Below are 46,049 nucleotides of genomic sequence, written 5' to 3' on the forward strand. Positions count from 1 at the left end.
CTATCGGTACCTGATCCCTGGCCAGTGGTTCCTTCCGCAGGAGACCATCCGTTTTTTTTATATGGACCATGACTGGCTGACAGCCCTGCTGGACGGCGCCATGAGCCTGGGCCGTCTTTATGATGTGGATTATGACCACGACAGCCAGCTGATTGAACAGATTCTGGAGAAGGTTTTTGAAAGCAGGATGGAGGTACGGCCAAAGCTCCAGGGAATTCGGGGAGAGGCTATGGAGGAAGAGATGAGAACCAGGAGAGAACAGGCAATGAATGTATGCTATGGGAGAGGACCGTATTCTAAGGACGGGGAAAATGAATTTGTAAGCACCGGCTTTCTTCTTCGATCGGAAATGGTGGCCGGATGGCGGGGGCTGGAATTCCGGGCGTTCGCGGATCTGAAAAAGACCAAACCGCTGGTGCCTCTGCGGCTGGAAACATTGGGGCCGGATGTGCTTCTGGGAATCTTTGCGGGAGAATGCGTCAGCCTGGAAATTGGCCAGCCGCCGGAAGGGATGCACTTTGGGTTTGAGTCAAATCCTCAGGGTGGTTACCGGAAACTGCTGCGGAACCTGACGGACGGCTCTCTCTATGATGAGGATAAAATTTATGCCGGTGTTGCGATGCGAAATGATACACTGGGAGTTTTGGACTGGGCTGGGACTGCAGAAAATATAAAAAAAATGCTGCCCGGCATGGAGAAACAAGGCTGTACGGTGACATCAGCTCATATGGCCCTGGAAATGATACAGAATCCTGCCACTGGAGAAATCTGCAGAAGAGGACGGAAATAGACACTACATCCCGGCAAAGATCTTCGCATCCCATGTTCCGGCCTATGCGGCAGAAGCCGGCCTTGACCTGTCCATGCTGACCTAGGGGAATTTCATTGTAAAAAATTTAATCCCGGTCACGAGCGGGAATATGCCGGGTGATGTATTCGTCGGAACCGCCATCTGGCTGGGGCACACATGCCAGGGCAGATAAAGGGAATAAAGATGACAGCTAATAAAATAAGAGTAAGGTATCAAAGTGCCTATGGCCGCTTGATTAACCTTACTCTTATTAAAGTTGGTAATCTGCCGGCAGAGCCTGCTGATTATCATTCCTGTTGGTGTAACAGCCGTCTTTTATTACTGATTTCCATGCCTGAAACGGTTCTGCTATCTGTAATTTAACATCAAATGCCGCTCTTTACGCCTGTCGTCTGGAATAAAGAGAAACGGTTTGGCTTTCATTTCTTCCAGAGTTCTCTTTGTCAGTTCCGTCACAGCTCGCAGAACAGACAGATGGGTAGCCAGATCCAGATGGTCTACGGACAGGGTCCTTTGTTTCGTGCACCCGTCTACGCCGCCGGCATCCACGACACGCCGGAGAAGTTCGGTTTCCTTTTCCTCCGAAGGAAGTAAGAAACGGCCGGTATTGATTGAGAGGAGAGCGGAGAGCCCCCAACCCCACCAGTTGGAAACGCCGCTTGCCAGAGCAAGTTCGGCCGATTCCAGGGCGCAGATTTCACTGCCGCAGGGAACATTTTCAAGGATTTGACGGCGGAAAGCGCCCATTCCCATCTCGTTGCCTCCGTCTCCAATTGAGATGGTATGCGCTCCGCTCTTTTTTGCTTCAGATAAGAAGGAAGAGGAATCCGCAATCATATCATCGATGATTTCGCCGCGCATATTGTGGTAATGGCCGTCCGCTGCTTTTCCGGGCCGTTCCAGGCTGATAAAATGTGTCGGCCTGAATTCATAAAGAACCGTCCGGATAAAAGATAACGTGTTATTGTCCGGAAGCAGTGCGAGAGAAGCTCTGGGAGCGGCAAAATGCAACGCCTCTTTTAAAAGAGGGTAGGAAGCGGCATCCGTAACAACAACGGTCTGGCACCCGGTATTTGTCAGCGCCGAAGCAAGGTTTGCGGTGCCGGACGGACCGTCCGTTTCGCCGACAAAGGTTCCGTCCGGCAGGCGGACCGGAAAACCGGTCAAAATCACCGCGCGTTTGGCGTCTGCAAGGACAGAGGCCGTCTCAGTAAGCGGCGAAGCGGGAAGCGAGGCCAAAAGGCCGCGTCCTCCGATATCCTGTTTCATAATCAAGTCCAGGGTCTTATAAAAGCTCATAACATCAATCCTCCAGGTATTTGCATAATGCAGATATGCGCAGCTTTTTTATCCGCAGGATAAATCCTGAAAATAAAAAAAGACCCACGCATCCTGTAAAGATTCATGGCTCTTATTTACGAAGGGAACATCCGGGCAGGAGTCCCGATAAATAAAAGAATCAATTTGTATTTCATCCCTATTGTAGTGGATAAGGAGGAATTTGTCAAATGGTATTTAGTTTTCTCCCCACGGGCAGGTTGTTGACGGGACTGAAGACTCACAACCTCCCCCTCACCATCCCGCCCCCGCCCGTCCCGGCGGCGTTCTCATTTCTCAAAAAACCCCCTGAAAAGAGGCTGCCCAAACGCAAAACAAACATTTGGGCAGCCTCTCTATATGTTTAAAAAGTCTCTGATATCACTCTTTCCCGCTCCAGCAATAGGTACAGAGCTTGCATGGCGAAATCCCGATGGAAGCGACCAAATCGTCAAGCCTGTGGTACTGAAGTGTTGTGAAATTGAGTTTTTTACGGATGCATTCTATCATGTCCTTATAATTCTGGCTGTCGGGATCTGCGTAATCTGCCAGGACCTCGGCCGATACGTTGTCGCCCTCGCGATCCCTTATGATCCTTCGGGTAATCAGGTCCAGATCAGAGTTGGAACGTGAAAAGTTCAGGTACTTACATCCGAATAAAAGCGGCGGACAGGCAGGTCGGATATGGACCTCTTTGGCTCCGCTCTGATATAAAAATTCCGTCGTCTCGCTGAGCTGCGTGCCGCGCACAATGGAGTCGTCGATTAAGAGAAGGCTCTTGTCTCGGATCAGGGAGTCAACCGGAATCAGTTTCATACGGGCGATCAGACTTCTCTGGTTCTGGCTGGTCGGCATGAAGGAACGCGGCCAGGTTGGAGTGTATTTAATGAAAGGTCGTGAAAACGGAATGCCGGACTCGTTGGCATATCCGATTGCATGGGCAATACCTGAATCCGGGATGCCGGCTACCAGGTCTGCCTGCGCATGATCGCGTTTGGCCAGCATACGGCCGCAGTTATAGCGCATCTCCTCCACGTTGATTCCCTCATAAGAGGAGGTCGGGTATCCGTAATATACCCAGAGGAAGGAACAGATTTTCATTTCTTCCCTGGCAGGGCTTAAAACTTCAATGCCGTCTGCTCTCATCAGGACGATCTCACCCGGGCCCAGTTCCCGATAGTCGGAATAGCCCAGATTAATAAAGGAAAAACTTTCAAAGGCAGCACAGTATGCGCCCTCTTTTCTTCCGATGACGGCGGGAGTGCGGCCGAGCCTGTCCCTGGAAATATAGACGCCTTCGGGGGTTAACAGCAGGATAGTCATAGAGCCCTTAATTTTTTCCTGGGCCAGCAGTAGACCGTCCACGATGGATTCAGCCTGGTTAATGATAGCGGCAACCAGCTCGGTTGAATTGATCTTGCCTCCGCTCATCTCAAGAAAATGAATGTGGCCTTTTTCATAGGCTTCTCTTACGAGTTCTTCCTGGTTGGCGATCTTACCGACCGTTGTGATGGCATAGCTTCCCAGATGGGACTGGATTAAGAGCGGCTGAGGCTCCATATCGGAGATACAGGCGATACCCATATTGCCCTTCAGTTCTTCCGCATCCCTCTCGAATTTAGTACGGAACGGAGAATTCTCAATATTATGAATTGAACGGTTAAAACCCTCGGGGCCATAGACGGCCATACCGCCTCTTCTTGTTCCAAGATGAGAATGGTAATCTACGCCGAAAAAGAGATCCATCGTACAGTTTGTCTTAGATGCAACACTGAAAAATCCACCCATTTTTAACTTCCTTTCAATATTTGGTAAGTTTATTTTTTATCTCGCTCTTATATTTGAAGATACAAAATTTTTGCATGCTTATAAGAATAAGAACATCATTTTCATCATAGCATATATTAGGGGGATTGGACAATAGACTTTATTTATTAAAAATTTTAATAGATAACCCCGGTTTTCATGATAATGCACTGATTGGGAGAAAAAGGCAGTGGAAATACTGTAATTCGCTTAAAACGGGGTTCCTTTGAGGGAACGCATGTGGTACAATTGGTGCAATATGAGGGAAAACGCGCTTTGCAGATTTTCATCATATTGCTGGCAACAGAAAATTTTCTAAGTTGAGGAGAGGAAAATGATTAAGTTAAACGGAAAAACAGGAAAAAGATTTGCGGCCATGCTTCTGGCAGCGGCCTTTATGATTGTAGCGGCGCCTGCTTCGTATGCGGACGGGCCGTCCGGTCCGGCGTCCGATACAACGATAGCGGAAAGTACAAAGAATGAAGCCACGGGTCCTGGAGCCCAGAATCAGGAACAGCAGGCGGGACAGGCAGAGCAGCAGGCGGGACAGCAGGCGGGACAGGCAGAACAGCAGCCGGGACAGGCAGAACAGCAGCCGGTTCAGCCGGAGCAGCAGCCGGTCCAGCCGGAACAACAGCCCGCCCAATCGACGGCGGGACTTGTTGCGAGTGGAGGCCGCTATCTTGATCCGGCCAAACCGATGGTTGCCCTGACCTTTGACGACGGCCCTTATGCGCCGGTTGGAAACAGAATTATGGACAGTCTGGAACAGAATAACGGACGGGCTACATTTTTCGTTGTAGGCAACCGCGTGGCGTCCTACAAGACGGAAATCAAGAGGATGCATGACAACGGCCACGAAATCGGCAACCACACATATGAGCATAAATATTTGAATAAGCTGGATGCAGCCCAGATTCGCAGTCAGATAGAGCGCGGCAATCAGGCGGTAGCCGCGGTCACAGGCGAGTCTCCGGCTCTTGTACGTCTTCCGGGGGGCAGCAAGAACAACACGGTACTGGCTAACATCAATCAGCCGATTATCATGTGGAATATCGATACCCTGGACTGGAAGACAAAGAATGCACAAAAAACTATCCAGTCGGTGCTCGGAAATGTAAAGGACGGCGATATCGTACTCATGCACGAGCTTTACACAGCTTCCGGTGACGCCGCCGTAGCGCTGATTCCGGCGCTCACCGAGCAGGGATACCAGCTGGTAACAGTCAGTGAACTGGCAAGGTTCAGAGGCGGCCTCAGTAATAAGGGGATTTACTACAGCTTCCGCAAGTAGCAGAGCGAAACGGTGTTTTCTGTCGTTTCCGCGCATCGCATAGCGGTAATTATGAAGTAAGGTATCGTCATAAATTAAATTGATAAAAAGCAGCAGCACAGGATGGAAAACGTTGAGTTCCCGCCTGTGCTGCTGCTTTTTGCAATCTTCGTCCCATGCAAAAGTATTTTTTTCAGCATTCTTTACTCCCAGAAACCGTCCCACCGGAATATCCTAAAGTAAAGAAGGAAGAAAGCTGGGCATATTTTGTGGATCAGGCAAAAAAATGGATACATTGCGACGGGGCATACCGTCTTGGCCTGACTGGAAAAGGCGTAGGTGTAGCAGTCCTGGACACGGGGATCTTTCCCCATATGGACTTTGAAAATAGAGTTGTCGTATTTAACGATATGCTGAAGAGAAGATTCCTGCCTTATGACGACAACGGTCACGGTACACACATTTCGGGAATTATCGGAGGGGGAGGCCTGGCCTCCGAAGGAAGATATCAGGGTGTTGCGCCCGGATGCAGCCTGATCAGTGTGAAGGTTCTGGATCAGAAAGGAAACGGCTTTGCTTCCGATGTGCTGTCCGGACTTAAATGGGTTGAAAAGCACAGACAGGAGTTTGGCATCAGGATCATCAACATATCGGTAGGCTCCTTCAGCAGGAAAGGGATGAGCGAGGATTCGGCTCTTGTTAAAGGGGTTGATGCCGCCTGGGATGCGGGTTTTGTCGTGGTGGTGGCCGCAGGCAACAATGGGCCGGGGCAGCATACGATCACGACGCCGGGAATCAGCCGTAAGGTAATCACGGTAGGCTGCTCCGATGATTATAAAGAAGTGGATGTGGCGGGAAGCCGCATGATTGACTATTCCGGCCGGGGGCCCACCAGCGCCTGCGTATGCAAGCCTGATATTGTGGCTCCCGGCTCCAGTATTATAAGCTGCGCCAACCGGCAGAACGGATACACTGTCAAAAGCGGTACTTCCATGTCAACGCCTCTGGTTTCAGGGGCGATTGCCCTTTTGCTGGAAAAATATCCGTGGATGAGCAATAAGGACGTAAAACTCAGGCTGCGCGAGAGGGCCGTCGATCTGGGACTTCCCCATAACCAGCAGGGCTGGGGCCTTTTAGATGTAGAACGCCTGGTGAATTAAGAAATTTTCAGAAAAAGGATTTTTCAGAAAAGGCCAATGCTTTCTCCAGACCTTTCTGGAAAAAACACCGGCCCTTATTGACTGGCTGTAAAAATATTCATTTAAAGGCGGTGTAAGGTTCGAAAACGTACCTTATATCGCTTACATAATCTGTCTGCTGTCCTTCAGCATAACGTCATGGGCTCCGCCCTCGACAATACTGGTGGAGGAGATCAGGGTCATCTTGGCATTCTTCTGCAGTTCCGGAATAGTCAGGCAGCCGCAGTTGCACATGGTGGAGCGGACCTTGCTCAGGGACAGGCCCACGTTATCCTTCAGGCTTCCGGCATAAGGTACAAAGGAGTCCACACCCTCTTCAAAGGAGAGCTTTGCGTCGCCTCCAAGGTCATATCTCTGCCAGTTTCTGGCTCTGGCGCTTCCCTCGCCCCAGTATTCCTTCATATAGCTTCCGTTGATATTCACTTTTTTGGTAGGGCTCTCGTCAAAACGGGCAAAGTATCTTCCAAGCATCAGGAAGTCGGCGCCCATTGCCAGAGCCAGGGTGATGTGGTAATCGTGAACGATGCCTCCGTCCGAGCAGATTGGCACATAGATACCTGTTTCCTTATAGTAATCGTCACGCGCCTTGGCAACCTCGATCAGGGCGGTAGCCTGTCCGCGTCCGATGCCTTTCTGTTCCCTTGTAATACAGATGGCGCCACCGCCGATGCCAACTTTAACAAAATCCGCGCCCGCCTCAGCCAGGAAACGGAATCCCTCGCTGTCCACAACGTTTCCGGCTCCAACCTTGACGGTGTCTCCGTAATTTTCCCTGACGTAGTCAATTACGATCTTCTGCCATTCGGAGAAACCTTCGGAGCTGTCGATACAGAGCACATCGGCTCCGGCTTCCAGAAGCGCCGGGATGCGTTCTGCATAATCCCTTGTATTGATTCCGGCGCCAACCAAATATCGCTTGGAGGAATCAATCAGTTCATTTTCATTGGTTTTATGGGAGTTGTAATCCTTGCGGAATACCATGGAAACAAGGCGCTGCTCCTTGTCAATAATCGGCAGGCTGTTTAATTTATGTTCCCAGATGATGTCGTTGGCTTCTTTCAGGGTAGTGGTTTCATCGGCCCAGATCAGATGCTCAAAGTTGGTCATGAATTCACCGACCTTTGTGTCAAGAGACATACGGCTCACCCTGTAGTCACGGCCTGTTACAATGCCTAAAAGTTTGCCTCCGGCCGTTCCGTCGGAAGTTACGGCAACAGTGGAATGGCCTGTCCGCTCTTTCAGATCCAGAATGTCCTTCAGGGTATTTTCAGGAGTGATGTTGGAGTCGCTGCTGACAAAACCCGCCCTGTAGTTCTTCACGCGGGATACCATCTGTGCCTGGCTCTCGACGGACTGGGAACCGTAAATAAAAGAAAGCCCGCCTTCTCTTGCCAGCGCGATAGCCATATTGTCATCGGATACCGACTGCATGATAGCGGAGGTCATGGGGATATTCAGGCTCAAGGCCGGTTCTTCGCCCCTTGCATATTTAACCAGAGGAGTTTTCAGGCTGACATTAGCCGGAATGCACTTCGTGGATGAGTATCCCGGAATCAGCAGATATTCACCGAATGTGTGGGAAGGTTCGTTCATGTAAATTGCCATAATGATTCGTCTCCTTATCTCTTAACTTTATTTGTATTATTCATTACCATTTTACCTATTTTTTATTATTATACTGAACTGGATCTCTGCCGTCAATGGGGCAGGATGAATATAATTTTATTTAAACAGTTCAGATAGTTTGTACGCGGAATCTGTCCGCGTACGGCGGATTCCCTGCCGCAATATGGGGAGAAGCCGGGGAAAATAAAGTCAAACGGCGGCTGGTTCCGGCATTCTATCCGGTTTTATATGGGAAGAGGTAAAATGAGTCCCGTGTTTTGTCGGAATTTATACAAAATACTTTACAAAATGAAGAAAAATAGCCGTGATTCAGTGCATTTTCAATAGACTACGGATGCAATCGGCGATATAATTAGGACATCTGAAGAGTAAGGATACGAGCGTTAAGTATTGGCCGGACGGGGAGTTGCCGGCTGAGCGAAAAGCCCAGGCTTGCGGTTCGTATTCTGCATCCTGCTTCATACAGCAGTGGAATGGAAACGCTGAAAGCGGCCTTCTTTACTTGCTATATGAGCAAGGTTAAAAGGAGGTTATTTTTTATGTCAACAAGACAGACAGCAAAAACGGGAACAAGGGCTTCTTTCGGGAGTCTGCAGGTACTTATCATGATGGCGCTGTTTATTGCGCTCAGTATTGTGCTGGGCAAACAGTTGTCATTCACGGCCGGGCCGTTCCGCATCAGTTTTGAAAATCTTACAGTGCTGATGGCGGGAATCTTTTTCGGTCCTATTGCCGGACTTACGGTGGGGGCGTGCGCCGACCTGATCGGCTGCCTTCTGGTCGGATATGCGATTAATCCGATCATCACGGCCGGAGCGGCATCGGTGGGATTTATCTCAGGCCTTGTATACAAAAACTGCTTCCGTTCCAAACCGAAACTGAGGCTTGCGGCATCGGTGGGTGCAGCGCATGTCATCGGTTCAATGATCATCAAATCCATCGGCCTGCGTATTTATTTTGGCTATCCGCTGCAGATGATCGCCCTGCGAGTGCCGTTATACATTGTAATCGGCTGTGCGGAAGGATATATTATTTACCTTCTCCTGCGCAACAAGGCGTTTGGCAGACAGCTTGAAAGGATGAAAGACAGATGAAATATGAAGAGGCAATAACCTATATAAAAGAATCGACTTCTCCCGGCACCATGCCGGGACTGGAGAGGGTAAGCAGACTGCTTGCCCTTCTCGGCGATCCGCAGAACGAACTGAAAATTATCCATGTGACGGGAACCAACGGAAAGGGTTCCGTCTGCGCTATGCTGGAATCCATTCTGGATGCGGCAGGTTATAAGACAGGGCTTTTTACATCGCCCTATATCAGAAAGATGAATGAGTGCATCCACCTTGAGAAAAAGCCTATTGACGACAGGAGTTTTGCGGATGTCATCGGCTTTATCCGTCCTTTGGCGGATACGATGAAGGAAAAGCCGACGGAATTTGAAATCCTGTCTGCGGCAGCCATGAAGTTTTTCAGCCAGAAGAAATGCGACGTCGTTATCTGCGAGACCGGCATGGGAGCCAGACTCGATGCGACGAATACAATGAAGGAAACGCTTGTCTCAATTATTGTAAATGTGGAGCTGGATCACATGGGCTTCCTGGGGGACACGATAGAGAAGATCGCTTTTGAAAAATCGGGCGTTATAAAACCCGGCTGCCCTGTTATTTTCGGTGGGACAAGAGAGGGAGCCAGGCAGGTTATCGTAGAGCAGGCGAAGCTCAACAAGGCAAAATTAACAGAGGTTGACTACGGCGCGCTGCAGAATGTGGAAACAGATCTGGGAGGCTGCTCCTTTGATTTTAATGAATATAAGAAAGTGAGACTTACTCTGCCAGGATTATATCAGCCGTCCAATGCAGCGGTAGCGCTTACGGCCCTGTCCGTTATGAAAAAAAGAGGCATTTCCGTCAGCGCCGAGGCGGTGAGGCAGGGAATGAAAGCCGTGTCCTGGCCGGCCCGTTTTGAAACGTTGCTGAAAAATCCGCTCACAATCTATGACGGAGCTCACAATATGGCGGGTATGACGGTTGCCGTGGAGAGCATCCGAACTTATTTTAAGGGCGGAACGGTCAATATTTTCATGGGAGTCATGGCGGACAAGGAGTACGATGCAATGGTTGAGATGCTGAAACCTTATACGGAAACCGTGTACACCGTTACGCCGAATAACCCCAGAGCCCTGCCGGCTCAAAAACTGGCGGACAGTTTTAAAAAGCACGGCGTGGAAAAGGCCAGGTCTTTCGATACGCTCAGGGAAGCGGCGCTCTGCGCGCTGGAAGACAGTGTAAAGACAGGAAAACCTCTCGTTGCGCTTGGAACGCTTTATATGTATGAGGAGGCGGAACGCACCTTCAGACAGTGTGCGGCTGAGCTGGGCCTTGAAGACGGCTCTCTAACCGTACGGGAATCAACGGACAGTAATGAGGAAACAGTATGAAAATTTCAATACTAAATGAAAATACGGCGGGGAAAAGAGGTTTCCTTGCGGAGCATGGCCTTTCCCTTCTGATTGAGCATGAGGGAAAGCGCTGGCTCTTCGATACGGGGCAGACGGATGTGTTCATGAAGAACGCGGCGCTGCTACACGTGCCGCTTACGGATCTTACGGGTATCATCCTGAGCCACGGCCATTTTGACCACTGCGGAGGCCTTGAATTTCTGGCCAGGGAGTATCAGAAGAGCGGGAAGGAGCTGCCTCCTGTTTATATCAGGGAGAGTGCGTTTTTGGACAAGTCGGCGATTAATTCCGATCACAGAACATACCGTATCATCGGTATTCCCTGGAAACGGGAACTGATAGAGAGCGCTGTCCGCCTGACTCAGAGCAAGGAAGAGATAGCTCCCGGAGTGTCGGTCATAGGAGATATCCCATATACGCCGGGGCTTGAAAAAAAGCCGGATTGGTTCTACATAGACAACGGAACGGAGAAGATTCCCGATTACATGAGCGACGAGCAGATGCTCGTATTTGAGACGGAAAAGGGGCTGTGCCTGTTTGCCGGCTGCTGTCATCCGGGTATATTAAACTGCCTGGAATACGTCTCACAGTCCTTTCCGGGGCAGAAAATACACAGTGTCTTTGCAGGGATGCATCTGGCCGGGGCGTCCCGGGAGCGGATTACACAGACGGTGGAAGAGCTTGGAAAAAGAGATTTTGATATCCTTATACCGGTCCACTGTACCGGCATTGAGGCCATCGGCCGGATGAAAGCGGCATTCGGAGCCGGATGCCGCCTGGCTGAGACGGGAATGACGATTGAACTCGGATGAGCGATGCAGGCAAATTCGGGGCTGTGCTGTGCGGGATGGAGATTTTCCGTTTCGCGCGCCGCATAGCATGCTGACGGGCACGGGAGAACACGTAATGCGTTAACCTCCCAGTGTCACGTCCTGTTTTCCATACCAGGCAAATGCCTCCTCCACATGGCGCGGAGTGAAATCGGGCCAATAATCATCCACCACATAAAAATCGGAATAAACCGACTGAATCGGCAGAAAACCGGACAGTCTTCTTCTTCCTCCCCACCTGATAATCAGATCGATCCGGGAGATATCAGAGGTCTGAAGTTTTGGGCCAACATTTCCTTTCTTAAATCCAAGATCCCATTCCCAACTGTAATTAACAAGAAAATTAATCTTCATACCGCCGTTTCCAAAGACCTTACGCGTCGTGTAGGGCAGCAGTTCCTCCGGAAACATGGCAGATTCGGTATTTCCCGCCACAAGCAGGCTGGCGTCCTCCTTGGACAGCACCTTTACCGCGGCAATGCAGGCCTTTGTAAAGGCCTGGCGCTGGAGTGAGGGGCGTTTTGTGTTATCCGCGGTGAAACCGTAGAAGGACATTTCTTTCACCCCGAGCTTCTGGCAGGTATGGAACAGCGACATGCCGGGAGATATCCCGCGCTCATATCCGTCTTCCTTTTTCAGGCCGTTTCCGACGGCCCATCTTCTGTTTCCGTCGGGGATAATCCCAACGTGTTCCGGTACTCTCATTTTATTTCCTCCGCTTATCATTCAAATTTCCTCAAACTCCCGTACGGCGGCCGAGCAGGGGCCGGGGGAATTATCTTGTGTGGAGTATTGCCGGAAAATGGAAGAAATATTCAGGGCGGGAGCCGGAGACGGCGGTGAAACAGTGAACTTTCCTGACAAATAAAAAATGCCCTTACCACCGGTTACTGCAAATCCGGCGGTAAGGGCATTTGTATGTTTAATGGACGAAGCGGTTGATATCGCGGTTCGCTCCGAGAATCACCAGGATGTCACCCGGCTTAAATACATAGCTGGCCCCCGGAAGCGGATGCAGGGTATCGCTGTATTTGATAGCCAGGATAGTGATATTGTATTTATTACGGACATTCATATCGACGATGCTTTTACCGATCCACGCGTCGGGAACAGGAATTTCATAAATGGAGTGTTCCTGGGTCAGCTCAATGTAGTCGAAAATATTATCGGAGCTGTAACGGACAGCGGAGCGGACCGCCATCTCTTTTTCAGGATAAACCACCTGGTCGGCGCCGTTTCTCAGGAGGAATTTTGCGTGAATGTCACGGCTTGCGCGGGAGAGGACGAATTTAGCGCCCAAATCCTTTAAAAGGGAGGTGATTTCAAGAGAACTCTGGAAGTTATCCCCAATTGCCACGACGCAGACATCAAAGTTTCGGATTCCCAGGGAACTCATATATTGTTCATTAGCACAGTCGCCAATCTGGGCGCTGGTGACATAAGGCAGGACAGCGTTGATTCTCTCCTCAGAAGTATCGATAGCCATAACCTCGTGTCCGAGCTCGTGAAGTTTCATTGCCATAGTGGAGCCGAAACGGCCCAGACCGATGATAAGAACAGTTTTCATTATAAAATATCCTCCAAATTTTATGATAATCAGCCGACGGTGATGCGTTCCTGGGGAAGGAGCACCGGAAGCTTCTTTTTGTTTGTGAGTGCATAAAGCATAGTGAGGCCGCCGACACGGCCGAAATACATCAGCAAAATTAAAATGATTTTTGAAAATACGCTTAAATGGCCCGTAATGCCAAGTGACAGGCCGACGGTTGCAATAGCCGATGTGGTTTCAAAGGCCGCCTCCATCAGGTTGACGTCGTCCAGCCAGGTGATGAGAAAGGTGGCTGTCAGCATCAGGGAAATATACATCGCCAGTATTGCAATAGCGTTTCGGAGGATATCGTATGGAATCCTTCTCTTATAGCACTGGATGCTCTCCTGGTTCTGGAACGCGGAGCGTATGCACAGAATGGCCAGGGCAAATGTAGTCGTCTTGATACCGCCTGCCGTGGAACCCGGTGAACCGCCGATAATCATCAGGATGACGATGAGCAGCTGGGCCGCTTCCGAAAGAAGGTTTAAATCCACACTGTTAAAACCGGCCGTCCTTGTCGTAACCGACTGGAAAAGGGAAGCCATAAAACGATCCTGGAGCGTCAGTCCGTCCCAACAGTCCCGGGTAAACTCAAACAGGAAGAGGAACAGGGCCGGAAAGATAATCAGACAGATCGTCGTGGTGAGAACGATCTTAGTCTGTAAATGGTAATATTTATGCTGGAGCTTATGGGTCTTAATATCATCCCATACAAAGAAACCAATACCGCCGATAATGATTAAAAGCATGATCGGAATGTTGATAAAGGGATTTCCCGTGTAGCTTGTAACCGAAGAGGTGGGACCGCTGGTGCCTCCCATCAGGTCGAACCCGGCGTTGCAGAAGGCGGAGATGGAGTGGAATACGGAGAACCAGATTCCCTTCAGGACTCCCATCTGCGGGCAGAACTGGAATGCCATGATAACGGCGCCCATGACCTCGAAAAAGATCGTGCCTTTCACGATAAAGCTGGTCATGCGGACGATTCCTCCTACCTGCGGGGCGGAAATGGATTCCTGCATAACGTAACGCTGTTTCAAACCGATCTTCCTGCCCGACAGGATGGTGATAGCGATAGCGAGCGTCACAACGCCCATGCCTCCTATCTGGATCAGTATAATGATAACCGCCTGACCGAAAGTGGACCAGTAAGTATAGGTGTCATGAACGATCAGGCCGGTCACACAAGTGGCTGAGGTGGCCGTAAACACAGCATCTATAAATGGAGTCGCTTCACCGGTCTTCGATGCAATAGGAAGGCTCAGAAGAACAGCTCCTGTGATAATAATAAGGAAAAAACCACCAAGAATAATCTTGGCCGGAGTCAGCGACCACACTTGTTTTCCAATCATATTGATTTTTCAGCTCCTAAATTCTTTTATTTTATTATTGCCTATTGATTATATAAAGAACCGCCAGAGATGTCAACGTAAGAAAATGTAATGATTATTACATCATTATTACAGCGGCCCGTAATACCGCCGCCTGTCTCCCGGAATGAGGAGGGATTGTATACAGGAATCTCTGTGGACAGACGGCCCGGGAAATGATATAATGCTCTTACTTCTGAAAATAAAGTTTTTACAACATGTCTTGCGGTGCCCGCTGTCGGCTGTGTACCGCCGTTCTGACCGGCTGTCGTTAACTACCGTGCCCATAACTGTGTTTTACGATGCACGGAAACGCTAAAAAAGCCGTTTCATGCCGCATATCACGGATTTCATACAAAAAGCACACATAAACACCCATCGGAATAAGACCCGCTTGGACAGTAATTCTGACTGTGGCATCCGCGTAAAACCGGGAAAATAAAGGTTGACATTTTAAGCCACTTATACTATTATAAGAACAAGAAAAGAACATTTGTTCGTATTGAGAGATCATTGGAGGATGAGATGAACAGAGATGACAAGATGAAGGCACTCGATGCCGCACTGACACAGATAGAAAAAGCATACGGCAAAGGTTCCGTGATGAAACTGGGAGATTCCGGAGCCAACATGAATATAGAGACAGTTCCGACCGGTTCCCTCAGCCTTGATATTGCGCTGGGCCTGGGCGGTGTGCCGAAGGGAAGAATCGTGGAAGTTTATGGACCGGAGTCCAGTGGTAAGACTACGGTTGCACTTCACATGGTTGCTGAGGTACAGAAGAGAGGCGGAATTGCAGGCTTTATCGATGCCGAGCATGCCCTGGATCCCGTTTATGCGCGTAATATCGGAGTAGATATTGACAACTTATATATTTCTCAGCCGGATAACGGCGAGCAGGCATTAGAGATCACCGAGACGATGGTGCGCTCCGGTGCGATTGACATCGTCATTGTCGACTCGGTTGCCGCCCTTGTTCCGAAGGCGGAGATCGACGGCGAGATGGGAGACGCCCATGTAGGTCTTCAGGCCAGACTGATGTCCCAGGCTCTCCGTAAGCTCACCGCTGTCATCAGCAAGTCCAACTGTACCGTTATCTTTATCAACCAGCTTCGTGAGAAGGTCGGAATCATGTTTGGAAACCCGGAGACCACCACAGGCGGACGTGCCCTTAAGTTCTATTCCTCCGTACGTCTGGATGTCAGAAGAATTGAGACGCTTAAGCAGGGCGGCGAGATGGTCGGCAACCGTGTCCGTGTTAAGGTGGTCAAGAATAAGATTGCCCCGCCTTTTAAAGAGGCAGAGTTTGATATTATGTTCGGCAAGGGAATTTCCAAGGAGGGAGATATCCTTGATCTGGCCGCTAAAGAAGATATTGTGGAGAAGAGCGGCGCCTGGTATGCTTACGAAGGCAGCAAGATCGGACAGGGTAGAGAGAATGCAAAGAACTTCCTGATGGCTAACCAGGAACTGTGTGCCGAGATCGAGGCTAAAGTACGCGAGAAGTACGGGCTGTGTGAAGGTGCGGCGGCTGGCGCGGCAGAGAAGAAGGACGGGACTTTACCGCCGGTAGAGAAGAAAGCCGGCGCCGAATAGATACGAAGCAAGCGGAGGAGCTGACGTCCGGAAGGGCAGGAGTTTCCATCCGCATATGAATCAGAATTTGTAAAAAGAGAGTAACTGTTCAGGAGGCTTGAGATGACAGTAGACAGAATTGAGCCCCTTGATAAACGAAGGAGCAAAGTCTTCATTGATGGAGACTTTGCCTTTGTTTTATATAATGGGGAGATACGGCATTACAATATAGAGACGGGCGGAGAACTGGCCGAACCGGTTTACCGGGAGATACTTTACAGCGTCATCTGTAAAAGAGCCAGGGAGAAATCCCTTTACCTCCTGAAATGTTCCGGCAGGACAGAGAGTGAAGTGAGGAGAAAACTGAAATCTGGCTTTTATCCTGAGACGGCCATCACCGAAGCGATCGATTTTCTGAAACAATACCATTATCTGGATGACCGCGAGTACGCGAGGAACTATGTGGAGTTGTACGGGAACAGAAAGAGCAGGACGGAACTGATTACTTCTTTAATGAAGAAGGGGATCGACAAGAGAACGGTGGAAGAGTTCTGTAATGAGCTTCAGGCCGACAGTTCCGGTCAGATTACGAATTTGTTGAAGAAGAGACGGTACGACCCGGGATGCACGGACAAGAAGGAACGCCAGAAACACGTGGCATATCTGATGAGAAAAGGTTTTTCCTATGAAGAAATACGAAACGCAATGGGAACATTTGGAGAAGAGGATTACATGATTTAACGGATTTTCCATCCTTTGTTAAATAGTGACGAAAAAAGACGTGACTGCCTCCGGTGATTCCGTGAGAAGTTTTTTCCGGCTGAGGCAGGGCAAAAGTCCGGGAAAACGCGGGAACAGCGGTGCGAAAGAGCGTCCCCATCTGTTTTTATGCATCGTAAAGTGTGTTATAGACAGCGGTTTGGCCTGTTTTTGGAGGACTGTGAATAGTAACCGAAAAGAGGGTTTCAGATTCTTAATATACTTGACATAATGTATAAAACAGTTTAAAATTAGATCGTTGTATTCTTGTACAATGAAAACTAAATAAGGAGGTGCTCCTGTGTCACAAGTAATAATTCCGTTCATTACAGGTATTATTGTAGCTGTTATTACTTGGTTTGTGGCCATTAACTATCGTCAGAAAACGTATGAAACGAAGATTGGCGGTGCTGAGGAACGATCAAGGGAAATAATAGATGAAGCATTAAAAGTTGCAGAGACTAAGAAGCGAGAAGCTCTCCTTGAAGCAAAGGAAGAGTCCTTAAAGACAAAGAATGAGCTTGAGAAAGAAACAAAGGAAAGAAGAGCTGAGCTTCAGCGTTATGAACGACGTGTACTGAGCAAAGAAGAGAATTTGGACAAGAAGTCCGAGGCAATGGAAAAAAGGGAAGCAAGTCTGGCAAACAGGGAGGAGGCCCTCAAGAAGAGAACCGCCGAAGTGGAGGAACTCTATGATAAGGGTACGCAGGAACTGGAGAGAATATCCGGTTTTACTTCCGAGCAGGCAAAAGAATTCCTGCTTAAATCTGTTGAAGAAGATGTTAAGCATGACACTGCAAAACTGATTAAAGAAATGGAAACCAAAGCCAAAGAGGAAGCTGATAAGAAAGCAAAGGATTATGTGGTAACAGCCATTCAGCGCTGTGCTGCTGATCATGTGGCGGAGACCACAGTTTCCGTGGTGCAGCTCCCCAATGACGAGATGAAGGGACGTATTATCGGACGTGAAGGACGTAATATCCGTACCCTTGAAACACTGACAGGCGTAGAACTGATTATTGACGATACGCCGGAGGCAGTCGTACTTTCCGGATTTGAGCCAATCAGAAGAGAAGTGGCAAGAATTGCCCTGGAGCGTCTGATTGTGGATGGCCGAATTCATCCGGCCAGAATTGAGGAAATGGTAGAGAAAGCACAGAAGGAAGTAGAGACTATGGTGCGCGAAGAAGGAGAGGCAGCTCTTCTGGAAGTCGGCATTCATGGAATCCATCCGGAGCTTGTGAAACTGCTTGGTAAGATGAAGTTCAGGACAAGCTATGGACAGAATGCGTTAAAGCATTCAATTGAAGTGGCCCAGCTGGCGGGTCTGCTTGCCGCAGAGGTAGGCGTAGACGTCCGCACGGCGAAGCGCGCAGGTTTATTACATGATATTGGAAAAGCTGTTGACCATGAGCAGGAAGGTACTCACGTGGAATTAGGCGTTGCCCTTTGTAGAAAATACAAGGAGTCAGCGACGGTAATTAACGCAGTTGAGTCTCATCATGGCGATGTTGAACCGCAGAGCCTTATTGCATGCCTCATTCAGGCCGCTGACACAATTTCAGCCGCCAGGCCGGGCGCAAGAAGGGAAACTCTGGAGACATATACGAACCGGTTGAAACAGTTGGAGGATATCACCAATTCCTATAAGGGAGTGGACAAGTCCTTCGCAATCCAGGCGGGACGTGAAGTCCGCATAATGGTAGTGCCCGAGCAGGTCAGCGACGATGATATGGTGCTGATGGCAAGGGATATATCGAAGAGAATTCAGGAAGAGCTTCAGTATCCTGGTCAAATTAAAGTAAATGTGATCCGCGAATCAAGAGTTACCGATTACGCGAAGTAATTCTCCGAAATGAAAGATAAATGCCCTAAAACCGTAAGAATCAAAGATTCTATGGTTTTAGGGCATTTTTTGAATTCTTATAACTGCGCATTCTATTAATCTATACTTTTATAATCTTATGCCATTTGTATCCGTTACAATCTTTCCCTTGTAATACAATTCCCCCTTTTCCCCTTTTGAAAAGCGGCAGAAAAATTCATCGTAATAGAACCAGGGATCCTGAGGCGTTATTGCATGCGGCTTTTCCAGGGTAGTAGTATACCGTACCATAGGCACACCGCCTTCTGTTTTCCACTCCCGGTTTAAATATCTGCCGGTTCTCCAGCAATCCGGTGTCTCCTCGTCCGAAAGTTGATACCTCGTTACCCAGTAATGAACCGTTCTTGCGGCATTGGCATTATTTAAAAGAGTGCCGCCTCCTACATCTTTTTCTCCCATCTGAATCCATATGGGGACAGGAATATCCGTACGGACACCGGGAGTATCGAAATCTCCCATAAAACCGCCTGTAACGACGCCTGAGTTGCTGGCAGCCGCTGCAAAGATATCCGGCATGGCAAGCGCTGCACGCTGGGCCATTGCTGCGCCCATGGAGTGTCCGCAGGCGTAAATCCGTCCCGGATCCACTGCATACCGCGATTGGATATCCGCTAACATATGGCGGATCAATTTCTCATCATCCATATGATCCGAAAGCCCGGCTGCATTCCAGGCCGGATGCGGCATTACATTCTCCTGTTTTCGCATAGCTCCCGTCGGCATAGCCAGGATAAAGCCTCTTTCTTTGGCTGTATTCACCCATTCATGAGAGTAAAGACCACTGAGGGCGCTTGCAGAGCCACCGTGAAAAAATACGACTACAGGAATTTTATCATCCGCTAAAACGGAAAGCCGTTCCGGAACATATTCGTACCAATGACGTCTGAATCCGTCTATCTGAACTTCCTTCCGCCTGATTCCCCACTGTTCTTCCGTGCGGTAAGGATGAAGGTCGTCATTCAGAATTCCGGTGGCCCGGACTGTTTTAGACAAGAAGCGCTCCCATACTTTTTGAGTCACATCCTTTCCAAATGATTCCGTATCCATCCAGGCCACGCGTGCGACCGGCTGGTGATCGACCGAAGAACCGTGCTGTGCCGCATCTGGAAGCCATACGGTCATATTGTCCTGCTGATAAGCTTTTTCTTCCGTTTTAGCGGCACGGCGCCAATAGCGGATCACATACTCGGGATACCATTCTTGACGGCCGATAAAGCATACCGGGCAAGCCAATTCTCTTTTCAGAATGTCGGAAGCCGCAGTCCCTTTTTCGCCTTCCTTCTCAAGTTCATCCTGGCTCATCATGATTTTGCCGAAAAAAGCCGCTGATGCATAGAGGGCAGGATTTGCGCTGACATACCGGTGTCCGTGCTCTGTGCCCTCCCCGTATGCTGCAAAATAGCTGAATGCCCTTTGCGTATCCATATAAGTCCTGTCGTTTCTTACCTGATTTAATGATACCAGCCGGGACGCCGCCTCCCCGTCGGTCAGCCACGGATCTTCACTGCTTCCCGCCATCAGGAGAAGAAGCTTTTCCTTCTTAGAAATATCTATCCATCCGGTCCTTTCCAAAAACGCATCCACACTCTCAGAATTGGGAATCAGCAGCACCAGATGTTTACAGCTGTATTCCATACCCTCCGGGAAATAAACCCAGTACTGGCGCATTCCGTTTTCTGTTTTCATCGTCCCCCGGTATCCGCCGGTCAGAAGCGTCTCATAAGGACGCTCCGAAGAGATATTTGAAAACTGCTTTATAAAATCATTGGGAAATTTTTTCCATTCCATATTTATTCGCCTCCTACCACCGCATTTCATTTTCAGGATTCTTCTTTAAATAAATTCTCCCGTAGATTGCGCCATAGATAATTACCGCAACAGAAATTGCCGCCATAATATTGTACACGCCGCTATACCCACCGAACATGCCCGCCCAGACAGGAATCATAATATTGGCAACCGTCATTCCGATGTCATTGCCGATCCCGACCGTACTGCTGGCAACCGCCTGTTTATCCACGGGCATCCGTTTCATGGCCATTGTCCTTCCCGCCATTGCATTTCCGCCACAGAGAACTCCATAAATGACTGCCGCCATAATAAGACCCGTCATAGAAGTGCTCCGCGCCATCACCAAACAGGCCAGGGCGTATCCGGCTCCCGATGCATAGACACACCACCTGGCGCCGTATTTATCCATGACGCGTCCGAAATATGGTTTGGTCACATACATAATCAGGTTGGCAACTGTTGCAAACAAACCGGCATTCATAATATTAAGTTCCGTTTTTGCGAATTTTACGACCCAGGAAGCTCCCATCATAATGCTGACAAACTGAAAAGCAAAAGAAATTACCAGGATCGGCAGGCATTCAACGGAAAACAAATTCTTAAGCCGGATGCTTTTTAAGGCATCTGCAAATTTTTCCTGTCCTTCTTTTATCTTTGATTTGTATGGAAGTGAAACGATCAGGAGCAGTGATATCGCCGTAAAAACAGAAGTTGCAATAAAACTGGCCTCAAATCCCAGGCTGTTGGCAATTGCAAGGATCAGCACTGCGCTGAAGCTGGAGGCAATGACCTGCGCCATGGAATAGACGGACATTGCCATACCCAGGTCATCCTTATCCACGACCTCTCCGACCATAATAAAACCTGCGCTGTTCTGTAAGGCCCATGCCGCTCCACGCACAATCTGCGCTGTATATAATCCGCCGACGGATCTGGCAAAAATCAGGATAATGCTGGATAACGTCAGCATCGCATAACCGACTAACAACATTTTTTTCCTGTTAAATTTGTCTACCAGAATAGCCGTAACCGGTCGCATTACTAAACCGATCATCGACACCATGCCGGCAATCGAACCGACTACTACTGCCTCAAGTCCCAGCTCATCCGTTCCGTATGTAACAAATTCACTTCCCACACTGGAGAAGGCCAGACAGGCAAACAGATAGCTTATAATCAGTGTCAGAAAGTTCCGTGAAAAAATGACCTGAAAGATACTTTTTGTTGATTTTTGCTGAGTTACCATGTGATTTCCTCGCTTTCATTGTGTATTAATCCCTTTATCAGACTATACGAAATTTCACTCTAAAAAGGAATATGCACCCTGCACAAGAAGCGCTTTGAAAATTCAGCAGGTAAACGGCCATTGGTTATTCGGGCTGCCCCGGCGGCCGGTTAATTGAATTCCAATTGCATTCATGCCGGAAATCTGATAATCTGAACCCTGGATCCGCAGAATAGAGGTATTTCTGCGGGGACTGATTGATTTTAGCTAATTGCGGAAAATTGGCAGCGCTTTCTAACCGTACTTTAACCATACATCCTGTATAATGAACACGTGATCACAACACATCAGCAATAAAACCACAAATAACAGGAGGTAACAAATTATGTTAAAAAACAAAACTACATTCGCCCTGGCTATCGCAGCCGTTACAACGATGTCAATGGCATTTTCCGCATTTGCAGCAGAGAAGGAATATAAGGAGACCACGGCGGAGCCTGCAAAGTCGGCCACCTGCGATTACAGTATTGTCGCAACGGAACCTGACGGCAGCCAAAAAATCTCCTTATCCGATCTGAAGAAGGATAAAGACGGTAATTTTTATGCAACCGCACCGGATGGAACGAAAATAATCATATCCACAACCCGGCCGGAACAGGGTGAGGATGAAGATATCACAGTTAGCTTTGTGACAAAGGAGTATTCCGGAAATTAATCTGGCAGGATGCGGTACAGGGCCGTTGGGAATACGGTTCTAAAAGGAGTTTAAAAAGGCATTTATAAAGAATTTAAAAGTATTGAAAATGAAAGGATTTGGTGGGATATGAGGCTTTTAGTTGTCGAGGATGAGGAGGATATGCAGGAGGCGCTGTGCTACGGCCTTAGAAAGCGCGGCTACGCGGTGGATGCTTCGGGCGACGGAGCGGATGCCGCGGAACTTTGCCGGATTAATGATTATGATCTGGTAGTTCTTGACTTAAATCTTCCCGGCCTGGATGGGATGGAAGTGCTTAAATATATCCATTCTTTGAATAAATCAACAAAAGTACTGATTCTGTCGGCCCGCTCTGAGATTGCTGATAAGATTACGGGCCTGGACGGCGGGGCCAGTGATTATCTCACCAAACCGTTTCATTTTGACGAGCTGGAAGCGCGCATCCGTGTGCTGCTGCGCCGTTCCTTTATCCAGGAGGAGGCTGCCCTTAAATGCGGGAACCTTGTTCTGGATACAAACTTAAAGACCGTTAGCTGCGACGGCCGGCCGGTGGAACTGTCGATGAGAGAGTTTGCCATCCTGGAATATCTGATGGCGGGAATGGGACGGCCAATCAGTTCTGAGGAGCTGTTGGAGCATGTGTGGGACAGCGAGGCCGATCCGTTTTCCAATCAGGTTAAGGTTTACATCAGCGTGATACGGCGCAAGCTCCAGGCGGTTACAGGGAAAGAGATTATACGGAGCATCCGGGGAGCCGGATACGTGATTGACAGGGAGGAGGAGCCATGTTGAAAAAATTATCGCTTCGCATGAGGCTGACTCTTTTGTCGGCTATGGTGATGGCCGGAGTGGCTGTTATATTAACCAGCATGTTTCTGTTCGGCGCCGACCGGATTTTTGTACAGGATTTGCCGAATCAGATTACGTATGAACCAAAGAATGTGATGATTTCCACGGAAATCAGTAATAAGAGCGGGGCGGAAGACATGCAGTCCGTCATCTTCACAGTAAAAAAGGCGGGAACCCGGTTCAATATGTGGGGGCTGGTAGGCCTTTTTCTGATGCTTGTTTTCGGAACGGGCGCAACATGGATCATGGCCGGCCGGGTATTGAAACCGCTGGGGGATCTGTCAAGTACAATTGAAGAGATCAGCGGCAACGATTTGTCGCGGCGCGTGGATATGGAGATACAGGACAGGCAGGACGAGATCGGACGGCTGGCTCTGTCCTTTAATCATATGATGGATAAGGTAAGCGCCTCGTTTGAACGGCAGAAACGCTTTTCGGCCAGCGCGGCCCATGAGCTGAAGACGCCGCTTGCAACGATTCTGGTGAATCTGGAGGTAATGGAACTGGATAGCCAGACTCCCCCGGCACGGATGGAGAAAGTCTTGTCTGTAGTCAAGACGAATACGGAGCGGATGATACGGTTGACGGATGATCTGTTCCGGCTGACATCCGATAAGGACAGTGAGATGGGTGAAGAAGTGATTTTGGAAGAAGCGGTTGCGATTGCAATGGATGAGCTGTCGCCTTTGTTAAAGGAAAAGCACCTCATGGTAACGGTCCAGGGCCTGGAGGGGATTAAAATGACCGGAAACCGCGTAATGATTTACCGGGCGATGAGCAATCTGATAGAAAATGCGGCGAAGTATAACTGTGACGGCGGCAGGATCGGTATCACGGCGGAGGCGGCAGAACACAATATAAAGATAAAAATGAAAGATACGGGGATCGGAATTCCCCCGGAGGATCTGCCCCATATTTTTGAACCGTTTTACCGCGTTGACCGTTCGCGTTCCCGTGCGGTGGGCGGAGCCGGCTTAGGACTTCCCCTGGTGCGTGACATTGTTGAAAAACATGGAGGAAAGATAGAGATAAAAAGTGCACCCGGCGAGGGGACGGAGATTACGGTTGAATTTCCGGTTTGATTTCTGGCTTACATTCCGGAGGAGAGAGTCCAGGGGGAACCGGATGGGAAAGATTTCCCATTTTCTGAAGCAATATCCATGACTGTCTCGTTTTAAAGGCAGGAACCTTTTTTGGTAAGAAGGAATATCCGGTTCTTTTATATCTTTTATCCGGCCCATACATTCCTGCTCTTTTATCTGGCAAACCATGCTTTTTAGTCCGCCTGAGGCGGCCGGCAGGGATATAGAAGGAAAATACAATTCAGAGAGACAGATTCGGTTTGATTCAGGAGGGATTATGAAAAACAGAAAGATGAATAAGGCCTTATACAGTGCTGTTGTGTTCTATATTTTTATGGCGGGAGATATCCTGCTCAATTCTTACGTGGCAAACAAATGGTTTCAGGGAGTTCCTCAGATATGGCCTTCCATCCGGCTGGGATTCCTTGTCATCAATACAATTTCCGTACCGGCTGCTTTTGTGCTGGGCACTATTTTCCTGCTTACCGGGCTGAAGATCAACAAAAGAAAGAAAGCAAATGTCACGGCAAAACGGTAATCAGCGCGCCAGGGAACGCAGAGCCTCCATATCCAGGATGAGATATCCCTGTTTTGTCTTTTGCAGGATTCCCTTTTTCACAAAACCAGCCAGTACATAGAGCAGATGACGGTAGGTTACGCCGAGAAATTCGGAAACTTCCGTGTGCCGCTCCCGGTAAAGGCCGCTATGGGCCGTCATCAGAATAAAATCAGCCAGTCTGTTTTCCAGGGGAAAAGACTGGTTTTTTGAATAATTGCTTGTATTGCCAAGTGCCTTCCGGCTCAGGTAAAGGCAGAGATGGCGGAGAAACTTCCTGTCGTTTAAAAGCAGTTCCCTGCAATCGCATATCCGTATGGCATAGCAGGTGCAGGGGATGATGGCCGACACGCCGTTTGAAAATGTCTGGGCCCCGATCAGTTCCATTTCTCCGATAAAACAGGGGGCATTGATAAAATTAATCAGGGAAATCCTGCCGTTTTCCTGGGTCAGATAAAGTTTGGCCCTGCCGTCTATCAGATAATAGAGGCAGGAAGGGATGGAGCCTTCCTCAAGAAGCATTTCCCCGCTTTTAAAGGTTTTGACCGTGGTAAAGGGCCGCACGTCGAATTCAAAAAAGCCGGTTAAAGGGAAATGGTTATAATACGCTTCGGTCTGTCCGCCGTCTGCTTTTAAATTCATTTGAAACTTCCTCTCGTATACAGTGTGAGATTTCTCATATTACTGTACCATTTTTGCTGATATAATGCAAAGAAAAAAGCAGAGGAGAGCAGGATCATGGAACAGGAATCTTACTGGAATGAGGTATCGGAGACAAAGACATTTACCACACCGTTCCACGCGGAGGAATTCACCCGGTATGTGGATAAGGAGAAAACAATTCTGGATGTGGGGTGCGGGTATGGACGCACGCTGGAGGAGGTTCACCGGCTTGGTTACTGCCACCTGACAGGGATGGATTTTTCCGAAGGGATGATAAAACGGGGGCGGGCACAGTACCCCTGGCTTGATTTGAGAGTAATGCAGACGGAGAGGATTGACCTGCCGGACGGGAGTGTAGACGCAGTGATTCTGTTCGCCGTATTGACCTGCATCCGAGAGGATGAAAAACAGAAGAAGCTGATCGGTGAGATACAGAGAGTTTTAAGGCCCGGCGGTATTTTGTATGTCAATGATTTTCTGCTGAATACGGATGAGAGAAATACGGCCAGATATGAAAAATACAGGGCTCGCTATCAGATATACGGTGTATTTGAACTGCCGGAAGGCGCAGTGTGCAGGCATCATGAAGAGAGCTGGATTCAAAGTCTTTTATCCGGGTTTACCGGCTTACGGTATGAACATCTTGTATTTACGACAATGAACGGGAACCGGTCGAACGGATTCTATTATATTGGAAGAAAATAACGCAGGTTCAGGCACAGGGAGGTCTCGGCCATGAAAATGGTTCACCAAATATGTGAAAACACCTCGCGGGATGCATCATGGCTGAACTGTTACGTTCACCGTCCTTTCGTGCCTTTTTTTCTTGTATATTTGGCTGGTCTGGGGTATGATAGTTTTATAAGAAAATAGTGGAAAACTCCGGGTGGCTTTACAGTCAGGAATTCGCCCGGCTTTTATACGTGAGAGGAGAAGTCTATGAGATCAGGAAAGAGATGGTACGCAGCGGCGATGACACTGATGCTGGCTGCCGGGGTATTTACGGTAACCTCTTTTGGCGCCAGTAAAAATAAAATCACTTCGATCAAGCTGGAGCTGAAGGATAACCTGCAGATTGGGAGCGCGCTGGATGAGGAAGAGGAGCTGGAGATTGATACAACGGCGGATAATTACAGCGTTACGGAGTGGGAGATTGACAACGAGGGATTTACCTGGGGGCCTGAGCATAAGCCAAGGGTAAATGTGACGATCTCCGCGGAGGATGACTATTATTTTTCAGTATCTAAAGATAAGGTGAAGATTAAGGGGGATGAGGCAACCGTATATAAAACCAAGAAGAAAGATTCCCAGACCTTAATCGTTATGCTGGATCTGAAGCCGATGTCCCAGAGGGTCGGTCCCGTTGAATATGCATATTTAAACGGCACGGTTGCGACATGGGCTCCGGCAGAGGGGGCAACGGCATACGAAGTTTATCTGTACCGCGACAGCAGGGCGGTGGGAAGCAAGAAAATCACAACGGAAACTACGCTTGATTTTGGTACGGCGATACGAAAAGACGGCGAGTATTATTATAAAGTCCGGGCCACAGGCGGCGAGGGGATGAAGGAAGGGAAATTTACAGAGTCTGAGAGTAAATACGTAAGCCCTTCCGACGCGGCGGCCCTGGCCGGTTCGGGTAACGGCGCGGTGCAGAATAATTCGGAAGTTACGCCGGGCCAGTGGGTACAGGATCAGAACGGCTGGCGTTTCATCAACCCTGACGGATCTCAGACCATCAATAACTGGGCATTTATCAACAACAAATGGTATTTCTTTGGTGAGAACAGCTATATGGTTACCGGCTGGGTTCAGTGGAAGGATCTCTGGTATTACATGGGGCCGGACGGCGATATGCAGACGAATTGCCAGACCCCGGACGGCCATACGGTGAACGGGGACGGAGTCAGGATCTCATAACCGGATGAAATATCATAGGATAGTAAACAGAATTAATGCAGCAAAATGGAGGACAGAGAGATGGCCAAAATAGGATTTATCGGAATGGGAAATATGGGATATGCCATTCTGAAAGGACTTTTAAAGGTATACGGTAAAGAGGAGATTATTTTTACGGATGTCAACCGGGAAAGATGCGGGCAGATCTCGGAGGAGACGGGGGTCGCTTCGGCGGCGGATAATGCGCAGTGTGCCGCTTCGGCCAAATATATTGTGCTGGCTGTCAAACCCCAGTTCTTTGCACCGGTTCTCTCCGATATTGCGGGGACAGTGACAAAGGATCACATTATTATTTCCATCGCTCCGGGCATCACGGTGGACAGTCTGAAGGAAAAGCTCGGGGAGGATAAGAGAATTGTCCGCGCAATGCCGAATACACCGGCTCTCCTCGGAGAGGGAATGACGGGAGTCTGCTATGAGCCGTCCCTTTTCATTGAGGAGGAGTTGGATACAATTAAAGCCTTCTTTGAGTCCTTCGGCAAGATGCAGATCGTGGAAGAACGTTTAATGAACGCCGTGGTCTGTGTGAGCGGAAGTTCCCCTGCCTATGTTTACATGTTCATCGAGGCTCTGGCCGACAGCGCCGTTAAATACGGCCTTCCGAGGGATGCAGCGTATAAGATGGCCGCCCAGGCCGTAGCGGGCAGCGCCAGGATGGTGCTGGAGACGGGAGAACATCCCGGAGCCCTGAAGGATAAGGTGTGTTCCCCGGGCGGCACAACGATTGCCGCCGTGTCCGCTCTGGAAGAGTACGGGTTCAGAAATGCCGTTATCAAGGCATCGGATGCCTGCTATGACAAATGTACGAATTTAAAATAAGAATTACCAGGCCCGCCATGGAACCGCAAATACGGTCTCATGGCGGGCTTTTTCTTGAGTGGCAATGAAAAGTTCGCGAAGCGTGCTTTTCGTTGTTTGCCGGCGGCCTGTTTTGCTGACAGATACTTACCGTGTATCTTCTGAATCCCCGGATGTAGCCTGGTTCCAAAGAACAATGGAAACCTCGAATTCCTGCTCTCCCGGAATCAGATAGAACTGGCCTCCATTTTCCTTCACAAGGCTCTGGACACTGGAGAGACCGATTCCAAATCCCTCATGTTTCGTTGAATGAATCCGGCGGCCTTGGGAGGAATACTCACCATTCCAGTGATTTTTAACGCTGATGAGCAGATTTCCCTTTGAAATCCTGGAATATACGCTCACGTTCCGTATTTCACACGGAAGCTTTTCGGACGCCTCGATCGCATTTTCCAGGAGGTTTCCAAACAGGACGCCCAGGCTCCAGCCCTCCAGTTTGAGTACGGGAGGCAGGGCGACCTTCATGAGCAGAGGAACCTTTTTCTGTGCGGCCAGCTGCTGGTAGTAGGCCAGCACCGCGTTTGCTGCATGGTTGTCACACAGAAGCGGCCAGGAGGACTGTTCCGTGCTGTTTACATAGCCCTTTATATAACTGCGCAGTTCATCGTACTGTTTCTGCCGTACCAGTTCGTTCATCGTATTTAAATGATGGCGCAGGTCATGCCGCATTCTTCTCGTTTGTTCAAAATTGTCGGATATAAGGCGGTAGTTTTCCTCCTGAAGGGAGAACTGCCGTTTCATAAGCCGCATATTTTCCGACAGGGCGGCCCGCTGTGCATAGGCGGAAACCGTGTCGTACCAGAGACCTCCGGCCAGAAGGAGGATGAAGAAAAAGCCTGCATTTTCAACCGGCCAGCCAAAGCGCACCGGTTCAAAGATGGGGGCGGCCTGCTGGGCCAGAATGGCGGCGGCGAGAACGCACAGACCGGTTAGCAGCAGGCTGTTCATCCTCTCCCTCTGCTCTCTGTTTAGCAGGGCGGTGGTAATAAGCCAGCCGAAGAGAGCCAGTTTGTATATGCCGAGAAATGCTGAGTAAATCATCATGGCATTCAGGCTGTGCCGCAATAACAGGGCAGGTACAACGAGGGAGAGGCCTGCCGCAGTATAAGTGACGGCCATCACAAGGCGGCGCGGCCGTCCGTTTATCCCGCACAGGCTGCAGTGAAGCAGTGCGGCCTGCGCCAGGAACAGACAGAAGCTCACGTCTTCCAGATAATAGGTCCAGTACCCCGCCCCGAACAGATGGAAAAGGGGATACATGACGTGGAAAGCAAACGAAAGGCTCACGGCGGCAAACATACTCATCCGCTTCCCGTCCTTTCCGGTCCGGATTCCAATCAGCAGATAGAGAAATCCAATGGTAAGAGAAGAAATTACCATGATGCAGGTGCGCAGAAATCGGAAGGAAATTAAGTCGGATACGGCGGCCACGGTGCCGAAAGCGGGAGGGTAGACCATGCCGCTGTAATAGTGGTAGGAATCGGCCGCCTGAACTACAATTTCCGCCTGCCCTGCCGCCTGAAACGTGATCATCCCCGTACGGATTGACGGTTCTTCCAGCAGATCCGACACATTGCCGAGGCTGCTTACAAGACGGCCGTTTACGAAAACACGGGAAGCGGAGAAAATTTCAGGAAGTTCCAGAGCATATTCCCTTGTTTCCGGGGGCAGCAGGAGCTTCAGGCGGTAAGTGGCACAGCCGTGAGGCGAGCCTTCCGGCCTTTGTCCCTGATGTCCGGCCTCAAAGCCGCCGTATTCGCCCAGGTAGATCAAAAATGGTTCCCGGCCGTCAAATCTGCCCGGGTCAATCAGTTCCTGGGAGTAGAATTCCCAGCCGTAGGTCAGGATGGACAAAAAATCCGTCTGCTTTGTACCGCGCAGATCCAGCACGCCGCTTTTTCCATATGGTTCGGAATATTGATATTTGTTGTCAAACCGGTATTGCAGGAAAATAAGGGCTGCGGTAAGAGCCACGGCGCACAACAGCCAGGAAAAGCGTTTGACATAATTTGAAGCGCTGATATTACCGCCTCCTTATCATAAAAAAGCCGATTGCAGAGCCCGAGACGACTGCAGCCAGGCCGGCAGCAGCCCGTAAAAAACCGGGGGGAAGTTTCCGGCTTTTTGCAGTGACATTGCCGGAACTGTCTTCTTTCGCTGTGGAGTTAATTCCGGATTCACGGCAGGCGGCGTCATTCCCTCCCGCGGCTATTGCTGCCGCGGTTGTCCCGTCTGGTATACCTGAAGCGTCCGTACCTGCCCCAGGCTCCGTTCCGGGTTCTGTTAAGCCACCTGTCATGCTGCCGTCCGGTACTGGTGACAGGTGGGAGGCAGCGTCAGAATTTGCCGCAGAGACAGGACTTCCATCGGTGTCTGATGCATGTGGGGGCTCATTATATCTTCCGGCGCTATCAGAGACACCGTCTGGAAGGTACCTGCTGCCGTCATCGACATCTGCCTCTATAGAGCTTCGGTTATTCTCATCTGAAGGATTGTATGAATCGCCGTTGCTGCTGTTTGAACTGCCTGATGAGCTGCTGCCGCCGCCGGAGTCACTGGAAGAACCGTGATTTCCGTCTGGATCCGTTTCCCAACCGCTATCCGGTTCAGGAGGAGCCGGCGGATTGTCAGGTTCAGGCGGAGTAGGGGAAGGCTCCCCTTCATCTGGACCGCTGCCGTCAAACAGACCTTCGGGAGCCTTGTTGTGGCGTTTCCCGCCGCCCCGTTCCCCATCAACTGTCTGACTGAAGGAAAGTCCCCATATACCGTGGCTTACATTGATACCGACAGAAAAGGGGTTAAGATCAGAACGGGAATTCTGTTCCACCTGGAACGTATAGCCGGTCCCGTTTCTCAGTATCTCCTGCTTCAGGCCGGATATGGATAAAAAGTGATTGTTAACGGTTACATTCGGGGCGTTTGTGATATTATACCAATCAAGATTGGCGTTATCACAGCACCAGACGGTGAGTTCGGAGGTATCCGGGAAATAAACGGGATCGAGGTTATCATTTTCGAACAGGAACTCCACCCGGTTGTTTTCATAGAGCTTCTCTTCTTTTGGGACGATGACAAAGGAAGGAAATTGCTCATAAATGGTAATTTTCAGAGTCAGTTCCGGCATGGAGGAAAAATCGAGAAGTCCAGAGTATTTACTGATGGATTCCTCTGAAAATTGTCCCCGTATGAAAGTATCGCCCGTCTGGTTCCAGTCGATGTGCTCAAGAGCCTGCCGATCCCAGTCCACGTCGAGACGGACACTGTTCTTCCAGAGCCCCTGCCGATCTCCGTAGAAAGCAAAAATTTGATTGAAAAATTCAATCTGCTCCTGTTCCGGTTCTCCTTTCAGCATCAAGGTATGTAATGGCTGGATATTTCTTGGCGAGGTTCCGTAACCGAGTACTTGATAAGGTCCCTCCTCAATGGGCGTTGTATCCCAGTTGCCTTCATTCCAGGAATCTCCGCCCATTTTGCCGTCGGAACTGATAAGTTCTGCTTTCAGGTCATTTTCTCCGGTTATCCGTACCAGATCCGAGCAGGAATAATCCAGATTTTCCAGGTGCAAATCGACGGCCTGAAACAGGCAGTCCCCGCTGACACCGGAGATCACGAGCCGGTCATCCGAGATTTTCACCCGGTTGGTGCGGGTAATATTGCTCCAGTTTTCGCCGTCATCCACACTTTCATATAATTCCATTGCCATATCCGGTAAACGATAGGGCTCTCCCTCCATCAGGTAGTGAAGTGTCAGGGTATTTCCCGACACTTCCGGTTGGAAGGACAGAATACGTCTCTTCACAATCTGAAGAATAAAAGAAGGGGGAGCTGCATTGTCCCAATCTACCGGGCAGTCAATCAGATCCGGCTCAAAGGTTCCGGTGATGGTGTACGTTCCCTCTCTGCCGAAATCCACTTCGGAAAAATCCCAGTCCACATCCACATAGAAAGAATCATCAAGATGGCCGTCCGGGCCGTCCAGGTAGACTTCGACCGGATTTACCCCCCATTCAAATGCTTCAATGCCGTCACCCGGCTCAATGAGAGCCGGATGGCTGTTATAAAAGAAGTAATAACTGCAAAGCGTATATTCCAATTCCTGCTGTCCGGATAGCGGAGAAAATAGTTCCTCCGGGGCAGTCTCGGACGGAGTGGCAGGAACGGGAATCGGGGACGGAATGGGAACATGGATGATATCATCAGCCGGTTCCTGCTCCGATTCTGTTTTATGATGCGTGTCATCCGGCAGTCCTGGTTTTGGGGGAACGTCCGGTAATGCGTCGCTTGGTGTCGCCGGTTGGGGCCGAAGATTGTTACCGGCATCACCGCCTGAGTTCTTATCGATATCATGATCGCCTTCTTCATCCGCATTTCCGGGCGATGCAGGATTCCCGCCTTTCGTATTTTTGCCCTCCGCGGTTTCGGATGCCTGTCCCGAAGTGAATGCCTGGACAGAAGCGGCGCCTCCGAGCACCGAAGAAAGCAAAAAGGCAGTGCCCGTCACTGCGCAGATTAGAGCTTTCTGTTTTCGGTTCATAGCGATGTACCCGTCATAGAGGCGGTCAGAAAACGCCCATACTCCCTTTCAAAGATCTTTTCACACGTACGGCTTAAGGGGATTTTTTCCCCGGTTTTAAGATAGATATCGCAGCCGCACCGTTTGTCGATATAGTCCATGTTAAGCAAAAAGCTCCTGTGGGTGCGCAGAAAACGGCTGTCCGAGATCTGTCCGGCGACGGTTTCTAATGTGGAACGCAGAGTGATATCTCTGCCGGCATGGACAATGGTCTGATTTCTGAATACTTCCACATAACGGATATCCTTGAGAGGTACGAGAATTTCACGGCCGCCGGAGAGAAAGGAGGCACATCTGGCTGAGGAGGCGAGTACGCCCCGGCATCGTGAAAGCGCCTGGCAGACACGTTCGTATGTAATCGGCTTGACCAGATAGTGCTCCGCGTCCACTTCATAACTTCTGGCATAATGATCCGTACTGACGGTCACAAAGATGATAGAGCAGGAATTGCCTTCGGCACGGAGCGTTTCCGCCAAATCTATACCGGAAACAGGGGACATATAGATATCCAGAAACAGGATTCCGATATCCGGATCCTGACGGGCCTGTTCTAAAAGCGAGTCGCTTTTGCAGAATTCTAAGATTTTATAATCAAGGGTATTCTCACCCGCATAGCGGAATATAAACCCACGCAGTTGGTTTCGTATTGTTTCATCGTCATCACAGATTGCAATTTTCACAAAAAATCTTCCTTTCAGCGGTATTGTCATATTCTTTTTTTATAGCATAGAAAATTAACTGCCGCAAGTGAAAATAAGACCATTTGTCCCGTTTCACTTCCAATTATCCCCAGCTGGTTGCCGGAAGCGAAATTTAGTCCTACTTTTATATCATTAGGTACTGAATAGTTACGAATGCTTAACATGGGGGACTGATTATGGTAGTGGCAATTTGTGATGATGACAAAGCGGATCGGACACTCGTCGGCGGTCAACTGGCACAGAAGATGAAGGGGCGCAGCGAAGCCCTGGAAATTACATATTTTGATTCCGGGGAAGATCTGATTGAGCAATATGAGGACGGTAACAGAAAATATGATCTGATATTTCTGGACATCTGTATGAAGTTTATGAATGGGATTGAGGCGGCGCGCCAGATACGCGGCTATGATGGAAAAGTGGCAATCATTTTCCTGACATCCAGCCGGGATTATGCGATTGACGGATACTCGGTCCGGGCCAGTGATTATTTGCTGAAGCCGTTGGATACGGACAGGCTGGAGGACGCCTTAAACCGTTTTATGGTAGAACGGTATCCCAGGCTCAGGCAAAGTCTTCTGGTGGTGGGCAAAAACACGGGGAGGAGAATCGCATATGACGATATTATGTATATTGAGAGCATCAGGATGAACCTCCGGATCGTCTGCAACAATGGGATAGAACATACAATCCGCAAGAAGCTGGACGATGTTCAGGCCGAATTGACCGGCGCCAGATTTTTAAGATGTAACAGAAGTTTTATAGTCAATATGGATTATGTTGCGGATGCTAAAGACGATTTTACAATGAATAACGGAGATAAAATACCGATTAAAGTACGTGAAAAGAAACAGCTTCGAAAGCAGTATTTTGACTATATTATGAGTCAGGAATGGAGGTTGGCTTAGACGGTTACTGTGCACGGAGTGAACCGTAACCTTAGACGGGGTGGGGCTTTAAGAAAGGGATGAGAAACGGCATGATTTTTGTATCGCAAAACGTGACTTTTAGCACACCCGGACTGCTTAAGCAGGGAACTGTGATATATTTATGTTACTATTTAAATCCCTGTAAAAACCGCAGTTCTGTGAACAGTAACACGTTCCGCGATACACAGAAATATGGTAGGGATAAGATTATGGGAATCGGGAGGTATATGAAAAAGAACAGAAAAAAACAGTCATGAAAATGAAAGGATGAAACAGGAAAAAGGAGGAAAAAGGATGAAAAGGAAATTGCGAAGTATGCTGAGTACTGCGCTCGTTGTATCAATGCTGGGAACCATGTTCAGCGGAACGGCGTTCGGCGCGGGTTTAAGAAAAGCGCAAGGACTATTTGAGAAGGATATCGTACCATTCCTGATGGTCACTGAGTATCTGGGAGATTATGATATAGAGCCGGGGTATCAGGAGACATCGGTCAATCTTGCCAGCCCGGCGAATGCGTTGATGGCATCCGGATCTGAACTTGCAGCATCCAGCTCTGAACTCACCGCATCGGCGAGTGAGCTTATAAACTGGGAGTATGATGAAGATACTTCGGAGCTTAACTTTGCACTGAATAATGAATCGGATAATTTTATGCAGCTGATGCGCCAACAAAAGCTCCCGGCCAGAGTGAATTTCAGTGTAGGGGAAGGAACCGGGCAGTATCAGGGAGAAGTTGAGATCAGAGGAAACTGGTTCCTGCGTGTATTTTCAAATAGTATTAGTAGGAGCTATGACAGAAAAACACAGGAAGTAATGCTTGACAAAAGTGAGAAATGGGCAAGCCCAAGCGATCTGTCCAATAGCAGTTATACAGTAACCATTACAGAGGATGGAGCTTCAGCTTCAGTATCGGGGACAGACGTTGAAATTAACAAAAACGGCACTTATGGGATCTCTTTAAAATTCAAGAATGATCTGGTTAATCCTGAAAACAGAACATTTGATAGGATATTTAAAGTAGAATTGAAACATGGAAAAGAGCTGATTGGATATACCTATTTCGTTCTTCCGCAATACAGCAAAATAGACGGGAAGATCTGGCCCAGCATAAGCAAGTATCTGGATGAGCTGAGTGACAGCGAGAAGGGGGCTATAGAAGAACTTGAGATAACGGCAGGTGATATAACAGCCGACGAGTGGTATCAGCTTATGAATCTGCCCAATCTCAAGAGGCTATACCTGTCAAAGGATCTTGACAGGGTGTTTCTGACCGGACTTTATGATGATGCTCATAACGATACCCTGGAAGAGATTTATTTTAACTGGAACGGAGAAAATGCGGCGAAGAACAGTCCGTCGAGGTCAGGTTATAATGCGAGTGTAGTAGACATTCCGGGCTATCTGTTCAAAGGGTTTGACAAGCTTAAAAAAGTAAGCATGCCGGGAGTCACATCTGTCGGCCAGTATGCTTTCTATGGCAATGCGGAATTAGCCGATATAGATGCACCGGATTTGCAAAGGATCAGTAATCGCGCATTTGAGGGCTGTACATCTTTAAGTACGGTCGGTATGCCGGAACTGGAAAACATGGGAGAAAAAGTGTTCTCAGGCTGCACGTCCCTGACTGCGGTTGATATGCCGAAACTTTACTCCATGGGAAAAAGAGCGTTCTCGGGATGTACATCGTTTAAAGGGCTGGAGCTGCCGACAGTGTATATTACAGGAGATAATGTATTTGAGAACTGCACGGGCTTAGAATCAATCGCCCTTCCAAAGCTTAACTGGGTAGAGTCCGGACTGTTTAAAGGCTGCGTGAATTTGAGCGCGGTTGATATTTCGTCTGCAGGATATGTGATAGGCAATGCTTTTGCAGGGCTCAGCACATCTCCTGAAAACCGTATCAAACTGATCCTGCCTGAGGCTGCACCGTATATTTGGCAGAATTTCCCGGAGGAGCAGAGGTTTGACTACAGCCTGGTGGATGACGGGGGAGATGCGCTGACAGGCAGCAGGCTTGAGAATGCGGTCACCGGATATTCCTATGATCCGGAATGGAGCAGGGTTCTGGACTTATCAAGCATATCAAGCAAAGAGATGACCGTGGAGTACATTTTCGCGGGAGAGAGCACTTCTCATATTGACAGAGGAGAAAATCTGCTTGAAATTATGCAGAAAATAAGCGGAAATGGGTCGTTGTCCAATGTGAAATGGTTGAGTGTGGCCGGTGCAAAACTTACGGCGGAAGACTGGAGCCAGCTTGAGAATTTGACCGCCCTCGAGACTCTGACAGTGGGAAGATCGTCGGAGGTGGACAATGCTAAATATGCAACGGAAATTCCTGAAAACTGCAAATTACCTGCATCACTGAAGTGGGTATTTTTAAATACGGTAACCAAAATCTCGGCCAGCGCTTTTAAAAACAATACCGGACTGGTACAAATGAGGCTTGAATCAATTAAAGAGATCGGCGATGAAGCGTTTGCAGGATGTACCTCCCTGCATTGGCTGGAAGTGCCCAATACACCGCCAACCTTGGGGAATAACGTATTTACAGGATGCACTCACCAGGGCAAGACGATTGAGACACTGAGGTGGGTAGGTGATAGAGAATTACAGAATTTCTATGAGAGATATGCAAGCTCCGATCAGCAGTGGCTGCCATGGATCCCGGGAGATCGGCCGACACCGCCGCCGACTCCCGACACTCCTGACACTTCTTCTCCATCCACTTCAGGCAGGGACAGAGGAACCCATTACGGAAGCTGGGTTCAGGATGCACGCGGATGGCGTTATACGCTGAACGGACAGATACCGTCCGCCCAATGGGGATACCTTCCATATAACGGAAAGTTTGCATGGTATTATTTTGACCAGGACGGTTATATGAAGACCGGCTGGTTTACAGATGAAAAAGACAGAACCTATTATCTCCATCCGGCGGCAGACGGAACAAGGGGGTATATGTATACGGGGTGGAACCTGATTGACGGAAAATGGTACTATTTCAGCACGGAAGAGGGCTCCGGCAACGGAATGCTTCTTAAGAACACAACAACACCGGACGGATACAAAGTAGACGGGAACGGAGTTTGGGTTCAGTAGAACGGTTTAAGAGCTGACACAAGGGCGCGGCAGAATATCCTGCCGCGCCCTTGTGCCGGTACTTGAAAAACAGCGGGGACTGAGGTATGATGGATTAAGAACCTCGGTCACCGGCAGCAGCCATGCGGCATTAACAGAATCCGTGAAATGACTGTTTACGGATAGGGAGAGGTTTATGAAAAATAAAAAGAAACTTTATGCGGCCATGCTGGCCGCTTTGGCGGTATCCGGGTTTGCGGCGATGAATTCGTTTGCAGCGTCCAGGAATAAAATATCGTCAATACGCCTGGAGGTAAAAGATAATATGCAGCCCGGTAGCGCACTGGATGAGCCGGAGGAACTGTCAATCGAAACCGGCGGGGAGAATTATGCGGTAAGCGGCTGGGAGATTGAAAATGCCGGCTATACCTGGAAACGCAGTGACAAGCCCAGAGTCAAGGTGACAATTGTTACGGAGGATGACGGCTATTTTGACGTTTCTAAGGCTCAAGTTAAGGTGAAGGGTGATGAAGCGACGGTTTATTCGGTGCGGAAAGAGGAATCCCAGGTTCTGACCGTCACCCTGGATTTGAGGCCCATGTATCAGCGGGTGGGAGCCATTGAGGACGCCTGGCTGAAAGATACGGTTGCGGCCTGGACGCCGGCAATCGGCGCGGAGAGCTACGACATCTACCTGTTCCGGGATGAACGCGCCGTGGGCAGCAGGAAGACGACAACGGAGACCACCTATGATTTCGGGACTGCGATGCATAAGGATGGGGAGTATTATTATAAGGTCCGTGCAGTAGGCAGAGAAGGGGTTAAGGAAGGTAAGTATACAATATCGGAGAGCTTCTATGTCAGCCCGTCCGACACCGGTCAGGAAACGGGGGAAACAAAAAAAGCGCTGAACAATTCGGAACGTATCCCGGGAGAATGGATTCAGAATGAAAAGGGCTGGAGATGGACCGGCACAGACGGTTCGAGGCCGGTAAACAGCTGGGCCGACGTGGATGGAAAGAGGTACTATTTCGGCGGAGACGGATATATGGTAACCGGATGGATCAAGTGGGAAGACAACTGGTACTATCTGGGGCCGGAAGGGGATATGCAGACGAACTGCCTGACCCCGGACGGTTACATCGTGGATGAGAACGGCGCCCGGGTCTGGTGATTTTATAAAGCCTGCGGGTAAGCCTGCCGAACCGAATCTTCTGCGCCCTCTCCAAACACAACGCAAAATGCCGGTTTTTTAACCGGTTCTATCATAAATTTAAATGGATGAAAAGGAGCAGCAGAAAATGGTTGAAAAAGAAGATAAGAATTTCATTGGTGAAACAACAGACGGCAAGCATGAAAACGTCCCGGTCGAGAGACTGAAAAGAGAACTTAAATACGAAGGCACCGTCCTAAAAATGTATGAAGATACGGTCAAAGTCAACGGCCATGAAGCAAAATGGGATTTTATCCATCACGACGGAGCAGCAGCTGTGGTAGCCGTGAATAAGGAGGGGAAACTTCTTATGGTACGCCAGTACCGGAATGCCCTTGACCGTTATACGCTTGAAATTCCTGCGGGCAAACTGGATTTTCCCGGAGAACCTAAAATAGAATGTGCCTTCCGGGAATTGGAAGAGGAGACCGGGTTTAAGACGGATCATCTGGAATTTCTGCTGAGCGTCAATACCACCATTGCATTCTGCGATGAGGCTATCGATATTTTCCTGGCGAGAAATCTGATCCCGTCGAGCCAGCATCTCGATCCGGACGAGGAGATTGATGTGGAGGAGTGGGAGCTGAAGGATCTGCTGGAACTGATATACTCCGGTAAGATGACGGATGGGAAGACGATTGCCGCCATTCTGGCTTATGCATGTAAATTTGGCAGCGGCAGCCAAAAATAGAGGCTGTATAGAATAGAGAGACAGAACGCAGCATAGATTGGAAGAAATGGGGTAATTACGGAGCGGTTCCGTGGTTACGAAGCGGGAAAGGTGAGCCTGTATGGGAAAAAATCATGCACCATTTCGTTTTCAACCGTCTATGCTGACAGTGTTCTGTTTTTTTGTGGGGATATTAGCCGGAACGGTGTGGGTTAACCGGATGGGGGACGGCTTGAAAGAGCAGCTTGGCGTGTTCGGACAGGCGTTTCTGTCGGGCAGCGCACCGCCTCCTTCGATGGAACAACTGTCGGAGCTGATACTGAAACGGGGACTCCTGATGGGGATTCTGTGGCTTCTCGGAATGTCCTTATTTGCCATTCCCGGGTTCTGCCTGGCTGCCGTCTATGCCGGATTTTCTTTGGCATTCCTGATATCCTCAATGACGGTCCAGGCAGGGGGGATGGGAGTCTTCCTTTTTCTTCTATCGGTGTTTCCGCAGATGGTATTTTACCTGCCGGTATTTGCCGTGCTTTACATATGGGGGATGGCTCCGGGCAGCAAAATCCATGGCGGAGGCTTTGCCGTGCTTCTTCTCCTGACAGCGGCCGGTGCGGCGTCAGAACTGTGGCTGAACCCTTGGTTTATGCATTTCATGTCCGTATTCTGAGAAAAACTTAAAAAATATTTAAAATATTTTTAACAACATGTAGGGGAGGCAAAACCCGCCTTCCAACATGTTGTATTTTTTATGTTAATCAGCCGGAAAATACCATAAAAGTGGGAAAAATGTGTTTGATTTTATCAAAAAATGTATATATAATGTTACGTACAGGCTGGTTTTGGCCTCGTTTTGGAGGAAAGATGGATAGGGGAAGCAGTAGTATGGTAGCAGAAATAGAAATTTTTATAAAATACCTGCAGGAGGTCAAAAAGATGTCCCGGAATACCGTTTTATCATATCACCGGGATCTTTTACAGATGGCAGCCTATATGGCGGAGAGAGGAATCACCGAGGCTGGGAAAGTTACAAAGACCAGTCTTACGTCCTATATCCTTTTTATGGAAAAGGAAGGAAAGGCGACCACCACCATATCCCGTATGCTGGCATCCATGAAAGCATTTTTCCATTATGAATTTTCGGAGGGAAAGATAAGGCGCAATCCGGCCGAACTGGTACATGCCCCGAAGATTGAAAAGAAGGCGCCGGTCATCCTCACGGTGGAGGAAGTCACGGCCTTACTCAGACAGCCGTCCGGCCGTTCCCCGAAAGAAATCAGGGACAAGGCCATGCTGGAACTTCTCTATGCAACCGGTATCCGTGTATCGGAACTGACGAACCTGACGCTGTCGAATATAAACATGAGCATCGGTTTCATCACCTGCCATGACGGTGGGAAAGACAGAACCATTCCATTCAGCAGATTAGCCAAGAGCGCAATGGAAGACTACATACAGAACGCCCGCCCGGAGCTGACAAAGAAGAAAGAGTCGGACTGGCTTTTCGTAAACTGCAACGGCGGCCAGATGAGCCGTCAGGGTTTCTGGAAAATCATCAAATACTACGGTGACAAAGCCGGAATCGAATCCGACATCACCCCCCATACCTTGCGCCACTCATTTGCAGCCCACTTAATAGGCGGCGGCGCCGACATGAAAGCCGTCCAGGTCATTCTGGGGCATTCAGACGTCGCAACGACGCAGATGTATGCCGCATACGTTGGAAAACGTTAGACTGACGGTTTTTATTAAATAATATTTATTATCGCCCGGACACTTCGTGATATGCTGTCCGGGCGTTTTTTATAGCATTTATTTTAAAGTATCTCTTTTGATATTATCGGCCTGAAGAGGCCGGTACATCTGATGAAAATTAAAGGAGGTTTCTTCGTTCATGTAATCGATCAGATACTGCTGTACAGGCGTAGCCTTGCGGTTGGGGTAGGAAAGATAGATCTTCCGGACTGCCAACGGGTCTCCTAACTGATAAAGGACTACGTCCCTGGTGGGCATTACATATTCAGGAATAGTGGAACGCAGAAAGGCGATTCCCCGTCCTTCGCAGACCAGATAGTAGGCGGTCATCATCTGGGTCAGATATAAAGATACCTTTGGAGAAAAACCGGCATTTTGGCAAATCTGCAGGCTTCGGCGATGGATATCGTTGTCGGTATTCAGTAAAATAAAGGGTTCATTTTGAAAAATTTGCAGCGGAACGGGTGCTTTGCAGACATCGGAACGGCTGCGCTGCAGAAACTCTTCAAATGTATAGTAATATTCGCTAAGATTTTTATTAATCGAATAATGAGCGGGCACGGCTAATATAATTTCTTCTTCGGCCCATGGAATTGTAGTGAATTTGGTATTTTCGGGATTCTCTGCTTCGAGCAGAAAGTCCAGTTCCCCATTCAGGAGTTTTTCGGTTAAAGTCTGGCTGTTGCCTTCCGAAAAGGTGATTGAAACCTGAGGATAGAGACTTCGGAAATCTTCCAGAAGCGTGGGGAGGACATAGGTGCAAAAAAACATAGAACTGCCGATGCGGAGCTGGCTTTCCTGCGCCGCATGGAGCTGCTTAAAATGCTGTTCCATCTCTTTTTCGATGGCTATAATCTGTTCCACGTGTTCGATATAGTATTTTCCGGCCTCTGTCAGGGAGATTGGATTTGTACTGCGGTCGAAAATAGGGGCATTGATTTCCTGTTCCGTTTTCTTGACGGCCGCACTCAGCCAGGGTTGTGCCACAAGGAGCTTTTTGGCGGCTTTTGAAAAGCTCTTTTCCTGGTAAACTGCATAAACATATTCCTTGTAATCAGCCAAGACAGATACCTCCTTCTGCGTATATAAGATAAATCCTCTTCAAGTGTTCCTATTATATCATACGGTTTCCCTAGTTTCCACGATTTAATAAATGGATTAAATGTGTTTTCGTATAGCCCGGTTTCCCTATACGAAAAAGTATATAAGACTTTCACTTTTTACATATTTTACAAGGCATACTGCTTCCTGCTATAATCGAATCAACAGAGGTAGTAATAACATTGGCACTGTAAATAAGAGAAAAAGAACAGGAGGAATTGAAAATGTCGGTAAAGATTGCAGAACGCATGGATCGGATGGCGCCATCCGGAATACGAAAGGTGAATGAAAAGGCTTTAGCGATGGAGAGGACCGGAGAGAAAGTGATTCATTTTGAATTGGGACGTCCTGACTTTGATACACCGGAGTACATAAAAGAGGCCGCGTGCAGGGCATTAGCCGAGGGAAAGGTACATTACACCTCGAATTACGGAACGATGGAGCTTCGCCAGGCAATTGCAGATAAATTAAACCGCGAAAATCATATTGATTATAAGACATCGGAAATTCTTGTTACGGTTGGCTTATCGGAGGCTGTATTCGCTGTGCTTGCGGCAATCCTGAATGAAGGAGATGAGATTCTCGTTCCGGATCCGGTATGGCTCAATTACGTGAACGTGCCGAATCTTTTAGGAGCGGTTCCGGTCACTTACAACCTGAAGGAGGAGACGGGATTCCAGATTGATTTCGATGAAATTCGGGCCAAAATCACACCGAAGACGAGGGCGGTAGTCATCGTTACGCCCAATAATCCTACCGGCGGCGTGCTGACGGAGGATGTTTTAAAGGAGTTGGCCGATATCGCCGTTTCCAATGATCTGATGGTACTGGCGGATGAGGTGTATGAGCGTCTGATCTACGACGGTGAAAAGCACATCAGCATTGCATCCCTCCCGGGGATGAAGGAGAGGACCTTCACGCTGAACGGAATGTCCAAGGCCTATGCGATGGACGGATGGCGTCTGGGATACGTGGCCGCGCCGGAATCGTATATCGTTACGATGAATAAGTTCCATCAGCACAACACTACCTGCGCACCCAGCTTCGTTCAGGCTGCCGCCGCTGCCGCCCTGACTGACGAGGGAGACGAGGTAAACGAGATGGTAAAAGAGTACAAGCGCCGCCGAGATTGTGCCGTCAAAGCTATCAATGAGATTCCGGGACTTAGCTGCCGGTGCCCGAAGGGGGCCTTCTATATCTTCATCAACTGCAAGGCGCTTAACCGGAGCTGTGAGGAGCTGGCCGATTATTTTCTGGAGGAAGCGAAGATCGCGCTGGTGCCGGGTAATGTATTCGGACCGGGCGGAGAGGGGTATCTCAGGATGTCTTTTGCCAACAGCTATGAGAATGTAGCGGAGGGATGCCGGCGGCTTAAAGAGGCTGTGGAGAAAATATTGAAATAAAATTAAATATTAAGGAGGAGTATGTGATGCGTCTTGCGACAATTAAATGGAATGGCAGTGAAACTGCCGGTATCGTAACGGAAAAGGGAGTATTTCCTATTGTTTCCCTCAACGAAATAAAAGGAACAAACTGGGAGACAGAGATGCTCCCGCTGATTCAAAAGGGGGAGGTTCCGGAACTGACGGACTGGTATCGAAACGGAGGAAAAGAAGAACTGGAGCAGCTGCCGGGTGTAGTGAAGAACGAGCAGGTAGTCTATGGCCCCCTGTACCGCAATCCCAAACGGATTTTCGGAATCGGCTTAAACTATGTGGATCATGCCGGAGATATCGGTACGGCAGCCCCCACAGGCTTCCCGGGCAGCTTTTTTAAGATGGCGGATACTCTGATTGGCCCGGGAGATACGATTGAGCTGCCTGCCTTAAAGGAAGCGCAGAAGACGACGGCGGAGGCGGAGCTGGGGATTATCATGGGCCGTGACTGCCGTGATGTGGCGGAGGAAGATTGGGAGAGCGCCATCGTAGGCTACACCACAGTCCTCGATATGACGGAGGAATCGATTTTAAAAGGAAATGATTATGTCCAGGGAAATCCGCGTTATCTGTGCATTGTGAAAAATTTCCCCACCTTCTTTTCATTCGGACCTGAGCTGGTAACCCCGGACGAAGTGCCGGATGTGCTGAAGCTGGAGGTGCAGTCCGTCCATAACGGCGGGGTTTATGCAAAAAATACAGTCAGCAATATGACACACCGTCCGTCAAGGCTGGTCTCCCTTCACAGCAGCATCCAGGGCTGGTATGCCGGAGATATCCTTTCTACCGGAACCCCGCGGGCGTTCCATATTCAGGATGGGGATGCGGCAGAGTGCCGAATCTATGGTCCGGACGGGTTTGAGATGAAGGCGTTAGTAAACCCTGTGTTAGACCGGAAGCTTCATCCGGAACTGTAAGATAAAAGAAAATGATTCAGTAAGCATGATTTAGCGAAACTGTAGCGACACAGCACGGCTGCTTTTCACACGGCGCGGGAAGGCAGCCGTGCTGCGAAACTAAAACAAAAGATGGAATTCATAAAAATCAGGAGGAAAAGAGATGGATTTAGGATTAAAGAATAAAGTCGTTCTCTGCATGGCATCTGCGGCAGGATTGGGAAAAGGAATTGCAACAGAGATGGCGAGAGAGGGAGCGAAGGTAATGCTGTGTACGGCGGAGCCGTTTAAAGACCAGCTTGCCTCGGCGCAGGAGGAGATCGCGAAGGAGACAGGGAACCGTCCGGAAATCTTTCTTTGTGATGTAAACGATCCGGAGGATATCAAAAAGCTGGTGGCACATACCGTGGAAAAGCTGGGAGACATCTGGGCTTTGGTGAATATGTGTCCGGGGCCTAAACCGGGACCCTTTGATTCCTTTCAGGATGAAGATTGGGAGAAGGCATTTCACACATGTCTTCTGTCTTATGTAAGAACGATTCGGGCCTGTCTGCCCTCTATGCGGAGACTGGGTGGAGGGAGGATTCTCAATTCCACCTCTTCTTCGGTAAAAGACTGTCTGGACAATTTGATTTTATCGAACACCATGCGGATGGGAGTGGTAGGCATGAGCAAAACATTATCTTCCGAACTTGGAAAAGATAATATCCTGATTAATGTCATTGGTCCGGGACGTATCGGCACGGCCCGTATCACAAGCCTCAATACCATGCGGGCGGAAAAAGCGGGAATCACGGTGGCAGAATATGAGAAAGAGGACTTAAAGAGTTTCCCGCTGGGCCGCTATGGGACGACGGATGAGTATGGCCGTCTGGCGGCATTCCTCTGCTCCGAGGCGAACAGTTATATCTCAGGCCAGACCGTTCTGCTTGACGGAGGAATGACGAGAGCTTATTAAAATACATAAGAATAGAAATGAGTGGACTCAGCCAAACTAAAGAAAAAAAGGAGTTTTGCTCATGAGAGAAGAGAATTACAAAGGCCAGAAGGATGCCATAATGGACATAGTAAAAACCATGCCTTACGGCCAGAAAGAAAAACTGCTGACAGAGATAGCAGAAGAGATTTCCCATTTTCCTTCCCAAACCAGTAAAAAGGCATCCGGTTCCCTGTCGGAACAAGAGTGCAATGTGATTCTTTCGAGAATTGCGGGGGAACTGGGGATGAGCGATGCCTCGAAACTGCCCTATACCTCGTTTTTGTCCAGCCGCCATTAAGGGGGGATTTAGTTGAGATGCGAGGACGCCTCTGTAAGACGGCGGACGGGGGAGTGGGTGGGTGTGTATGAGCCTTCAGTCCCGGTTGGTAGGGTGTGGTGAGGGGGAATCCAGGAGAAAAAATTCCTACGGGGACTCGCTCCCGCTTGTGGAATGCGCAGCGGATGCTAAGCTCGAAAGAACCTCGCTAAGCACCGGCGGATTCCAAGGTCCCCTTCGGAAAGT

General features: G+C 49.1%; 39 protein-coding genes and 1 riboswitch (1 of these 40 cut by a window edge). Of the genes, 26 read left to right on the plus strand and 13 right to left on the minus strand.

Translation table 11 applies throughout. The annotated features are described in order from the left end of the window. Window positions 1-790 carry the end of a hypothetical protein gene (locus EJL91_RS19380; protein ID WP_125143599.1) on the plus strand. Its footprint begins 1,433 nt before the window's first position, so the window shows 790 of its 2,223 coding nt (coding positions 1,434-2,223); its start codon lies beyond the left edge, outside the window; the stop codon is at window positions 788-790. A 369-nt stretch (window positions 791-1,159) separates the two neighbouring features. Here the strand turns inward: EJL91_RS19380 and EJL91_RS19390 are convergent, their stop codons facing one another. Next, entirely contained in the window at window positions 1,160-2,110 is a 951-nt protein-coding gene (locus EJL91_RS19390) for a DUF4392 domain-containing protein (RefSeq protein WP_125143600.1), read from the minus strand. 399 nt (window positions 2,111-2,509) lie between these two features. Then, the gene (locus tag EJL91_RS19395; RefSeq protein WP_125143601.1) at window positions 2,510-3,916 is read right to left on the minus strand and encodes an amidophosphoribosyltransferase; all 1,407 of its coding nucleotides are present in this window, start codon (window positions 3,914-3,916) and stop codon (window positions 2,510-2,512) included. A gap of 352 nt (window positions 3,917-4,268) precedes the next feature. On the opposite strand from EJL91_RS19395, the gene EJL91_RS19400 reads away from it, so the two are divergent. Next, entirely contained in the window at window positions 4,269-5,228 is a 960-nt protein-coding gene (locus tag EJL91_RS19400; RefSeq protein ID WP_125143602.1) for a polysaccharide deacetylase family protein, read from the plus strand. A gap of 248 nt (window positions 5,229-5,476) precedes the next feature. Beyond that, window positions 5,477-6,367, plus strand: coding sequence for a S8 family peptidase (locus EJL91_RS19405; RefSeq protein ID WP_125143603.1), 891 nt, complete (start codon window positions 5,477-5,479; stop codon window positions 6,365-6,367). Window positions 6,368-6,508: 141 nt separating this feature from the next. On the opposite strand, the gene EJL91_RS19410 is transcribed toward EJL91_RS19405, so the two are convergent. After that, window positions 6,509-8,011, minus strand: coding sequence for an IMP dehydrogenase (locus tag EJL91_RS19410; RefSeq protein WP_125143604.1), 1,503 nt, complete (start codon window positions 8,009-8,011; stop codon window positions 6,509-6,511). A 383-nt stretch (window positions 8,012-8,394) separates the two neighbouring features. Continuing rightward, window positions 8,395-8,493: riboswitch (THF riboswitch) on the plus strand. Window positions 8,494-8,571: 78 nt separating this feature from the next. Between EJL91_RS19410 and EJL91_RS19415 the strand changes: the two genes are divergently transcribed. The 3 genes from EJL91_RS19415 to EJL91_RS19425 are packed head-to-tail and all read left to right on the plus strand — an operon-like array spanning window position 8,572 to window position 11,302. Next, the gene (locus EJL91_RS19415; RefSeq protein ID WP_125143605.1) at window positions 8,572-9,126 is read left to right on the plus strand and encodes a folate family ECF transporter S component; all 555 of its coding nucleotides are present in this window, start codon (window positions 8,572-8,574) and stop codon (window positions 9,124-9,126) included. Then, window positions 9,123-10,469, plus strand: coding sequence for a bifunctional folylpolyglutamate synthase/dihydrofolate synthase (locus EJL91_RS19420; RefSeq protein WP_125143606.1), 1,347 nt, complete (start codon window positions 9,123-9,125; stop codon window positions 10,467-10,469). The genes EJL91_RS19415 and EJL91_RS19420 overlap by 4 nt, the downstream gene beginning before the upstream one ends. Beyond that, on the plus strand, window positions 10,466-11,302 hold the full coding sequence (locus EJL91_RS19425; protein ID WP_125143607.1) for an MBL fold metallo-hydrolase: 837 nt from the start codon (window positions 10,466-10,468) through the stop codon (window positions 11,300-11,302). The genes EJL91_RS19420 and EJL91_RS19425 overlap by 4 nt, the downstream gene beginning before the upstream one ends. 99 nt (window positions 11,303-11,401) lie before the next feature. On the opposite strand, the gene EJL91_RS19430 is transcribed toward EJL91_RS19425, so the two are convergent. The 3 genes from EJL91_RS19430 to EJL91_RS19440 form a co-directional block, all read right to left on the minus strand. Continuing rightward, window positions 11,402-12,025, minus strand: coding sequence for an undecaprenyl diphosphate synthase family protein (locus EJL91_RS19430; RefSeq protein WP_125143608.1), 624 nt, complete (start codon window positions 12,023-12,025; stop codon window positions 11,402-11,404). A 217-nt stretch (window positions 12,026-12,242) separates the two neighbouring features. After that, window positions 12,243-12,887 (minus strand): potassium channel family protein, encoded by a 645-nt coding sequence (locus EJL91_RS19435; RefSeq protein WP_125143609.1) that lies wholly within the window; start codon window positions 12,885-12,887, stop codon window positions 12,243-12,245. Window positions 12,888-12,916: 29 nt separating this feature from the next. Further along, window positions 12,917-14,263, minus strand: a complete 1,347-nt coding sequence (locus tag EJL91_RS19440; protein WP_125143610.1) for a TrkH family potassium uptake protein — start codon at window positions 14,261-14,263, stop codon at window positions 12,917-12,919. A 543-nt stretch (window positions 14,264-14,806) separates the two neighbouring features. Here EJL91_RS19440 and recA point away from each other — a divergent pair. The 3 genes from recA to rny all read left to right on the plus strand — a co-directional run bounded on the left by recA (window position 14,807) and on the right by rny (window position 18,461). After that, window positions 14,807-15,877: a recombinase RecA gene (gene recA, locus EJL91_RS19445; RefSeq protein WP_125143611.1), complete on the plus strand. Its 1,071-nt coding sequence runs from the start codon at window positions 14,807-14,809 to the stop codon at window positions 15,875-15,877. Between the two features lie 102 nt (window positions 15,878-15,979). Next, window positions 15,980-16,597, plus strand: coding sequence for a regulatory protein RecX (locus EJL91_RS19450; RefSeq protein WP_125143612.1), 618 nt, complete (start codon window positions 15,980-15,982; stop codon window positions 16,595-16,597). Between the two features lie 319 nt (window positions 16,598-16,916). Further along, the gene (gene rny / locus EJL91_RS19455) at window positions 16,917-18,461 is read left to right on the plus strand and encodes a ribonuclease Y (RefSeq protein WP_125143613.1); all 1,545 of its coding nucleotides are present in this window, start codon (window positions 16,917-16,919) and stop codon (window positions 18,459-18,461) included. Window positions 18,462-18,569: 108 nt separating this feature from the next. Here rny and EJL91_RS19460 read toward each other — a convergent pair whose 3' ends face one another. Continuing rightward, window positions 18,570-20,288: a CE1 family esterase gene (locus EJL91_RS19460; protein WP_164516891.1), complete on the minus strand. Its 1,719-nt coding sequence runs from the start codon at window positions 20,286-20,288 to the stop codon at window positions 18,570-18,572. Between the two features lie 13 nt (window positions 20,289-20,301). Beyond that, window positions 20,302-21,537: an MFS transporter gene (locus tag EJL91_RS19465; RefSeq protein WP_125143615.1), complete on the minus strand. Its 1,236-nt coding sequence runs from the start codon at window positions 21,535-21,537 to the stop codon at window positions 20,302-20,304. A 364-nt stretch (window positions 21,538-21,901) separates the two neighbouring features. Between EJL91_RS19465 and EJL91_RS19470 the strand changes: the two genes are divergently transcribed. The 4 genes from EJL91_RS19470 (at window position 21,902) to EJL91_RS19485 (ending at window position 24,700) form a co-directional block, all read left to right on the plus strand. Next, window positions 21,902-22,231 carry a hypothetical protein gene (locus EJL91_RS19470; RefSeq protein ID WP_125143616.1) on the plus strand — a complete coding sequence of 110 codons (330 nt, stop codon included), beginning with the start codon at window positions 21,902-21,904 and terminating at the stop codon, window positions 22,229-22,231. Window positions 22,232-22,339: 108 nt separating this feature from the next. After that, window positions 22,340-23,023 carry a response regulator transcription factor gene (locus tag EJL91_RS19475; protein WP_125143617.1) on the plus strand — a complete coding sequence of 228 codons (684 nt, stop codon included), beginning with the start codon at window positions 22,340-22,342 and terminating at the stop codon, window positions 23,021-23,023. Further along, a complete protein-coding gene (locus EJL91_RS19480; RefSeq protein WP_125143618.1) occupies window positions 23,017-24,162 on the plus strand; it encodes a sensor histidine kinase in 1,146 nt (381 codons plus the stop codon). The genes EJL91_RS19475 and EJL91_RS19480 overlap by 7 nt, the downstream gene beginning before the upstream one ends. 277 nt (window positions 24,163-24,439) lie before the next feature. Further along, a complete protein-coding gene (locus EJL91_RS19485; RefSeq protein WP_125143619.1) occupies window positions 24,440-24,700 on the plus strand; it encodes a hypothetical protein in 261 nt (86 codons plus the stop codon). Here EJL91_RS19485 and yeiL read toward each other — a convergent pair whose 3' ends face one another. Next, window positions 24,701-25,360, minus strand: coding sequence for a transcriptional regulator YeiL (gene yeiL / locus EJL91_RS19490; protein WP_125143620.1), 660 nt, complete (start codon window positions 25,358-25,360; stop codon window positions 24,701-24,703). Between the two features lie 96 nt (window positions 25,361-25,456). On the opposite strand from yeiL, the gene EJL91_RS19495 reads away from it, so the two are divergent. From EJL91_RS19495 to proC, 3 genes are all read left to right on the plus strand, one after another. Further along, complete coding sequence (locus tag EJL91_RS19495; protein WP_125143621.1) at window positions 25,457-26,086, plus strand: class I SAM-dependent methyltransferase; 630 nt, start codon at window positions 25,457-25,459, stop codon at window positions 26,084-26,086. 234 nt (window positions 26,087-26,320) lie between these two features. Continuing rightward, window positions 26,321-27,301 carry a hypothetical protein gene (locus EJL91_RS19500; RefSeq protein ID WP_206429523.1) on the plus strand — a complete coding sequence of 327 codons (981 nt, stop codon included), beginning with the start codon at window positions 26,321-26,323 and terminating at the stop codon, window positions 27,299-27,301. A 60-nt stretch (window positions 27,302-27,361) separates the two neighbouring features. Further along, entirely contained in the window at window positions 27,362-28,159 is a 798-nt protein-coding gene (gene proC / locus EJL91_RS19505) for a pyrroline-5-carboxylate reductase (protein ID WP_125143622.1), read from the plus strand. A gap of 126 nt (window positions 28,160-28,285) precedes the next feature. Here the strand turns inward: proC and EJL91_RS19510 are convergent, their stop codons facing one another. From EJL91_RS19510 to EJL91_RS19520, 3 genes are read right to left on the minus strand one after another with little or no spacing between them, the layout of a single operon-like run. Continuing rightward, entirely contained in the window at window positions 28,286-30,172 is a 1,887-nt protein-coding gene (locus EJL91_RS19510) for a sensor histidine kinase (RefSeq protein ID WP_243125481.1), read from the minus strand. A 49-nt stretch (window positions 30,173-30,221) separates the two neighbouring features. After that, window positions 30,222-32,732, minus strand: coding sequence for a hypothetical protein (locus EJL91_RS19515; RefSeq protein WP_125143623.1), 2,511 nt, complete (start codon window positions 32,730-32,732; stop codon window positions 30,222-30,224). Continuing rightward, a complete protein-coding gene (locus tag EJL91_RS19520) occupies window positions 32,729-33,451 on the minus strand; it encodes a LytR/AlgR family response regulator transcription factor (protein ID WP_243125482.1) in 723 nt (240 codons plus the stop codon). The genes EJL91_RS19515 and EJL91_RS19520 overlap by 4 nt, the downstream gene beginning before the upstream one ends. A gap of 197 nt (window positions 33,452-33,648) precedes the next feature. Between EJL91_RS19520 and EJL91_RS19525 the strand changes: the two genes are divergently transcribed. The 6 genes from EJL91_RS19525 (at window position 33,649) to EJL91_RS19550 (ending at window position 41,093) form a co-directional block, all read left to right on the plus strand. Then, window positions 33,649-34,377: a LytR/AlgR family response regulator transcription factor gene (locus EJL91_RS19525; protein ID WP_125143625.1), complete on the plus strand. Its 729-nt coding sequence runs from the start codon at window positions 33,649-33,651 to the stop codon at window positions 34,375-34,377. A gap of 315 nt (window positions 34,378-34,692) precedes the next feature. Further along, the gene (locus tag EJL91_RS19530; RefSeq protein ID WP_164516892.1) at window positions 34,693-37,500 is read left to right on the plus strand and encodes a leucine-rich repeat domain-containing protein; all 2,808 of its coding nucleotides are present in this window, start codon (window positions 34,693-34,695) and stop codon (window positions 37,498-37,500) included. Between the two features lie 175 nt (window positions 37,501-37,675). Next, a complete protein-coding gene (locus tag EJL91_RS19535) occupies window positions 37,676-38,653 on the plus strand; it encodes a hypothetical protein (protein WP_125143627.1) in 978 nt (325 codons plus the stop codon). 127 nt (window positions 38,654-38,780) lie between these two features. Next, a complete protein-coding gene (locus EJL91_RS19540; RefSeq protein WP_125143628.1) occupies window positions 38,781-39,383 on the plus strand; it encodes an NUDIX hydrolase in 603 nt (200 codons plus the stop codon). A 100-nt stretch (window positions 39,384-39,483) separates the two neighbouring features. Next, window positions 39,484-40,029: a stage II sporulation protein M gene (locus EJL91_RS19545; protein WP_125143629.1), complete on the plus strand. Its 546-nt coding sequence runs from the start codon at window positions 39,484-39,486 to the stop codon at window positions 40,027-40,029. Between the two features lie 215 nt (window positions 40,030-40,244). Beyond that, a complete protein-coding gene (locus EJL91_RS19550; RefSeq protein ID WP_125143630.1) occupies window positions 40,245-41,093 on the plus strand; it encodes a site-specific tyrosine recombinase in 849 nt (282 codons plus the stop codon). Window positions 41,094-41,171: 78 nt separating this feature from the next. Here the strand turns inward: EJL91_RS19550 and EJL91_RS19555 are convergent, their stop codons facing one another. Next, the gene (locus EJL91_RS19555) at window positions 41,172-42,176 is read right to left on the minus strand and encodes a LysR family transcriptional regulator (RefSeq protein WP_125143631.1); all 1,005 of its coding nucleotides are present in this window, start codon (window positions 42,174-42,176) and stop codon (window positions 41,172-41,174) included. A gap of 263 nt (window positions 42,177-42,439) precedes the next feature. Here EJL91_RS19555 and EJL91_RS19560 point away from each other — a divergent pair, with 263 nt between their 5' ends. The 4 genes from EJL91_RS19560 to EJL91_RS19575 all read left to right on the plus strand — a co-directional run bounded on the left by EJL91_RS19560 (window position 42,440) and on the right by EJL91_RS19575 (window position 45,824). Next, complete coding sequence (locus EJL91_RS19560) at window positions 42,440-43,618, plus strand: pyridoxal phosphate-dependent aminotransferase (protein WP_125143632.1); 1,179 nt, start codon at window positions 42,440-42,442, stop codon at window positions 43,616-43,618. A gap of 26 nt (window positions 43,619-43,644) precedes the next feature. Beyond that, window positions 43,645-44,568, plus strand: coding sequence for a fumarylacetoacetate hydrolase family protein (locus EJL91_RS19565; protein WP_125143633.1), 924 nt, complete (start codon window positions 43,645-43,647; stop codon window positions 44,566-44,568). Window positions 44,569-44,710: 142 nt separating this feature from the next. Continuing rightward, window positions 44,711-45,505, plus strand: coding sequence for an SDR family oxidoreductase (locus EJL91_RS19570; RefSeq protein WP_125143634.1), 795 nt, complete (start codon window positions 44,711-44,713; stop codon window positions 45,503-45,505). Between the two features lie 61 nt (window positions 45,506-45,566). After that, window positions 45,567-45,824 carry a hypothetical protein gene (locus tag EJL91_RS19575; protein ID WP_125143635.1) on the plus strand — a complete coding sequence of 86 codons (258 nt, stop codon included), beginning with the start codon at window positions 45,567-45,569 and terminating at the stop codon, window positions 45,822-45,824. Window positions 45,825-46,049 lie beyond the last annotated feature (225 nt).

The sequence above is a fragment of the Clostridium transplantifaecale genome, from assembly GCF_900626075.1.
Taxonomy (GTDB): Bacteria; Bacillota; Clostridia; order Lachnospirales; family Lachnospiraceae; genus Otoolea; species Otoolea transplantifaecalis.

Excerpts from the sequence above, each read along its gene's own strand:
- EJL91_RS19480 (WP_125143618.1), top strand. The coding sequence starts at position 23,017 with ATGTTGAAAAAATTATCGCTTCGCATGAGGCTGACTCTTTTGTCGGCT.
- EJL91_RS19530 (WP_164516892.1), top strand. The coding sequence starts at position 34,693 with ATGAAAAGGAAATTGCGAAGTATGCTGAGTACTGCGCTCGTTGTATCA.
- EJL91_RS19420 (WP_125143606.1), top strand. The coding sequence starts at position 9,123 with ATGAAATATGAAGAGGCAATAACCTATATAAAAGAATCGACTTCTCCC.
- EJL91_RS19575 (WP_125143635.1), top strand. The coding sequence starts at position 45,567 with ATGAGAGAAGAGAATTACAAAGGCCAGAAGGATGCCATAATGGACATA.
- EJL91_RS19400 (WP_125143602.1), top strand. The coding sequence starts at position 4,269 with ATGATTAAGTTAAACGGAAAAACAGGAAAAAGATTTGCGGCCATGCTT.
- proC (WP_125143622.1), top strand. The coding sequence starts at position 27,362 with ATGGCCAAAATAGGATTTATCGGAATGGGAAATATGGGATATGCCATT.
- EJL91_RS19395 (WP_125143601.1), bottom strand. The coding sequence starts at position 3,916 with ATGGGTGGATTTTTCAGTGTTGCATCTAAGACAAACTGTACGATGGAT.
- EJL91_RS19390 (WP_125143600.1), bottom strand. The coding sequence starts at position 2,110 with ATGAGCTTTTATAAGACCCTGGACTTGATTATGAAACAGGATATCGGA.
- EJL91_RS19450 (WP_125143612.1), top strand. The coding sequence starts at position 15,980 with ATGACAGTAGACAGAATTGAGCCCCTTGATAAACGAAGGAGCAAAGTC.
- recA (WP_125143611.1), top strand. The coding sequence starts at position 14,807 with ATGAACAGAGATGACAAGATGAAGGCACTCGATGCCGCACTGACACAG.
- EJL91_RS19410 (WP_125143604.1), bottom strand. The coding sequence starts at position 8,011 with ATGGCAATTTACATGAACGAACCTTCCCACACATTCGGTGAATATCTG.
- EJL91_RS19425 (WP_125143607.1), top strand. The coding sequence starts at position 10,466 with ATGAAAATTTCAATACTAAATGAAAATACGGCGGGGAAAAGAGGTTTC.
- EJL91_RS19525 (WP_125143625.1), top strand. The coding sequence starts at position 33,649 with ATGGTAGTGGCAATTTGTGATGATGACAAAGCGGATCGGACACTCGTC.
- EJL91_RS19470 (WP_125143616.1), top strand. The coding sequence starts at position 21,902 with ATGTTAAAAAACAAAACTACATTCGCCCTGGCTATCGCAGCCGTTACA.
- EJL91_RS19415 (WP_125143605.1), top strand. The coding sequence starts at position 8,572 with ATGTCAACAAGACAGACAGCAAAAACGGGAACAAGGGCTTCTTTCGGG.
- EJL91_RS19570 (WP_125143634.1), top strand. The coding sequence starts at position 44,711 with ATGGATTTAGGATTAAAGAATAAAGTCGTTCTCTGCATGGCATCTGCG.
- EJL91_RS19500 (WP_206429523.1), top strand. The coding sequence starts at position 26,321 with ATGAGATCAGGAAAGAGATGGTACGCAGCGGCGATGACACTGATGCTG.
- EJL91_RS19565 (WP_125143633.1), top strand. The coding sequence starts at position 43,645 with ATGCGTCTTGCGACAATTAAATGGAATGGCAGTGAAACTGCCGGTATC.
- EJL91_RS19460 (WP_164516891.1), bottom strand. The coding sequence starts at position 20,288 with ATGGAATGGAAAAAATTTCCCAATGATTTTATAAAGCAGTTTTCAAAT.
- EJL91_RS19550 (WP_125143630.1), top strand. The coding sequence starts at position 40,245 with ATGGTAGCAGAAATAGAAATTTTTATAAAATACCTGCAGGAGGTCAAA.
- EJL91_RS19435 (WP_125143609.1), bottom strand. The coding sequence starts at position 12,887 with ATGAAAACTGTTCTTATCATCGGTCTGGGCCGTTTCGGCTCCACTATG.
- EJL91_RS19430 (WP_125143608.1), bottom strand. The coding sequence starts at position 12,025 with ATGAGAGTACCGGAACACGTTGGGATTATCCCCGACGGAAACAGAAGA.
- EJL91_RS19475 (WP_125143617.1), top strand. The coding sequence starts at position 22,340 with ATGAGGCTTTTAGTTGTCGAGGATGAGGAGGATATGCAGGAGGCGCTG.
- EJL91_RS19465 (WP_125143615.1), bottom strand. The coding sequence starts at position 21,537 with ATGGTAACTCAGCAAAAATCAACAAAAAGTATCTTTCAGGTCATTTTT.
- EJL91_RS19560 (WP_125143632.1), top strand. The coding sequence starts at position 42,440 with ATGTCGGTAAAGATTGCAGAACGCATGGATCGGATGGCGCCATCCGGA.
- EJL91_RS19515 (WP_125143623.1), bottom strand. The coding sequence starts at position 32,732 with ATGAACCGAAAACAGAAAGCTCTAATCTGCGCAGTGACGGGCACTGCC.
- EJL91_RS19540 (WP_125143628.1), top strand. The coding sequence starts at position 38,781 with ATGGTTGAAAAAGAAGATAAGAATTTCATTGGTGAAACAACAGACGGC.
- yeiL (WP_125143620.1), bottom strand. The coding sequence starts at position 25,360 with ATGAATTTAAAAGCAGACGGCGGACAGACCGAAGCGTATTATAACCAT.
- EJL91_RS19545 (WP_125143629.1), top strand. The coding sequence starts at position 39,484 with ATGGGAAAAAATCATGCACCATTTCGTTTTCAACCGTCTATGCTGACA.
- EJL91_RS19535 (WP_125143627.1), top strand. The coding sequence starts at position 37,676 with ATGAAAAATAAAAAGAAACTTTATGCGGCCATGCTGGCCGCTTTGGCG.
- EJL91_RS19485 (WP_125143619.1), top strand. The coding sequence starts at position 24,440 with ATGAAAAACAGAAAGATGAATAAGGCCTTATACAGTGCTGTTGTGTTC.
- EJL91_RS19440 (WP_125143610.1), bottom strand. The coding sequence starts at position 14,263 with ATGATTGGAAAACAAGTGTGGTCGCTGACTCCGGCCAAGATTATTCTT.
- EJL91_RS19495 (WP_125143621.1), top strand. The coding sequence starts at position 25,457 with ATGGAACAGGAATCTTACTGGAATGAGGTATCGGAGACAAAGACATTT.